The sequence below is a fragment of the Exiguobacterium sp. MH3 genome (genome assembly GCF_000496635.1).
In the GTDB taxonomy this organism is placed as follows: domain Bacteria; phylum Bacillota; class Bacilli; order Exiguobacteriales; family Exiguobacteriaceae; genus Exiguobacterium_A; species Exiguobacterium_A indicum.
Window position 1 is genome coordinate 2,999,559 of sequence record NC_022794.1, and the last position, 57,671, is coordinate 3,057,229.

The following is a 57,671-nucleotide window of genomic DNA, read 5'->3' on the forward strand; positions in this document are numbered from 1 at the left end:
TGACCAGCTTCGATCGGAGCAATGGCACTCCGCTTCAACAAGGGGCGTAAAACCGTCGAAATTTTCGCAGCCGCTTGTTCGCCTAAGCGGAATTCATCTCGATCCCCTAGCAACAATGACGGTCTAAAAATCAATAACGCGTCATATCCGAGTACACGTAATCCGTTTTCCGTGTCCCCTTTTACGCGATTGTAGAAGGTTTTCGCATTCGGATGGGCACCGAGCGCCGAAATCAAGGCAAATCGTGTCGCCCCGAGGTCTAACAATTCACGACCAAGTTCAATCGGATATGTGTAGTCAACCTGACGAAATGCCTCTTGCGATCCTGCTTGTTTGATCGTCGTGCCCAGTGCACAATAGACATGGTCGACGACAGGTAGTTCAATTTCTGTCACACGATCAAAATCAATCACCCATTCTTCCAATTTCGGATGAAAACGGCGCATCGGGCGGCGAACGAGAACATGTACCTCGCTATACGCATCTTCTGCCAACAAACGATCGACGAGTTCTTGTCCGACTAGACCAGATGCTCCTAAAATTGCTGCTCTCATACGTTTCTCCCTCCTTCATGCTGTCGACCAATTGGTACGAAATAGGAACGGTTTCCGGTAATCCGTTCTCCGGCACGTACACCAATCGCACTTGGTCTTCCTCCTAAAATAAAGACACCATACATATACGCGACTTCTCCCTCTTCCTGAAGTGAGTACGTCGGTAATTCTTGATACGCTTGATAAACAGCCGGTTGATCACGAAACGTATGCTGTTCATTCTTTAGCATGATATGTCCTTGTCCATCATGGACCGTCACGGTATCTCCTTCACGCCCGAAGATTGGTTTTTTAACGAATGATCGCTGGCTTGAAATGAATGGATCAGCGGATAAGTACGTCGGTAAAAAGTAACGCGTAATCGTCATATGGTCCGTTTCGCTCAAGTACGGATGATTGGCTTCATGCAACATCCAGATCAATGCAAGAACCGACTTAGCTTGCATTAAAAAGGCAGACGGTGGATTGATGATTTCGAGTCGACCCGTCTCGACGAGTTGCAGGAGTAATTGTCCTAAATTTCTTCCGTCCTCATCCCGGTCAAGTAAGGCCATCTCGATCGGAAAGGTTTGACGATATAAGATATCGATTCTTTTACCAGCCTCATCGTACAGACCTTCTTCCGGACGAATCTCTAATGCATGAAGTGGACAATAGGTCGCATCACTCCAAAACGACTGCAAATACTCAGCTGTCAATCGATCCTCGATGTGGTCACCATGTGAGGTGAAGACGACATGCGGATGCTGTTTCGTCCGATGTATCGCGGCTTCGATCGCACGACGGACAGTTGCCTTCAGCCATTTGTTTTCCCCATCGTTGACCCGTTCAAAACCTTGTTTTTCCGCTACGACATCATTGACTTCAAATACTTCTTTAATGAAAGTCGGCGTATCCGCGTTCCATTCCATGAGTGAGATACGATCTGCCGTCGCAATGAAATCAAAGCGTCCGATGACGGTCAACGGTCGCATCGTCTCGAGTCGTAAAAAAGCGAGACTTTCAACTGGAAAGCCCAGCTCGAGCAGTGCCTCATCATCCATCGATCGAAGAATCGGAAGTACTTTTTCAAATATCTTGTAAACTTCTTGCGCCGCGATATGCAGTTGGTCGATTCGTTCTTCCGAGATGGGCATGATTTCCGTCACAGCGTACGGTTCCCCGTCTAGCACATCCCAAAAACGATCGATGTCTCCGTAAAAGGTTTGTCGTCTATTCATCCGCCGAAAAAGCCGGAAGATGAGCCTGTTCCGAATCCCTTTGTCTTCGTGTTATAACTCTTTACTTCTTTTGATTTCGGCGTATACCCTTTCGTTCGCATCGCACTATGCATCAAGGCACGTGATGCGAAATAACTACCACCCCAGTAATAGTATCCTGAATGGGTTGATGAACTATCATCACAGTACCAAACGCCTTCATCATTATCATACTCATAGTCATCACAATCCGGATCATCTGGTCGTTCCGCTCGTGCATCATCCGATCCACACCCACTCAGTGTCGTTCCGATCAACAGTGTTGCAGCTAGTGTCGCTTGTTTCATCCAATTCACCGTCTCAGTCCCCTTTCCTTTTACTCTCGTTATGGATAGTATACGCTTTTTTGGAGAGAAAAGTTTCTTTGTTCTGTCGGAACTTTTTTTCCTTCAATGTGGTAATAGTATCTATAGAACGAAAAGGAGGATTTACGCATGTCACTTGCCTACTACGTTGAAGAAAATGGTGAATTCCATCCGATCTATCAATATGATCGTTATGCGATTGAACCGGAAGAGATCATCGCCCACCAACTCTGCGAATTTCATATCATCGAAGGACATCAATACGAGCTTCGTTCCAATGAGATGGCAGGTGATTACGATCAATTGATTGTCGATCATATCAAGGCATCACCGCGTGCGACAGAAGAACGCGTTTATCCACCGCATCAAATTCATATCGAGTTCAGAGAGTATTTATCTGACAGCGCGCAACCGCTCTTAAAGACATCAACGGTTCCGAATCACGTCCAAGCGATGCGTTTTTTGATCAAGGACAAAATTGAAGTCGAAGGACACGGTGTGTTTGAGCGTGACAGCTGTGAAATCGATATCGACCGAAATTGTTACGTCGTCTATCTTGCTGATACACTTTGAGATGTAAAATCAGGTCTCTTCATTTCCAAGAGACGTTTTTTTTGGCATACTAGAAAGTAAGAACGAATCAATCGAGGTGAACGAACATGAGTGAACAACCAAAAAAACTATCATTGCAAGAGGCAATGATCGAACGCTTGAAAGCAAAAAAACAAGCGCAAACAAAACGTCCGACTGGCTTACAAGGAACACAAACGAAACAATTGACGAGCCAACAGACGAAAAAAGCAAACAACCAGAAAAAACGGACAGGCGTCTAAGTCACAGGAATTCATGAAATAAGGAGTAATTATGAGTATTTTAACGGTATCTAACTTAAGTCACGGATTCGGTGACCGCGCCATTTTCGAAAATGTCTCCTTCCGCCTGTTAAAAGGCGAGCACATCGGTCTCGTCGGTGCGAACGGTGAAGGAAAATCGACGTTCATGAACATCATTACGTCGCAACTTGAGCCGGATGAAGGAAAAGTCGAATGGGCGAAGCATGTACGCGTTGGTTATTTGGATCAGCACGCTGTCCTTGAAAAAGGATTAACCATCCGCGATGCACTTAAAGGTGCATTCCAGTACATGTTCGACATCGAACAGGAAATCAATGATTTGTACGGTAAAATGGGCGAAGTCGAGCCAGAAGAACTGGAAAAGATGCTCGAAGAAGTCGGCGTCTTGCAGGACATTCTGACGAATAACGACTTCTATACGATCGATGCAAAAGTCGAAGAAATCGCGCGCGGTCTTGGGCTCGATGAGATCGGACTCGACCGGGATGTACAAGAGCTCAGTGGTGGACAGCGGACGAAAATCCTGCTCGCCAAACTCCTTCTTGAAAAACCGGACATTCTCTTACTTGATGAGCCGACCAACTATCTCGATGTCCAGCATATCGAATGGTTGAAACGCTACTTGAATGAATATGAGAATGCGTTCATCTTGATTTCGCACGATATTCCATTCCTCAATAGCGTCATCAACTTGATTTATCATATGGAAAATCAAGAATTGAATCGTTATGTCGGTGATTACGACAACTTCGTCACGATCCATGAAGCGAAGAAAAAGCAACTCGAGTCCGCGTTCAAGCGTCAACAGCAGGAAATCTCTGAGTTGAAGGACTTCGTTGCCCGGAACAAAGCCCGTGTCTCGACACGGAACATGGCGATGTCGCGTCAGAAGAAGCTCGATAAGATGGATGTCATCGAACTTGCGCAAGAGCGTCCAAAACCAGAGTTCCACTTCCTCCAAGCACGGACACCAAGTAAATTGATGTTCGAAGCAAAAGGTCTCGTCATCGGATACGATGAGCCACTTTCGCGCCCTCTTGATCTGACGATCGAACGTGGGCAGAAGATTGCGTTGCACGGTGCGAACGGAATCGGGAAATCGACGTTGCTCAAGAGTTTGCTCGGTGAAATTCCAGCTGTCTCGGGTGTCGTTGAGCGAGGCGAGAACTTGCATATCGGGTACTTCGAACAAGAAGTTAAAGAGAAGAACTCGAATACGTGTATCGAAGAGATTTGGAATACGTTCCCGTCTCTGACACAACAACAAGTCCGTGCTATGCTCGCGAAGTGTGGTTTGATGACGAAACACATCGAATCGAAAATCGAAGTGCTCAGCGGTGGGGAAAAAGCGAAAGTCCGTCTTTGTAAATTGATGAATACGGAATCGAACATCCTCGTACTCGATGAGCCGACGAACCACTTGGACGTCGAAGCCAAAGAAGAATTAAAACGTGCGTTACAAGAGTACAAAGGAACCGTCCTGTTGATCTCACACGAACCAGAATTCTATGAAGCTGTTGCGACAGACTTATGGAACTGTGAATCATGGACGACAAAAGTATTCTAAGCTACACCATACAAAAGATGGGATGCCCAGAAGGGTATCCCATCTTTTTAGTTCATACACTTAATCATTGCATGATCGTGCATCTTCACGCACACTAAGACTTAGAAAATGATTATGAAGGAGCGTGTTTTTTTGGAAACGATCACGAAAAAGGCAACACTATCCTATCTCCATGTTCCAAGCGGTGGTTCAGAACAGTTGATTGCCCGTCTCTATTCACCTGAACATACAGCGAATGCTCCACTGATTGTCCTCTTCCACGGATTTCCCGGGAAACAGTTGAACATGGACTGGGCAGTTCAACTTCAAAGTGCAGGGTACCATGTACTCGTCACGTCGTATCGTGGAACGATCGGGAGCCCTGGAACCTTCCGATTCCAACATGTTTTGGAAGACGCGACCGCGACACTACAGCACGTCTGCTCAGAGTCTTTCACTGCCGAACATGGCATCAAGGCGGATCAGATTACCGTCGTTGGTCATAGCATGGGCGGTTTCGCCGGTCTACATGCTTTTGCTGAGACACCAGAGGCTGCACATTATGTCGGAATCTCTCCGTTTAATTTTGGTCTCGTCGGTCAGCTCGTCCTCGAACATCCGGAATACGAAGCTGCGCTACAAGGTGTACTCGAACGAGGAGCTGGTTTCCTAAATGGTGCCGTTGCTGACGCGTTACTCGATGAGTTGAAGCACCATCATATGACTTGGAATTTACTGACGCTAAAAGAACGTCTAGCCGATCGCTCGATGTTGCTTATGACGTCAGAACGGGACGAAACATCGATCAAAGCACTCCATCATGACTTATTGCTATCCGACAGTCCGTTCGAGGAAGCGATTGTCGATAGTGATCACAACTATATCGAGAATCGGGACGCTGCCTTTAACGAATGGACAGCTTGGCTCGCCCGACAATGAAAAGAGCGCTCAGCGTACGACTGAGCGCTCTTTTGCTGAAGTTCGAGTCCGTTGCACAGGACGGATTCGCATCCGATAAAGGACGAGCGTAAACATCGTCAGTGTTGAGACAGCGTACCAGATCGTCGTGAACAGGGTTCCGGTATCCGTACCGATGAAAAGACCATGTGCCGTCATTAATAGCCAAGCAGGTAAGACCAGCCAGTGTGTCAATTTCCAAAGCGTCTTGCCTAACGTCTCCATTAAGAAATCCGAAGTCACGAGAACGAATCCGAATAAGTAGAGACTGATCGTTCCTAGCGCATTCCAGAGTGGTTCATAAGAAGCTTGGCCCGGAATCAGGACTTCAAAGATCGTCAGTGGTGCGTATGAATCGACGATGATGAGCGTCGCATGAAGGACGATTGCGAGCAAACCTGCCCAGCCACTATATAAGTGCACGTGATGCAGTCGTGCTTTTTGTTTTTTGAGTGCCGGGTAGGAACCGAGCAATCCCGCTAAGACAGAAATCGTCATGAAGAAGTGCCCACTTAATCCACTCAACCGGATCATCGTCCATGTTGAGAACAACCATTTCATCCAGTCCATGTCTCACTCACTCCCTTCTGTTCACTTCGCCATTCCCCAGCAGTATCCAAAATCAATAATCGTCCTTTTGGAAACCAACGAAACAGCTTTTCTTGACGTTCTGTCTCTGTCATCTGAAAAGCAAGCTTCGTCATGACTTCCGCTTCATAGAGTTGTGGCGCAGATGCGGTCACTTGAAGAATCGGACTTTTCGTCGGACGTCCTGTTCGTCCATCCAATAAATGATGATGCGTCTGTCCGTCCGTCTTCCACGATCGATAGACACGGTTCGATGTCGCGACCGCGCCTTGTCGTAATTGCACATCAGCGACGCGTTGTTCGGTCTCGGGATGCGTGATCGTAATATTCCATGGTTCCTCATCGGACCAGACGATGACGTCGCCTCCCGCTTCAATCAATCCACGATTCCAGCTTTTTCGTAGTCGTTGCGCTGCAATCATCGCGGCAGCTCCTTTTCCGATGCCACCTAAGTCGATAAAACCGCCTCCGACTCGAGTCACGTCACATCCTTCAATGATGAATGGAGCGATTTCTGGTGGAGCAACCTCTTCATAAGCGACCGCTTGTGTGAAGGGAAATGATTGGCGATAGCCATTGGCTTGTTGTTGCGCCAGCAGGAATGGGGAAAAATAACGTTCGGTCTGCTCGAAGTATCGCGTGGCGCGGGCCAGTAAGCGGGCTAACGGTAAGGACACAGATAACGTGTCGCCGATCCGTAAGCGATTCAATCGACTGACTTCACTTTGCTTATCAAAGCGTGACCACTGCCGATCCACATAATGAAAGAATCGGACAAGTTCCTCCCATTCTGCTTCATCGATCGGCTGATCCGTCACGAACCGCACCTGATTATGCATCGCATACAATTGTCGCTCCATCTTCCTCCTCCTTACCTCGAATGGCTAGACTGACCGTCACTTGATCCACCGGGTTGACTGAAGCCAGACGATTCATCACCTTGCCATTGATCATCATCGTCATCTTCGTAATATCCATCATCCCCTTCGTATTCGCCTTCATCATCGCTATACTGATTCCCTTGAGATGGTAGCGTCGTATCGTTCGAATACGTATCGCCTGTCGAAACAGGTGTCGTAGAGGAATCGTTCGAGCTAACACTCAACTGACCAATCGCAAGTCCGATGAAGACGGAACTACTAAGCCCGACGAGCCATTTCGCAAATGGTTTTGGTTTCATCTGTTTCCTCTCCCTTCTTGTTACGTTTACTGTATCGAAAAAAACTGACAACTAACTGACGGCAACTATGGGATAATGAGAAAAAAAGAGGAGCGATGTGCATGCGCGTTTTGGTAGCAGAAGATGATCAGCGTCTTGCGAAGATGTTACGCCTCCATTTGGAGCGGGCAGGATATCAGGTAGATGTTGCGCAGGATGGAGTGGAAGCGCTCCTCCAATGTCAGACGTATCGCTATGACTTACTCGTTCTCGATTGGATGATGCCTCGCAAGAGTGGGGTCGAAGTCGCCGCTACCTTACGCCAAGAACAGTTCGAAGGTGGCATCTTGATGCTGACTGCTCGTGATACGGAAATTGATCTCGTTCATGGTCTCGATAGTGGAGCGGATGACTATCTCGTTAAACCGTTTCAATCGAATGAATTACTGGCACGTTTGCGCGCGCTCAGTCGTCGTCAACAAAAGGCATTCGTGTCGACGGTCTCCTTCAACGGACTAGTACTCGATCTATCGTCACAAACAATTTCCTATGAACATCATCCGATTGATTTAACACGACGTGAATTTGAATTCCTTTCCTTACTGTTAAGACGACCTGAACAGGTCATGAGTCGTGAATTAATCATCGAAGTCGTGTGGGGGATCGGTGCGGATATTACCGATAACGCGCTCGATGCGCTCGTCCGACTCGTTCGGAAAAAATTAGATGCGGTCGGTGCTCCTAATTTGATTCGGACAGTTCGCGGGTTCGGTTATCGTTTAGGTGATCCGCATGCTTGAATCGATTCGAAAACGACTGACCTTGTTATTCAGTGGCTCGTTCTTTCTTGTACTAGTCCTCATCCTGATCGGTGTGTATGTCACGAACGCCCAATTGCTGAATCGAATGGAATTGAATCAATTGAAGGGAGTATCTGATCGAGATATCTTCGAACGGATCGAGCACGGGGAAGATCAATTCATCCGAAATCCGATCTATTTCCAGTTACTCGACGGTTCAGGAAATGAACGCTATGCAAGTTTGCCGCCTGGCGTCGAGATGAAAACACTGCGCCGTTTTTTAAGCTCGAATGATACGACGAAACAAGTGGAATGGGATGATCGACACTTCTTACTGTATCAACGAAGTACCGAAGAAGGACGACTACTGCTAATGAAGGACATCTCTCCGACCGAAGATACCTTACAGCGATTGATTGCCGTTCTTGCGGGAATTGCCGTTCTCGCAACGATCGTTCTGACGCTAGTCGGATACATCCTTGCTGGTCGAGCCGTCATTCCGGTGCAACAAGCATTCGATCGCCAACGTCGTTTTACATCCGATGCTTCACATGAACTACGGACACCTCTGACAATCGTCTATAGCGGGATTGAATTGCTAGAAGCGGAATCACTTTCGAATGAAGGACGCACGATTCTAGAGGATATCAAAGCAGAAACGGCAGGGATGCAGTATTTAGTCTCTGATTTACTATTGCTTGCGCGAGAAGGACAACCTTCACCGAAACAAGAAGTTGACCTTAGTTCACTCGTTCAAAAGACCGTCGAACGTTTTCAGCATGCCTACTCGGATCGCGTCATCCACGCCTCGATAATGCCTGACTTACGCATGAAAGGGGATGCCCATCAATTGAACCGCTTATTGACGGTCTTTCTTGAGAATGCTCTTGTCTACAGCGATGACGTCATTGATGTCTCCCTCGAAAAAACTACTACAGAACGCCAGTTGACGATACAGGACCGCGGAATCGGTATCGCTTCCGATCAACAAGCTAAAATATTCGAACGTTTTTACCGGGGTGACCATTCGCGTCACGGAACAGGAACCGGTCTTGGGTTATCAATCGCTCAATCCATTGCAGAGCAACATGGCGGAACGATTTCCATTGATTCCACATTAGGTGAAGGTACACGGTTCATCATTCATTTCCCAACTCTTTAAAACGGTGTCAGTTAACTGTCAGATAAGCAGGGTAAAGTGAAATTATGCTTTACCATACTTATCCAAGGAGGTTTTTGATATGTTGGGGAACGTACCGCTTCATCCACTTCTTGTCCATGCACCGATTGCACTTTTATTATTTGCGACGATCCTATTACTCATCAGTCTGAAGTGGACACAATTCAAACTGTTTGCCCTTTTTACGTTAGTCGTCGGTCTGATTTCCGGAGTCGCTGCCTATTTGTCTGGAGACGGAGCAGAAGAGTATGCGGAAGCGAATTTAAGCAGCGTTACCCATGCTGCCATCGAAAATCATGAGCATTTTGCACTGTTCAGTCTCGTTGCCTTTGGTGTCTCGCTGTTATTTCTTTTGTTAGGTTACCGCTCGAACAAAAAAATGTTTTTATTACTCAGTTTCGTTGTTGCCATCGTCGGTAGCGGACTACTTGCTTATACTGGTCATCTCGGTGGTCAGATGGTCTACGCCAAATAAAACAAGAGCCGGTCTATTTTCTCTTTTGATAAGAGAAGTAGACCGGCTTTTTTATCTTGTTTCTGTTTATTTACGATGTGCACGTCCCGGGCGACGGTTATTCGAACGACGTGTGTTTCCACGTCCTTCTGTCGTCTTCCGTGATCCTTTACTTTGATCGTGCTGTGCGCGAATCGCTTCTTCAGACAATTCGACGACGATCGGCGTGACCGAGATGTTCAATTCCCGTTCCATATCACGGAACGTCCGACCATCTTTTGGTGTTACGATGGAAACGGCAATTCCGTCGTTCCCAGCACGTCCTGTCCGACCAATCCGGTGAACGTAGCTTTCCGCATCATCCGGTAAATCATAGTTAAAGACGTGTGTCACACCTGTCACATCAAGTCCACGCGAAGCGACATCTGTTGCGATCAGGAATTGTGTTTTTCCTTGATAGAACTTCGCCATCGCTTTTTCACGTTTCCCTTGCGTTAGTCCACCGTGCAATTCATCCGTCGGATACCCTTGCATCTGCATTTCTTCGTTCAATTTACTAACGCGACGTTGTGTACGGCAGAAAATAATGGCTGCGTACGGACGCATCTCGTCAAGCATCGTCCGCAGTGTCGCTTGCTTGCGGCGATCCGTTGTTTCGACGACGAACTGTTCGATCGCTTCAACAGTAATGCTTTCCGCCTCCACCTGTACTTCGACTGGATTACGCAAATACGTTTTCGCCAGTTCCTCTACTTTCGGTGGCATCGTTGCAGATAACATGACGAATTGACGATCAACCGGTGCTGCTTCGATGATGTCTTCAATTTCTGGCAAGAAACCGATTTGTAGCATTTGGTCCGCCTCATCCAAGACAAGCGTCCGTAATTCACTTAAATCAAGTGTACCGCGACCGACGTGGTCAAGAATTCGTCCTGGTGTCCCGATGATGATTTGTGGCATCCGACCGAGGCGTTGAATCTGTTTAAAGACGTCTTGTCCACCGTATACAGCAAGCGCACGGTACTGTTCCGTGTTCCGAATCAGTTTATGCGTCTCATCGGCAATTTGACGCGCAAGTTCGCGTGTCGGTGCGACGATCAATGCTTGTACTGTTTGTGATTCGACATCGATTTGCTCAAGGATTGGCAAGAGAAACGCTAATGTCTTCCCTGTTCCCGTTTGCGCTTGACCAATCAAGTCGCGTCCGTCGAGTAATGACGGAATCGCCTGTTCTTGAATCGGTGTTGGTTCCTTGATGCCTTGTTTTTGTAATTTTTTTATCCACAGGTCACTGATGTGTAATGTTTCAAATGTTGACATGATATATCCTCCTAAAAATTATCCACAGAAAAAAGCTGTGGATAACCTGCTTCGCATAGACAAAAACAGTTATCCACAGCCGTGCTCTATTCAGTATACACAATTTACGCGTTTGTTGCTTCCTGTTTTAGCTTCCAGTCGAGCACGAACGTACCAAACGGGATGAATGATGCGATGAACGCAATCCCCGCTTTGACGATCGACCAATCGTATTTGAATTTCACGACCGCGAGCCAGAGTGCATACATGACGAACAAGACACCGTGAAGTGCACCCACGACCGAAACAGCTTGCGGAATATCCGCCATATACTTCAACGGCATCGCAATCAACAGTAAGACTAAAAACGAGATTCCTTCTAGTATCGCAATCATTCGGAATTGCCCAAGCGTAGTTCTTAACATCCCGTCACTCCTTTTTCTTGATTCCTGTTCTTAGTATACGGGATGGACGATCCTTCTGTGACCTGTGTCACAGGATTGTCAGATTTCAAGTGGACGTAACCGCGCTTCGATGGCAGCTCGCTTTGGTTCAAGAAATGGTGGTAACGCAAGCGTCTCCCCTAACGTTTCAACCGACTCATCCGTCGCGAATCCCGGTGTATCTGTCGAGAGTTCGAATAAGATATGGTTCGGTTCCCGGAAGTAAAGAGCTTGGAAATAGTGACGATCGACTTTACCAGAGTTCGGTAAGTGATAGGCATTCAGGCGTTCGACCCACTTTTCATATTCATCACTGTTCGGTACTCGGAACGCGACGTGATGGACGCCACCACGACCAAGACGTTCTCGGTCGAGATCTGGACGTGCCTCGATATGAACCTCTGCTCCGATACCACCTTCTCCCGTTGCATAGACTTCAATCGGTGCAAAGTCACCTGCTAAAGATGGATAAGAACCTACTTTTCGGAATCCCATGACTTCCGTCAGTACACGGATCGTCAACGTCGGATCGTTGACCGTCAATGTGACGGCTCCTAGTCCAACGATTGCATGCTCCGATGGAATTTCTTCTTGCGGCCATGGTACACCACCTGTGACACCTACCTCACCATCTTCTGCGACGAGAATCAAACGTGTTCCTTCCTGATCACGAAAGGCGAGTGTTCGACGCCCTGCTCGCTCGACGATTTCATCGTGATCCACACCTTTCGCTTCAAAACGTTGTTTCCAAAAATGAAGTGCAGCCGTTGTTTTGACACGAAGCGATGTCGAAGAGATACTCGATGCCCCCGGTACGCCCGTTCCAAGATGCGGAATATCAAAAAACGTCAAGTCCGTTCCTGGATTCCCTTCCGCATCTCCATAAAACAAATGATACGATGTCGTGTCATCTTGATTGACAGTCTTTTTGATCAGACGCATGCCAAGTATTTGTGTGTAGAATTGATAATTGCGTTCCGCCATGCCTGTTAAGATCGATACATGATGAATTCCGAGTAATTCCATCTTCCTCACTCCTTGTCAATGATTTGGTAATTGGAGTATATCTCACATTTATCTTGAATTCAAGATATTAGTCTAATAAAAAACCGCCCCTCCGAAAAGGGACGATTGAATAGTTGAAATTAAAGTTTTACGACGTTAGCAGCTTGTGCTCCACGTGCGCCTTCAGTGATTTCGAACTCAACTTCTTGACCTTCGTCAAGAGTTTTGAAGCCTTCACCAGTGATTGCTGAGAAATGTACGAATACGTCTTCTCCGCCTTCAACTTCGATGAAACCGAAACCTTTTTCTGCGTTAAACCATTTTACTTTACCTGTGTTCATGGGAACAACCTCCAAAAATAAATTACTTAATACATATGCTGGGCATATGAAAAGAATTCATTATTGTCCCGAAATACATGGAGCAACGAAAAGATTGTTCGTGACACGATGTGAATCCGTAATGACAATAACAATATTAAGCTAACGTAAGTATAGAATGGATGCGCTTTAAAAGTCAAGTTGTCAGACCAATGTTTTTTCCAATTGATTCCACTTCTTCTACATAACTAAAACAAAAAACAGGTTCAGCCGAAACTGAACCTGTTCTTCTGTTTTAACGGTGGATCCAGACAGCTCCAGCAGAGTTATCTTTTGCTTCACCGATGACTTCAATCTTCAAACCATTGTTCGGGAGTAGTTTCCCTGCATCCGGAATCAACTGGTTGATATACGATTTCGAATCATCGAACTTTGTCACACCTGGGAGACCTTTATAATCGTATGTTCCACGTGATGGCGAATCAATCAACCATGCAGGTGCTTTATCAAAGCTAAACGCAGCATCTGCGATTTGGTAACGTGTGCTTCCTGTCGTGACCGGTTTACCATTGAGTGTTCCGACGATTGCTTCAGGATGTGAGTCAACGACTCCAAGGAATCCTTCACCTGGGTGAACACCTACCCAGTTATCGTCAAAGCTCGAATCACCGTACCAGACGACAAGCCCTGTGTTATACTTCACGCCGCGTGCATGCTCGAGTGCTTTATCCGAGCCTGCATAGTTACGCCATTCGAGGTAGTATGCGTTATCTGCGTAAGAGAAACCGTCTGATGCGACGAAACCGTCAAGCGTGAATTTCGGCGTACCTTCTGCATCATCTTCAAAGACGACTTTACCGTCAACCGTTAGCTTCGCGTTATCAAGTGCGAATCCATCTAGCGCAAGACCAGCGTCTCCGACGTAATCAAATTTCAATGTCACTTTTTTACCCGCGAATTCGCTGAGATCGTACGATTTATCTACCCATGCTCCTTTAGTAGAATCAGCGCGCTGATCTCCATCTGTATCTTCATCACCGATTGTATCGATGACTTTTGATTGTCCATCCGCCGTCGCTGTAACAGTCAAGAAGTCGTAGTTATATTCAATATCATACAATGCTTTGAAGTCGAACTTCGCTTCTTTCGCATTCGTCAAATCAAACTCCGGAGATGTCATGGATGTATGCAAGTCGTTCCCTTTTGTGCTGTAGTAATACTTTTTACCAAATGCCGGTGCGATGCCTTTTACCGGTTTTTTCGGTAAGTTGACTTTGATGATTCCTGGATTTTTCGATTTCGTGACGCTCTGATCGAGGTACGAAGCTGTTCCTAGCTTATCTAAGGAATCAAAATCAACTTGTTGGATATTCGCCCAGTTTCCACCCATCACATTTTGGAAGAACTCTTTGTTTTGTGGTGAGAAACTTGTTGGTTCTGTTCCGGCGATATTTCCGTTCCAGCTACCACCACTCATGATGGACCATGAAGCGACTGGTTCACCTTGACCCGTGTACTTCGTATCGTACTCATCAGGTAATCCAAGATCATGACCAAATTCGTGCGCGAAGACACCAACCGCACCATCTTCAGGCTGCACCGTGTAATCATAAGCAGCCATTTTTCCACCCCAGTAATCAACACTTGCTGTCGTATTTGCTACCGGATGAACACCATCTAACGTCCAGCGGTGTGACCAGATTGCATCGTCACCAAGAGTACCGCCACCTGCTTCTTGTCCCGTACCCGCATGAATGATCATCAAGTGATCGACGAGACCATCTGGTTCGTTCAAGTCACCGTCTCCATCCATATCGTACTGGTCGAACTTATCGTAATCTGCTAAGTTAATGCCGGCTTGGACAGCTGCCGCTAACGAATCCTTGACGAGACCACGTGGTCCTTTTGATCCCGGTAAGTTATCGTTTCCACCAGCAGGATTATCTGAACCGTAATCCTTCGCTGTACCAGGAACCGTCAACCAGTTCGATACCGTACCATCGACTGAATAACTACCACCTGATTGTTCTTCATAGTATTGTTTGAACGTCTTTACTTTGTCACCATTGAAAAGTTCGAATTCTTTATCACCAAACATTAAATCTTGGTAATGTTTTTGATTGAAGTCATCTGAGTACATATATCCAGGTTCTTGAACGACGTTGTTGTGCTTGAAGTCGCTGTACTCGACGAGGAGGACAAGGACTTTATCCGTCCGTGTTGCACCGTTATAGGCTGCCTGTTTCGCTTTATCTACTTTAACGAAGCCGTTTGGGTTGCCTTTTTTGTAGTTTCCGTGTTTTTTCTTCAATTGTTTAGCAAGTTTTTCCTTTTGCTTTGTTAAGAAGTCTTTTGTCTTCTTATCAAATGCTGCTTCTTTACTGGATTCATGATCATGATCGTGATCAGCAGCCGGTTTTCCGTTCGCCTTTTTGTCCAGATACTTTTGAACGGCTTGTTGTTTTGCTTCTGTTGAAGCTGCTTTTGAAATGACCCCACGTTTTTCAAGCACTTTTGCTAATCGATCCTGATCGACCGTGTTTAAATCCATCGGTGCACCAGGTGCTACTTTTTCGGCTGCTTGTACGGACGTTACCTGCCCACCAGGTAACACCGGACCAACAGCAAAAGCAGCTGCCGTAATTCCAGATAGAACGGCTAGGCTAAGCTGTTTCTTTTTCCCCACGTGAATTGACCCCCTATGTAGTAGTGAAAAGCATGTGATTACTATACTTTTCTGAATATTCAAATCATAGGTTATTTTATTTCGTTAATCAATCGCTTTTAAGATAATTAGTTCTTTTCGACCATACCTATTTTTTGGAATTTAAATTAATCAGTTATTTTAAAAATTACTCTCCTTTTTTGTAAAAATGACCGGATTTCTTCTTTTGTTTCACGGTACGCTGAAAACACTCTGATGATTACATAAGGAGGATACAATGAGCGCTATAAAACGTTTTGAACGTCATTTGCTTAGAAACTATTTAATTGGTTCATTTGTCGCTGTGTTCGGCGTCGGATGTCTATTTATTTTTGAGACACTGACTTTTACCGGGACAGAACAACTCATTCTAATTGGTATCATGTTTTTTTCTGTTAGTTTAATGGTTTTATTAGAATATCTCGTCTACTCAAGGCATGTTCGCTCTTTACGATACTTCTTTCAAACTGACTTTCCTTCGCTGTCTTCTTTTCAAAATGCTTATCGGACAGCGCATCGGTTTCCGGTTCTGACAGTTCAGCGAATCATGGGACCACACTTCTTAGGTCTCTCGGTTCCTTCGTCACTTTTAACGGCACTCGCGATCTCTCAAGGATGGTTACGAATGCCGTACTATTTGATCGGTCTCGCCTGTTTTGGTGCTGTCCTCGTCGCAATTCTCCACGCTTTGATCGAGTTTTTTCTGACTTATCGTGTCACGGAGCAGATGCTACTTACTTTAGAGAAACATGCTCTTGATCGCAGATTCGATGTTCCGAAAAAAACGACGGTTGTCACGTTAAGACACAAGATGCTCATCAGCACCTTGATCATCGGCGTTTTTCCGGTCATGCTGTTCGTTCTCGCCTCAGCTGTACAACTAACGGAAAATGAGAGCCTTCGTTCCTACTGGAGTTGGGCGACACTCATCTTAGTCGTCATCTTGTCCGTCGCGACGTTTTGTAGTCTTCTTCTTTATGAAAACATCCGAAAGCCGATTGCGATTCTCCAGCAAGGGATTCAAGATGTCGAAAATAATCGACTCATCTCGTTACCGAATCCCTATTCTGATGAATTTTCTCATCTCGTATCCGGCTTTAACCTGATGATGGAAGGAATCAAAAAACGCGATGAACAAAATGAGCAATTGCTCGATAGTCTGTTTACGTTATTTGCGGCAACACTCGATGCCCGGGATCCTTACACGGCCGGACACTCGCTTCGCGTTGCTGCCTATTCCGTCGAAATCGCTACTGCTGCAAACCTACCTCACGAACAAATCGAGTTGTTACGTAAATCAGCGCTATTACATGATATCGGAAAGATTGGGATTCGAGATGATGTGTTGTTGAAAGAAGGACGCTTGACTGACGAAGAATTTCAGATCATCCAACAACATCCTGTCATCGGTGTGCACATTCTATCGCAAGTTCAGCTCCCAAAGACGTTACAACCGATTCTTCCTGGGGTAAAGTACCATCACGAACGCTACGACGGAAAGGGGTATCCGGAAGGTCTCGTAGGAGAAGACATTCCACTGTTCGGTCGAATCATGGCCATTGCCGATGCCTACGATGCGATGACATCCGATCGTCCCTATCGTAAGGGAATGCCTGTTGAGAAAGCTTTATCTATCTTAGAAGAAGGCATGGGTACACAATGGGATGCTACCTTTACGCGTCTTTTTCTAGACTTGAAACGTTCGCTAATCAAAGACGTGTCATAAATACGGAAAGGAGATTCTCATGCATCCGAAAATCGTGGAACGTCATGAATTTTATTTTGTTGGTCTTGGACTGACTTGCGAAGAAAACGAACTGCATACGTTGATGCCGGAACTCTGGCGTGAATTTTCAAGACGTTCACATGAGATTCCTGCAAAGCCAGATAGCTATCCGCTTGATATCTCACTCGAACGAAATGGAACCAAATACTCCCAATGTGTCGGGTATCCCGTCTCCTCACTCGATGGCATCCCAAAAGGAATGAAAGGTCACCGGATTCCAGCTGCGCGTTATGTCTTCTGGAAGCACGAAGGACCGGATATCGAAATTTGGAAATCATTCGAGAAAATCCAACGCTTTGCTTCAAAGCAAGGAATCGAGCTTGATCCACATGATTTTAAAATTGATGAGACCCGAGATGACGTCCACCATCTCTACCAACGCATTCGCTGAACCATTCTCTTGAATGGTTCTTTTTTCGTCTTGAAATATCTTTTACAGTTAATAATTCAGTCCAGGTACTACGGACTATATTCAGAAAATTCGATTTAATTCGAATGACTTATTCTCGCTTTCTTCATTCTTTGGCATAGTTAGACTCAACCCAAACAAGGAGGCGATTTATTTTGAAAAAGTTTCTCGCTACATCGCTTGTCGCAAGTGTACTTGTTGTTCCTACAGTCGTAGGTGCAGAAGGTCTTCAGTCTGGTAAACTCACGAAAGCTTCGTCAGAACCAGCTGCAACGATCGTTAAAGATTTCGTGAACAAAAAAGGTGACTTTGCTGTTCAGAACGTCGAAAAAGACGGATCTTCACAGATCGTACGTCTCCAACAAGAAGTGGATGGCGTCCCTGTCTTTGGTAGTGTCGTCGTCGGGAACGTCGCGAAAGACGGTACTTTGAAAGCAGTCGTAAACGATGCGATCAACGTTAAAGGAAAACCAGGTCTCGCGAAAAAAGCAACGCTCTCTGAAAAGAAAGCGATCAAGCTTTATCAAAAAGCAATCAAGGCTTCTAAATTCGAAGTCGCTCCAAAAGCAGAACTCGTCATCTATCCAGTAAAAGATGATGCTGTGTATGCATACAAAGTCACATCGACTGTCCTCGCGGGCAAAGAGCCATCACGTTGGACATACTTCATCGATGCGAACTCAGGTAAAGTACTTAACAAGTTTGACCAACTCGCTCACGCAACAGGTACGACAGTACTTGGTACAAGCGCAACATTCAATACGACGTTGAGCGGTTCAACGTACTATCTTCAAGATACGACGCGTGGTAAAGGTGTCTACACATACGACGCGAAAAACCGGACATCACTCCCAGGAACACTCTGGGCAGATGCAGATAACGTCTTTAACGCGACATATGACCGCGCTGCTGTCAGTGCACACGTCAACGCTGCAAAAACATATGATTTCTATAAAAACACATATGGTCGTAACAGTTACGACAACGCTGGTGCACGCTTGAACTCAACAGTTCACTATTCAACGAACTACAACAACGCATTCTGGGATGGCACGAAGATGGTCTATGGTGACGGAGATGGCACGACATTCGTCGCACTCTCGGGCGCACTTGACGTCGTCGCTCACGAATTGACACACGCTGTCACAGAATACACAGCTGGTCTCGTGTACCAAAACGAATCTGGTGCGATCAACGAAGCCGTTTCAGATATCATGGGTACAGTAGCTGAGTATACAGTCGGATCGAACTTCGACTGGCTCGTAGGAGAAGACATCTACACACCTGGAGTTAGCGGTGACGCACTCCGTTCGATGTCGAACCCAGCTGCTTACGGCGATCCTGATCACTACTCAAAACGTTACACAGGTACACAAGATAACGGTGGTGTCCATATCAACTCTGGTATCATCAACAAAGCTGCTTACCTCCTCGGTAACGGTGGAACGTTCTACAACGTATCTGTCACAGGAATCGGTGTACCGAAACTCGGTGCGATCTACTACCGTGCCCTCAACACGTACTTGACTCCGAACTCGAACTTCAGCTCACTCCGTGCAGCAGTCATTCAATCGGCAAAAGACCTTTACGGTTCAACAAGTGCGGAAGCAACAGCTGCAGCGAAATCATTTGATGCAGTAGGCGTCTACTAAGAAAATCTCCTCCCAAAGGATTTTCATATTTCCTCCCGAGTGTCGGACTCGGGAGGTTTTTTGCGCAAAAAAGACGGATTCGCTTGAAGCGAATCCGCCGTTCATTCATTCTTGTCCAGGATCACGCGCAAGACGTAGACGCATCTTGCCGTTGTCCGGGAACACTTTTAGTTGTAAGGATTCTCCCTCGTACCATGTACCATAGCTCGTATCGACGACGGGTTCACCCAGTGTCGATAATCCACCAGTCGACGCATTCGTCCAGTCGATTGCTTCAATGATTCCGTCCGAGACAACGAGCAGATATCCAGCATTCGAGAAGTAGTACGTATTGACGGCATCCTTTTGTGTATTACCGACGGCACCGTACTTCTTTTCGAATTCAGCGATCGGTTTTCCGAGATACTGCTCCGGCTTGTCGATTGGTTGGTTGGCGACTGCTTGTGAGAGCGCCGTAAGAACGGCTTTGTCTGATGTCCCTTTTGGTGCTTCTAAACGAACTTCACTTTCCGGTAAGTACCCTTCGATACTGTCATTGAGTTTGAGATGAACCATGCCGTCCTTCGCATCTAACACCTCATAGACATCACCTAAATCTGCTTTGTAGATGACACTACTACGACTCGCATCGCTATAGACATTCGCGAACGGACGTGTCACCCAAGCCGCTTGCGCATACTCTGCTGCTTTTTTCTTTGATTTTTTCTTTTCTTTTTTCGCTTCTTTTTTATCTTTCGACGCTGCTGTTTCTTTCTTCGACTCATCGTTTTTCGTTGCTTGATCGGTCGTTTTCGGCTTCTCGAGCGTCGATGTTGCTTGAGAGGCGTCGTTGTTCGTCAACATATATAACCAACCACCGACGATGAATACCGTCGCGAGAATACCACCAAAGGCAATCCCTCGACGATTTCGTTTTTGTTTCCGTCTTTCTCGACGCGACTGTCGTTCTTGTTCTTGTTGGTGTTCACTCATGTATGGTTCCTCCTGAAAAAGTCGACACAGTTTTTCCCCACTATACCACCAATGTTTACTCGAAATATTTAAATTTCGATGACAGTTCGACCACGATGACGTGAAGTCAGCAAGGCTTCTGCGACTTCAGGTAAGTCGTTTAGTGTTTTGACGTCGACTTCTGACGCAAGATCGACCTGCCAGTCACTCGCTAAACGTTGCCATAGCTCTTCGCGATAGGTAATTGGTGTTTGCACCGCATCGATTCCGATCAAGCGGACGCCACGTAGGATGAAAGGATAAACTGTCAACGTCATTTCTGCCCCACCGACGTTCCCACACGTCGTGACGACACCACCATATTGTACGAAGCGAATGACGGACGCGAGCAATGGTCCCCCTACCGTATCAATGACACCGGCATAAAGCCCCTTTTTTAGAGGACGATCGGTTTCTTCTAGGAACGTAGCACGATCTAGTACCTCAGCCACTCCCTTTTCAAGCAACCGTTCTTGTTCTACTCGTTTTCCGGTCACGGCATGTACCGTGTACCCTAAGCGAATCAGTAAAGCAATCGCAACCGTACTAACGCCACCCGTCGCTCCCGTCACGAGGATCGGTCCTGCATCCTTCGAGACGATTCGCGACAATTCATCAACCGATTGCGCTGCCGTCAATCCAGCCGTTCCATATTGCATCGCTTCTAATGGATGAATGGATTCTGGAAGTCGCGTCACCCAATCGGCTGGTACACGTATGTATTCTTGAAATCCGCCCGAAGTGTTCATCCCGAAATCAAAGCCATTGACGACGACGGCTTGACCGATGTGAAATCGTTCATCTGTCGTTTGTTCGATGTATCCTGCTGCGTCAACGCCCGGTGTATGCGGATAGGATTTCGTCACCCCACGATTACCCGACATCGATAAAGCATCCTTATAGTTGACGCATGAGTGCGTGACACGAATCAGGACGTCTCCTTCTGGTAAATCATCGACGTTCTTTGTCTCGATGTTCCCCTCATACGATCCGTCGACTTCTCGGACGACGAATGCTGAAAAAGTGTGTTCCATGATCTCTCTCCTTTCGCTTGTGCTTCTCTATACCCTGTTGTTTCCATCGACACACTAAAAATCCCTGCCGTTTTTCAAAGAAGCGACAGGGATTGAGGATCATATACAACAGCAAGTCTCGAGCGTTTTCAATCAAACTGATGCATAAATGCTCCGAATTCTCCCTGAATCGTTTTCTTGTCCATCTCCGATAACGTTGTAGCATTTTCTGTGTACCGTTCTAAGAGATAGGCTTTTATTAAGAGATGGGAAGGTTGAAATCCGATTCGCAGGAACCATTCCTGAAACGTTTCTGTATCATGCCGCTGTAAACGGACTGGGAGGATCCGATTGAACTGGATGAGCTGTTTGCGAATCCAGGAATCTGGTAAATCAATTTGTTTCTCTGTCAAAATAAAGTCATTATGTGGAGGCTGTACTTGGAGATCAGTTTTTATCAGTTCTTCACTGTGCTTCTTGGTCTTTCGACGTTTCCGCCAAACGATATAGCTTATGATGAATAGAGGGAGAACAAGCAGACTCATCAGTAACATCGATGAGGACGATCCTCCTTTTTCATTCGCACCTCTCTTAGCATTTTCAACCCCTACAACGATCACCTTACTCTTTTTCGGTTTAAGATCTTTCTGTTCTTTCGGCTTTTCGTTCGTGTCCCAAACACGCAAATCTTCATCATTTTTCATCTTCTTTTTCGGCAACCACGAAAGAAAAAGAATGTTTAACAATTTTCCATTTTTCTTGCAGTTCGGTTTACATGATCTGTTCATTTCGATTCCAGACGTCTGAACCGCTTTTGGCTTTATTGCTTGAACAGCCGCTTCTGTCAGTGGCTTACCGATTCCTAAGATTAGCAAAATCAGTCCGATACCAATTACGAGTCGTTTTCGAAGTGACATCAGAAAACCCCCTCTTTTAAATACCATTATAATCCATATTAAAAATTTTTGTGTATTTTTATGGATGTCTTGAAACAAGGAATGATTGTGTAAAGAGAGGGGAAAAGGTAGACAGACCTATTCAGAGAGGGGAACCATTTCATGTTAAAACTCGATCACACGCATGATCCGTATCAAAATGCGGCGTTGATTCAGGAATACGTTAAAACGTCAACCAACGAACAAGCAGTTCGACAAGCGGAACAACTGCTACACGATAGTCCATTCGTCGCACCACGACGCAATCCTAACCTCAGTCGAACGCTTCGTTCGATGATCTCGCCATTATTTTTGACGAACCGTGATAAACATATTCTACCGCTGACACCCGCTTTCGTGACACAACGCGATGAGATTCGACCAAGTTGGTTCGGTCGTCTCAATCATGAGTTCGAACGTTTGATCAGCGATGTCGAAACTGTCGATGTTACTGCTTTTGGCGCAGTCGGTGATGGACAGACGGATGATACACAAGCGTTCATCGACGCGCTTGGTGATGGACATCGACAAGTCCATGTCCCGGCCGGTACGTACGTCGTTCGAGGGATTCGTTTGCCTAGTTACACGATCTTAACGGGGGCAGGCAAAGGGAAGACAATCTTAAAGATGCACGATAAGGCACCAAAAGGCCGTCGTCTCGTGACGAATCAAAATTATCTTCTCGGCAATCATCATCTCCTTATCGAGAGAATGACGCTCGATTGGAACATCAAACGCATCGGTGACGCGAAAAAAAGTAGCACATGGGGCAACCACTCCAGTTGTCTCACATACGCGCATGTCACCTATGGCTGGGTCTTTGATGTCGAGGCCGTCAACCCGGGACTTCACTGTTTCGATATTTCGACGCCCTATTACAATTACAACGGGGACGGCGCCCGCGCGAACTTAAGTAGTTCATTCATCTGGTTCGACGGATTGACCGGTTCCGGATTCGGCGATGACGGAATCACGACGCACCATAGTGACCATCTCTTCATCTCGAACTGCTTCATGCATGACCCAAGTGGACGTGCCCATGCAGAAGGCTTCTCCAATTCAAATGGAATCGAGATCGATGATGGATCACGCGACGTCTGGTTGTTCAACAACGCAACAAGTCGGTGTTTCGGTGGACTCGAAATCAAGGCACATGCGACTTCTTCTGCTGCCTCAACCGTCAAAATCGTCGGTCACCTATCGATTGATGATCATCGTGCCTTTAACTTCCGACATATCGGACACCATCAGGCGACTGATCCGACGTCTCAGACGGCTTACAATATCATCGCAACGCGCTTGATCGCTCAAACTCCTCAGTATACGGAGTTATATGCGAACTCAAAACCGCGCGCACTCGTCGTTTCCGCTTACCGTAACGTCGTCATACATGATTTTACGGTGCTCGGTGATCCGTATTATGACTATCAAGAACAACCGATGATCGGAATTCAATATAAGGCACGAAACGTCACGCTCAGTCAGTTGAAGATGAGCGGATTCCGTCAAGCGAAAACGGATATTCAAATCTTTGGTGGAGAAAACGGGGCTGAGGATATACGCCTTCGTGATATTCGGATCGAGGATTCCGCTAAACACGGAATTACGATCGGTCCAGACATCACGCATGTCAAGCTGACGAACGTGGCATTAAAAGGAGACGGAACAGTTGGCTTAAACGCTAAATCGGAACCGGAAATGGAACGATTCATCGCGACCGGATTTAAAGTACCGATTCGCGCCCAGTCGACACAAGTATGAACAAAATGACAGGATGGACCGCGGTCCATCCTGTCATTTTTCATTGGGATCGAATATACGCGAGAACACGTGTATCAATCGCACGATCCGCTTGTTCGCGCATCTCGAAGTTTTCCGTATGCAGATATGTCCGGAACGCGTCTTCGAAATCACCCCGGTAGCCGAGCGCTAATAATTTATCCATCAACTCTGACTCTAAGACATCATCAATCGGCTTGATTTCTTCCGGCTTACTCGGTTGCAGATACAGTGTATGCAGTTGATAGATGCGTTCGAGTTCTTCAATCGGACTCGGATGATCGTCAACGCGTAAATCAATATAGCGGTCGTTGAATCCACCGTATCCGCCACCCTCCTTGACGACGAGCAGTGCCGCTGATTGCATTCCGCGTGAGTCCCCGCCTGCTGCTTGACCAGCTGCTAACGCACGCAACAAACGTTCTGCAAGCGGACCTTGCGTCGATTCAAAGACGCGTGCCATCTCTTTCACCGTATTGCCGTCTACAAGAATATTCCCTTGCGCTGCAAAGTGTTTACCGGCAATACCGCCTGCCCAGTCGTTACATCCCTCACCCGTGAATGTCGCACTCTTGCCATTCGCATCGATAATACCGACCTGGCGATCCGCTCGTCCTTCATCTGCTTCCGTTAATCGACGTATTACTTCGTCCGCTGAAGCGCCTTGTTCGATCATCCGCAATCCTTCAGGACCATACGTCGTGTTTGCAAACGACTGTGTCGCTACCGCACCCACTCCTGCCTTCGCAAACGGAACAGCACTCCCGACCGCTAAAAACTTCGACTGAACGGCAACGCCCCATGCTTGTTCTTTTTCACAATACCCAACGATTGAATATGTCACTTCAGTTCCCCCTTTAGTCATTACCTATTCCGTTCGTGATAACGCTTCCCGATTCCTGCAACTGAAAAACCTTCCGGACACCTGTCCGGAAGGTCGACTTCATTGAATACCAAGTGTCACAGCGAGTAATAAGGCAGCACATGCCAAGGCAATCCAGATCGCGAAGAGTTTCCAGACGAAGCGTAACCATTGCTCATACGGAATGCCTGCAATTGCGAGAAATGCCATCAAATGCGCGCTCGTCGGGAAAATCATGTTCGTCAGTCCATCTCCATATTGGAATGCTAAGACAGCCACCTGACGCTCGATCCCTAATAAATCGGACAATGGTGCCATGATGGGCATCGTCGTTGCCGCTTGTCCACTCCCGGATGGAATGAAGAAATTCGTAATCAATTGCACGGCGTACATCCCGATGACAGCAAAGAACGTCGGTAAATGTCCTACGGCATTCGATAAGCCGTAAATGACCGTATCGATAACACGTCCTTCTTCGAGAATGACGACGATTGCTCGAGCAAACCCAACAATCAAGGCGCCGAACGTCACAGCTTTCGCACCGTCAATCAAACTCTCGAACGTTCCGTTTACACCAAGCGTAACGATTCCCGCAATCATCCCGATGATCAAGAAGGATGCGGTTAATTCCGTCAAATACCATCCCCATTCAAAGATTCCGATCACATTGAGCGTAATTCCACCGATTAAAACCAGTAAGACGAAAGCATGACGTTTCGAAAAGCGTGAAATTGTCGTCGCTGCTTCTTCCGAGCGACGTTGTTCAAGATCATAAACCAGACTGCGCGCCGGATCATGTTTGACTTTCCGTGCGTAGTTCATAACATAAAGAATCGTTACCGCTAAAAATACGATATACACAGCCGTTCGATATACGAGACCACTAAAGAGCGGTACTTCCGCAATTGATTGAGCGACACCTACCGTAAACGGATTCAACATCCCACCGGCAAAACCAACCGCTGCCCCTAGACTGACGATCGCGGCTCCTGTCATCGCATCATATCCAAGGGCACGCGCTAACATGATCCCAATCGGCACGAAGATGATCGTTTCCTCTGCCATCCCGATCGTCGCCCCGGCAATCGAAAAGACGAACATCGTCATCGGAATCATGATGTGCCCTTTTTGACCGAATCGGCGAATCAATTGATTGATTCCTGCTTCAATGGCGCCGGTTTGACGAATGATGCCGAAGACACCACCGACAAGAAAGATATAGAAGATGATCGCAGCACCCGCTTCCATGCCTTTTGGGATTGCTTCAAATAAACCAAAGAGATTGACAGGTGCAGACTCTACCGCGCGATATGTACCGTCGATGACGACAGTCTGTCCGTCTTGCTTTTCACGATCGAATTGTCCTGCTGGAAGTGTGTACGTCAAGATGACTGAGATGACGAGAATCGCCATGATGATGGCATATGTATGAGGCATCTTGAAGAATGATCGCTTCGACTCTGGTGCATTCGTTCGTTCATTCATGATAAAAGCCTCCTTTTTTGTGTCATTATAAGAATAATGCCCTAATCAGGGAAAAACTAACAGTTTCAATGAAATGTCATACGATTGTAAAAGAAAAGTGGAATACTTCTAACTTAAATAGAGGCTTTAATCGATCATATCGCATGAAACAAAAAAGGAAGATATGCTAGGTCACGAACCTAGAATACCTTCCTTATGTGTTACGTCAATCTCTTATGATTATGCTTGGAACGATTGAACGTCTAACGGTTTAGCAAGAGCCGTTTGTGCAAACGCAACGAATTGTCCGAAATGAGCACTCGTGTTGTGTGCTTCGATTGCAGCTTGGTCTTCCCATTTTTCAATCATCATGAAGACATTTTCGTCTTCTGTGCTTTGGAATAAGTCATAGCTGATGTTTCCTGCTTCAGCACGTGATCCTGCAACTAGTGTTTTAGTTGCTGCTAAAAACTCTTCTCGTTTTGCGGGTTGTACTTCTAATTTTGCTTCGATGGCGATCATCGGAAAGCCTCCTTTGTAATTTCGTTAACTTAAGCATCTTAGCACCTCCGAATTCGTTACGCCATAAAGATGCTCGGACGATTGATGATATTTAATTACGGGTAATTACAGATGTAATTATTACTTTGTGCCACACCAGAGAAAGGAGCAACGAAGATGCGCGTTGAGGTATTTTATTTTGAGGATGACGGGCACATTCCGAACAACCCGACATTCCCCGTGTTGATTTATCGGCACGCATTTGCAGAGCCATCACACATCGAACAGACCTTCCATGCACATGACTGGCGTAACAGCTGGGTGGATGGGATTTTTGACTTTCATCATTATCATAGTATCGCTCATGAAGTGATCGGGATTCTTGAAGGGCATGCAACCGTTCAGCTGGGTGGTCCGCTCGGTAAGACCTTCACTTTGACGAGCGGAGATATTCTTTTACTTCCTGCAGGTACGGGACATAAAGCACTTGATACAAGTCGACACTTTCGAGTGATCGGTGCCTATCCGGATGGTCAAGACTACGATACGCTGACAGGTCAAACAAGTGAACGCCCGGAAAATCTTCAACGTATTCGTCAGGTGATGCGCCCAACTCAAGATCCTGTATTCGGTGATCACGGTCCTTTGTTTGAGCATTGGTGACGTCTCCTTCTATTGAAGAAGACGTTTTTGTTCGGAGTTCGCGTGGTAAACCCTACTATTGTCTCTCTACTAAAGGAGGAAGAACGATGAACGCAACAGAAAAGACGTTGATACTTGCTGCATTAAAGCAAAAAACGGTGACGTTTCCCGATCAGACGCATGTTCGGGCACTCGGACAAGGCACATGGCGAATGGGAGAAGAGTCGGAAAAGCACGAAGCAGAAATCGAAGCACTCCGTGTAGGTCTCGATAGTGGAATGGAGCTCATCGATACGGCAGAGATGTACGGGGAAGGTGCTTCTGAAGAATTGATTCGCGACGCGATTGCAGATCGACGAGAGGAAGTCTTTCTCGTCTCGAAAGTGTATCCGCATCATGCTGGCGGAGAAGCATTAAAGCAGGCTTGTTCCAACACACTTGAACGCCTCGGCACCGATTATCTCGATTTGTACCTCCTTCACTGGCGTGGTGATATTCCACTCAAAGAAACGGTCGAAGGGCTGGAAGCTTTAAAACAAGAAGGCAAGATTCGCCGTTGGGGTGTATCGAACTTTGACGTATCAGACATGAAGGAACTGTTAGCACTGCCAGGTGGTGATCAATGCGCTGTCAATCAGGTACTCTATCATCTTGGATCACGCGGAATCGAGTATGAATTATTACCGTTACTACGTGAGCATGGTATTCCAGTGATGGCGTATTGCCCACTAGCAGAAGGTGGTTCATTACGCGATCAACTTCTGAATCATCCGACTGTCGAAGAACTCGCTGAGACACACGGTGTGGATCCGGCACAGATTCTACTTGCATGGGCGATTCGTGAAGGTGATGTCATCGCGATTCCTAAGGCTGGTCAGGCACATCATGTCGAAGCCAATGGTCGCGCTGCGCTTCTGGATTTAACAGAGGAAGAGCTCGCTGCACTTGATCAAGCGTTCCCAGCACCAACAAAAAAAGAACCACTCGATATCGTTTAAGGAGGTCATTTTCATGACAAAACATGTTCAACTTGGTCAATCTAACCTATTCGTTCACCCCATCGGTCTCGGTACAAATGCTGTCGGTGGACACAACTTATATCCGAATCTCGATGAGCAAGCCGGACGCGATCTCGTTCGTGTCGCTTTGAAGCAAGGAATCAATTTTCTCGACACAGCTTTCATCTACGGACCAGAACGTTCGGAGGAACTCGTCGGTGAGGTCTGGAACGACACAGTCGCTCGAGAAGATGTCGTTCTCGCGACGAAAGGTGCGCATCAGTTCGTTGACGGAAACGTCGTCATGAACAATTCACCAGACTTTCTCCGTCAATCGGTCGAAGAGAGTTTAAAACGTCTTCAGACAGACTATATCGATTTGTATTACATTCATTTTCCGGATGAATCAACACCAAAGGATGAAGCCGTCGCTGCACTCGCAGAACTGAAAAAAGAAGGAAAGATTCGCGCAATCGGTGTCTCGAATTTCTCACTCGAACAACTGAAGGAAGCGAACAAAGACGGACATGTCGACGTCTACCAAGGGGAATACAACCTATTCAAACGGGATGCGGAAAAAGAATTACTCCCGTATATCGTTGAGAACGGTATGTCCTTCGTCCCGTACTTCCCACTCGCTGCTGGATTATTGGCAGGGAAATATACAAAAGAGACGACGTTTGATGATTTACGAAAAAACGATCCTTTGTTCCAAAAAGATGTCTTCGAGGAAAACCTCGCAAAAGTCGATCAACTACGTCCGATCGCAGAAGCACATGATGCGGAAGTCGCACACATCGTACTCGCGTGGTATTTGGCACAAGACGGCATCGATGCCATCATCCCTGGTGCGAAACGACCGGATCAGGTGACGGATACGTTGCGTACGTTAGATGTTCAGTTGTCACAAGAGGATATCGAAAAAATCGACCAGATTTTTAGCTGATTGTTCTCTTCGTATGTACATGAGCAGAATAGGCGAAAAATCATGCTGAACTTCGTATGATGGAGGCATGGAGGCGATTGATCATGAAACACCATTTTCATTTAACCGCAGACTGGCCGGGCAATCGCAATGATGTCGGTCAAATCGAGACGGGTGAACTAAAAACAAAAATCTCAATTCCGGACGCCATGGATGGTCCAGGGGTTGGTACGAATCCAGATGAGATGTTACTTGGGGCTGCTGCTACGTGCTATATCATCACGCTTGCCGCGATGCTTGAGCGTAGTCACATTCCAAAAGTCTCGTTAACGATGGAATCTGAAGGCATCGTCGATGTCACGAACGGTGTCTTCACATACGACGCGATCATTCATCGTCCGAAACTCTTATTGCCATCCGATCTGTCGGATCGTGATCTGGAGAAGGCGCAACGTCTTGCTGAAAAAGCGGAAAGTTCGTGTATGATTACGCGGGCACTGGCTGGTAATGTTAAAGTATCGCTTGAGGCTGTTGTGGAGCGAGTCTCAAATTAACAAACTAAAATCATCGTTTAACTTTTTAGTTAAATGATGATTTTTTACTTTATTTAGCTATTTATTGGTATATTATTGATGATTTACTTATTATAAATACCATTTAATATCATTCGGAGGATAACCATGTCTTATTATGAAACACTACGTTCTTCAACTGAAGCTAACTCACAATCCGATACAACAAGTGTCTCTGTACCAGCACATGACTACACAACAGAATTACTTACGCACCTTAATCAAGTACTATATCAATCTTTAGACCATTTACAAAAACAAGATAAACCTGATCAAATGGTTGAAACGGTCAATGAATGGCTCCTGCATTTAAATCAACCTCCGATCGACTCGCCGCTTCATCGTGAACTCACTACTAGCACAACTCATGCTTTACCTACACAATATAAAAATTCTTTGCGTGCTTGGGAACTCATTGCTCCTGGCCAACTTGAACAAGAACAGTTATTGCATCACATCAATCAAGAATTATGGACAGCATCTGCTGCTGATTGGATGGTGAGTTTTACACGACATTCTGGAATTCAGACGCTTGTCCCAGCCTTAAAAGAAGCAGAAGCTCAAAACAAACCAATTCGTATTTTGACTTCATTCTATATGAATATTACAGAAGCGAAGGCTATCCGACAGTTGATGGAATTCAGCAATATCGAAGTAAAAATTTATGAACCGATTAAAAAAAATCATGCGTTTCATCCGAAAGCCTATTTATTTTCTCGTCCTGATCAGTTGGATAGTGCTATTGTTGGATCTTCTAATTTATCAAAATCAGCTTTAACGAACGGCATGGAATGGAATATTCGTATACCTTCTACACCCGTCACAACATTAGTCACTCAAGCAAAAAACTTATTTGAACAGCTTTGGAACAGCCACGAAGCGACTATATGTACAGAAGAATTATTAGTTCAATACGAACAGTACCAACAAGAAACACCACCTATAAGATCATTTTCTATCCGCGATACAGTTGCCGAACCCGCTGTCGATTACACCGTTATTGAACCAAACCTCATGCAGATTCCAGCTTTAGAAGAACTGAATCGTTTGCGCGAGCGAAAAGAAACAAAAGCAATGGTCATTGCGGCAACAGGAACAGGGAAAACGTATTTAGCAGCATTTGATGTCCGTCAAGCTCACGCTAAAAAAGTATTATTTGTTGCACATCGTGGAAAGCTACTATCACAAGCTGAGCATACATTTAGGCAAGTTTTTTCAAATGAAAGTTATACATTTGGTAGATATTCAGGATCACAACAAATTCAAGATGCACAATTTACCTTCGCTACCGTTCAAACACTCTCAAAAGAGGTTCATCTTAATCAATTTTTAAAGGATACGTTTGACTACATCATCATTGATGAATTCCATCATGCTTCATCTGCTTCTTACCAAAACATTCTTAACTATTTTAAGCCCCAATTTTTGCTTGGCGTAACGGCAACACCAGAACGAATGGATGGTCAAAATATCTTTCAGCTTGTTGACTATAATGTTGCTTACGAAGTACGTCTGTATGATGCCTTAGCACAAGATTTACTTTCACCATTCCATTATTTTGGGATTCAAGATGATGAATCGATTGATTATTCTCTTATTCCTCAACAAAACGGATTTTATGTAGAACAAGATCTTGTTGTTGCACTCGAACGATCAACACGAACAGATTATATTGTTGAAATGATTCGTAAATTTGGGTTCAGTGGTAATCAGGCTGTTGGACTAGGATTCTGCGTCAATATTAATCATGCAGAGTTTATGGAGCAGGAATTTAAACGACATCAGATTGAAGCAATGGCTGTTACAAGTAAACAGTCCGAAGATGAACGCGAAGAGGCCATTTGCCGACTAGAGGACGATCAAGATCCACTGCAATATATTTTTACAGTTGACTTGTTTAACGAAGGCGTCGATATTCCAAAAGTCAATCTAATGCTATTTTTACGTCCAACGGAGTCTCCTACAATTTTTATTCAACAATTGGGGAGAGGCTTACGTAAACATAGCTCAAAAGAATTTGTTACGATTTTAGATTTTATCGGAAATAGTCAAAAGGCTTTTGTTGCACCGCTTGTGTTGTCTGGTCAACAATCGTTTCATTCTATTGATCGTTATAAAATTGCTACTGCTGTAAAACAGCATTTTCCGATTTTACCGGAAGGTTCTTTAGCCATTCTAGATTCAATTACAGAAAGATTTATTATTGAACAAATGAAAAAAATAGAGTTTTCAGCTAGCAAAAAGCTCCGTGAAAGTTATCAAAGGCTGACACGCATGATCGGAAATCCTCCGAGTTTAAATGATTTAGTTACACATAAAGAGGCGCCAGCTGTTGAAAGTATTGTTCAGCAATGGAGAAGTACATTACGTCTTAAACAACTTGAAAAACATGCTACCGATGAAGAACTACGTTTATTGCTCGATGACACTACACGCAAAATTGTTGAACAGCTCGAAGGACTATTTCCAATTCGTGAGCCCTTCAGCTTACTAATTTTAAAACATTTACTGCATCACCCCTCTGCTTCAGTACAAGATATTGAACAAGAAGTTTTCAAAGAATTCGCCTTATCACCGAATCACTCTTTTTCAAAGCGACCAATTATTCATCATCTTTTTAAACGCTGGTCTACTGCGTTTAAAAATGATCGTATTCAATTGCTAGATGCTGTATCAGAAGAACGCTATCGCTTTTCAAATACAGTCGTTCAAGCACTTCAACAATTAACTGAATTACGTTCATATATGATGCATTTTATCCAAGCAGGTCTACTTGCATTTCACCAACTACCAGATCGAATTAATTGGTTGATCGAAGATCAGGCGTTTCTATTACATCAAACATACAATCGTTCTGTTATCCAACGTCTCCTATGTTCACCAAGTCAGGAAGGTTCTTGGCGTGAAGGCGTAGCTCAAGCTGGTGACGACTACATTTTATTCGTGAATTTACACAAAGATGAAGCCATTGATGAGCAACTAAAATATAACGATTATTTCTTAGATCAATATCGTTTCCACTGGCAGTCTCAAAGCAATGCAACCGCTACAGGTAAAGCGGGTACTTTATATCAAAACCATGAGAGCGAAGGAATTCGTATTCATTTGTTCATGCGCAAAGCAGATAAAGAACAAGGAAGAGCGCTACCGTTCACATACTTTGGCCAGTTAAAGCATCTTCAAAGTACAGGTTCTAAACCGATTAGTGTGACTTGGTCACTTCATTCTCCACTATCAATTGAACTGTTTAAGGAGTGGCAAACTCTTTCTTAATGTACTCAACTGCAGGAATATCAGCAGGAGCCCATTCAAGCTGATCAAGGTCTGAAACAGATACCCAGCGAAGCTCTGCATGTTCTACGGCAATCGGTTCTCCTGTTACGATTTCAGCTTCAAACGTATGCAGTGTAACAATAATAGCATCGTACTCGTACGTCGTTTTTTCGATTGGTTGTTTGACCTTAATGTTACATTTTAATTCTTCATTGATCTCGCGAACTAAAGACTGTGAAGGCGTTTCATGTAGCTCAATTTTCCCCCCAGGAAACTCCCATAAGTTGGGTAATGACATTTGGCTACTACGAAGTGCACACAATATTTCATTATGATCATTGCGAATGACAGCCCCTACGACTTGAATATGTTTTTTCATTTTTATGTTTCACTCCAAATCACTGTAGATTTTTCAGTTCTTTGCTTATCATAACAAAAACCGTTAGTCCTTTTACTTACATAAGGATTAACGGTTTTATTTATATCAAGTTATCCACATGTGGATAACTCTGTTTATGATATACTAATCACACTTATCCACAAGTAGAAATGAGGAAATTAGATGCCCCGTGAACTCTATCCGATCGTCGTCAAATCCGAATGGATTGAATTGATTCGAAGCGGTTATCCCGCGTTACGTAAAGAAATGTTTGAATCCTTGCAACATATTAAAGAAGCAGGTGGACTGCTTCATCTGATGACAGAACATAAAGAATACCTTGCAACTGGCTATTTTGGCAAGCAAGAAAAGGGTGTCGGTTGGACACTCTCGATGGATGAACAAGACACGATCGATGTTGCTTTCTTCAAACGCCTTTTCGAACAAGCTCTAGACAAAAGAAACGACTTTTTTGAAGAAGAGTCCGAAGCTTTCCGTATTTTTAATGGTGCGGGTGATGGTATTGGTGGACTGACGATTGATTGTTATGACCATCATTACCTCATCCTCTTCGAAAATGAAGGCATCTATACTTTTCGCCCGATGATTCTCGAGGCGCTTGAATCGCTCGTTCACTATAAGAGCATTTATGAAAAACGAGATTTTCTTATCGATCTTCAACCCGTCAAAGGCGACGATTTTTTAATGGGTGAACGCGGTGATTTTCCAGAAATGCTGCAGGAACATGGTGCACGGTATGCATACGACCTTGACGCTGGCATGCGGACTGGCTTCGATATCGCGCAACGCGAACTTCGTAAAGTTCTGATGGATTCAGTTAAAGAAAAGAACGTACTGAATCTCTTTTCTGATACAGGAACTTTGACAGTATCTGCACTTCATGGTCATGCTACTCACACGACGAGCGTTGATTTCTCGACACGTAGTCGAAATAAGACGACAGATAATCTTACGTTGAACCATTTTACTCCTGAAGAACAGATACTTTTGGTTCAAGATGCGTTCGACTATATCGAACAAGCGGATAAGAAGACTCGTTTTGACGTCGTCTTGTTCCATCCGCCGGTACACGTCAATACACGGACGCGTCAGTTTCGAACGGAACAGGATCTTTCTCCTTGGATCCAAAAAGTCATTCATCTGACGAATCGTGGAGGACTCCTTGCGATCACGACAGATAGCCCTGCTCTTGATGCGTTACAATTGAAAAAAGCTGTTGAGCAAGCATTCAACAAGTTGCGTCAAAAATTTGAAGTCGTATGGGAGCAACCGGAGCAGAAAGATTTCCCGACTCCTCCTTCTATGCCGCAACTCGCTCAAAAAAGTATTCTCATTCGTCGCAAATGACGTATTATTTAAAAAATCCGCTACCGAAAATTTCAGTAGCGGATTTTTTATGTTTTTAACAGGAAATGTAAAATAAATGAAGAATCATTTTTTAAGACTTGGACGCACACTCACTTTACCAAAATGTGATGTTTGATCAAATCGTTGGTAGAGATCATTTAACACATCGCGCTCATAAGGAATCTGCTCTTCGATCCGAATCTCGATTGTGCCTTCTTTCACTAAATGAATAAGTTCTGCTAAGTGATGTTGCTGTCGCTTCATCTCATCTACTTTTCCTTTTAGCAAAGGAAGTGCGACGAACACAGCCTCAAGTGATAAGGCTTTACTATGCATCATCGTTAAATCTTGTGTCGTCCGTGTCGCGATCGAAATGATGCGTCCGCGTTCTTTAGCGAGTATGAACGATTCTTGTAAATGATCGCCACCCACCGTATCAATGATGACATCGAATCCGTCAAAATCCAGTCGTTTGAGCAATGCTTCAGCTGATTCTTCCTTATACCGATGAACGCGAATCCCTCTCGCTTCTAACCAAGCTGCCTTCTCGTCCGAAGAGGCGCTCGCTGTGACGTCGCACCCATAATGACGCGCGAGTTGAACAGTCAGGTGTCCCACTCCGCCCGTTCCACCTGCTACATACACACGGATTCCTGGTGTAATTACGATCCGTTCTTTTAAAATCTCCATCGCCGTTAACCCGATCACCGGTAAACAACCAGCAATCTCAGCTGAGACCTCTTTTGGTCGTAAGACTGCCATCTGTTCGGGCACAAGCATTTCCTCCGCTAGCGCACCAGCACGTGTTCCAAGCCCACCGCCGAATGCGACGATGCGATCGCCGATAGAAAAAGACGTCACACCCTCGCCGATTTCAATGACTCTCCCTGTTACATCGCCCTGGAGAATTCCAGTCGTCGATGCTGCTGCCACGTGTCCGAAGAACATCTTCGTATCAAGTGGATTGATACTCGACCCCTCGACTTGAATGCGTAATTCGTACTTCCCCGCTTTTTCAGGTGTGACGTCTTTTTCTATAAGTGATGCGTCTTTTCCGTACTGATCGACTACGAATGCTCTCATGAAGAATTCCCCCTTTTTCATTATTAGTCTATCATGATTCAGAATTCTCTCACATTAGGTCTTCATGCTATGATGAAGGTATCTTATGACGAGAAGGGACGTTTTTGATTTGAAACAAGAATTGATTGATCGTCTAACTACATACGTGAAAATCGATACACAATCGAACTACGAGAGTACGACTGTTCCAACAACTGAAGGACAATGGACACTGGCTCGTTTGCTTGTAGAAGAATTAAATGCAATCGGTATGGAGGAAGTCACAGTCGATGACAATGGGTATGTCATGGCGACGTTACCTGCTAATACAGATGCAGACATTCCGACAATTGGTTTTCTTGCTCACCTGGATACAGCGACTGATTTCACGGGCACGAATGTCCGTCCGCAACTCGTGGAAGCATATGACGGAAATCCGATCACGTTGCGTGAAGCACCGTCTGTCATCCTATCGCCCACTGATTTTCCTGCACTTCACAACTATATCGGTCATACATTGATGACGACAGATGGTGCGACATTACTCGGTGCCGACAATAAAGCCGGAATCGCAGAAATCATGACAGCCATGCACCATTTGATTTCACATCCGGAAATCAAACATGGTCGCATTCGTGTTGCCTTTACGCCAGATGAAGAAATTGGTCGTGGACCACATCATTTCAATGTCGAAGCATTCGATGCAACGTATGCTTATACAGTCGACGGCGGTCCGCTGGGTGAACTCGAATACGAGAGTTTCAATGCAGCGGCTGCTAAAATCGTTTTCCACGGAACGAACGTTCACCCGGGAACAGCAAAAGACAAGATGGTCAATTCGCAGAAACATGCGATGGCATTTCACGATCGTCTTCCTGGAGAAGAGTCTCCTGAATTCACAGATGGTTTTGAAGGATTCTTCCATCTGATTTCGTTTGACGGTTCTGTTGAAAAAACGACGCTCGACTACATCATTCGTGATTTCGATCGTGAAGCATTTGAAGGACGGAAACACTTCTTATCTGCTCTCGTTGAGGAGTGGAACAAAAAGTATGGAGCAGGCAGCGTTGAAATCGACTTGCATGACCAGTACTACAACATGCGTGAAAAAATCGAACCTCACATGCACATCGTTGATATCGCTCATGCCGCGATGGAATCTCTTGATATCCAGCCAATCATTAAGCCGATCCGTGGTGGAACGGATGGATCACAACTTTCGTACATGGGTCTTCCGACACCGAACATCTTTACAGGTGGCGAGAACTATCACGGCAAGTTTGAATTCATCTCCGTTGATAACATGGTAAAAGCGACGCAAGTCATCATCGCTATTGTTCAAGGGTTTGAACAAGCCGCTCGCTAATCAAAAAGCAGATTCTCAGCGCTGAGAATCTGCTTTTTTTATGCTTGGCGTTGCTGTTTTTTCAAACGGTAGATATAACCGATTAATAAAAAGATGATTAAGGTCGATGCCATCATAAGTTCCTTTGACCATTCTCCGACAAAGGAGTTCGAATTTTTTTCGATATCCCGATTGGGTATCTGCTCTTTCATCTGATTCGCTTGACGCTTCGTAATCTTAAAGCTGTCTTTCCACTTCCACGTCTTGCCTTCTCCCTTAACGCGGATCTTAATGTGATACGTGCCGGGTTCTAAGATTCCTGTCGTTTCAATCGGTGTTTTCATATAAATCGATGGTGCGAATCGAACGTCCATTTGTTTTCGAACCACGACTTTTTTTCCTTTCGTGACGATCGCTTCGAATTTCATCGTTTTACTAATGGTCGGTGCTTGATTTGCTAATTTAACGAAAACAGTAGGTCTTGAAAAAGAGGACTTTGCCTGCACCCCCTCATATGTGATGACGGGTGCAGTCTCTTTGATTGAAGAACGAACTTTTAATCCAATGACGTAGGCATGACGATTTTGAATGCCGATGGTATTGTCGTTAGTCGTTTCACCTTCCGGCTTGCTCTCAATCCGAATACCGGCAAGCAATGTCCCATCCAACTCATTTGACACTTCAAGTGGTAAAGAAACGATTTTCGACTCTCCGCCTTTAATGAATGTTGATTGCGTATTCGGTTTAATGAGATCCGTCAACGAAGTCGACGCTAATGGAACGGATTTTTTCTGATCATAGACGATCAAACCGTTATTATTCGTTGTGGCATTTCGGATTGAAGTTAAAAACGTATGATCAGCGGGTCCGTGATTATAGATTCGAACTTGAAGATTCGTCTTTTGTTGCGCTGGCATCCTTAAATCGAAATAGGTTACACCGGAATCGACCTGATACGCATTCGGAACCGCTTCGACCGAAAAATTAACACGATCTTCTGCAAAACTGTCTGAAGGTGTCATCCAGACAAGTAATCCATAAAGCAAAACGATTAGACAACCGACTCCCCATCGTTTCATCTCTCTCCCCCCATTTTCTCATCAATTCACGACGTCAGAGAGCGTCCAATCGAGCGTAGCGGTATGTTTTCCTTCGACTTGAACACCGACAGGAACGTTCAGCGTAATGCGATCGTTATCTGTCCCGTTTCCCTTCCAATAAATTTGCCACGTTGAAAACGTTCCAGCAGCTGATGCTAAAATAACTTTTGCATCTCCCGGATTTCCAGGTGTTAAGGTAACATTTCCTGTCGTAGGTGCTGCATTAATTGGTAATCCAATCAAGGTTTGTACATCACCCGCATCGATCGTCAACGTGGATCCAGCCAAGGAATCTTTCCCACCGCTATCTTTAAAGGTACTGAGTTTTACTTTAACATCCCATTTCGTAGGGAGAATACGTCGATCCGTTACTTGTAAAAAGGGCTTTTGATCTTTTGCTTTGAAGAGTGCTTTATTAACAAGTACTTCGTTCGAGCCAAAATTGAAGTTAGGTGCATAATCGAGTGTGAGTGGTCCTGTGTTTCCGGTTGGCGTATTTCCTCCGTTATCCTGAGGTCTATAGGGAGTATTCGGATTAGGTGAGTCTGGATCGACGATGATCGGTGCTGCATTCGTCGTAAATGTGATTTCAGCCTTGGATGTTCCCGTTGAGGTATTCGCAGCCCACGCAGAGGTCGTTCCTAATATTAAAGCAGTACTTATCAAGATCGTTGAAAAAGCAAAGCGTTTTTTCATCTTTGTTCTCCCCTTTTCACGGTGCATCGACTAAACTCCATTGAATGTCTGCGCTATACGATAAAGGTTTCGGATATTTTCCTGTTAAATCGAGAACGATGCCTTCATTTTCAGCGTACGTCAACGGTGTCTGATTTGAACTCGCCGACATCGTTCCCGTAGCCACTTCAATTGCGGTTGTTTGCAGTAATTGGGTTTTCGAAGCGGTCTTAAAATAAAGAACATCGGTTAAGACATCACCTGTCGTACTCGTCAAAGGGCGACTGAGACTCGCTTGTAACTTCCAGTTATATCCTGTGGCATTTTCGTGAGAAATCGCAATCGTCATTGGGGATACACGAGGAATAATCTTCTCTCGCCCCGTCAACTCATGACTACCAAAATCAAGAGTGGTCGGAGTCGTCAAACGAAGTGTTGAGCCAATCATTAAATCTGCTGATGCTGTACTATTACTTAAAATATTTAAATCAATCGCTTCATCGATGACAGCACTTTTGAAAGTGTATTGATTTGTAGAATTGATAGGTAAATTATTTATTTCGAAAACAAGTTTATATTCGATATTGTTTAATAACCCTAGCAACCCTACTGAAATAATCGAAGACGTATTCCAATAAATCAAATTATTTGTTTTATCAATGGTAACACTTTCCTTTTTAACAATATTTCCCGACTTGGAATATTCTAAATAAACACTCTCTGCTTTAATTTTATCCATGATACTTGGTGGAATGATAAAAACAATATATTGTTTATTAGAAAGCCCCAATCCTAGAAATGCGGAAAATCGATTCGTTAATTCAATCGTTTTTCTAGTACCGTCATTTTCAATTTGAACCTCTTGATAACTTGCACTTAAGCTTGAAGTACCTAATAAGCTTATGGAAAGTAAGTTAGGAACTGCTGTATTTTTTCCTTTGTCTGACTTCGATGTTTCAGAATTAGGTGTACTTTCTTCGTTATCATCTGACTGAGGTTGCTCAATTACTATTGTTTCATCTTCTTCAGTTGACGAAGTCTCAGATGTCGGTGGATCTTCACTCTCAGGTGGGGTTGTCTCGGATGTTGGTGGGTCTTCACTCTCAGGTGTCGATGTCTCCGATGTCGGTTTGTCTTCGCTTTCAGATGGGGTTGTCTCAGATGTCGGTGGTTCTTCGCTCTCAGGTGGGGTTGTCTCAGATGTCGGTGGGTCTTCACTCTCAGGGGGAGTTGTCTCGGATGTTGGTGGGTCTTCACTCTCAGGTGGGGTTGTCTCGGATGTTAGTGGATTTTCGCTCTCAGGTGGGGTTGTCTCGGATGTTAGTGGATTTTCGCTCTCAGGTGAGGATATCTGCTCTAGTTCCAAGAGTTCTTCGCATTGGATCCGTTCTTCTTTTTTTAGCAAGTTCTCTTTCATTGGATCATTCAACGTCTTTTCACAAAACGATGACGTCAAAGGGTCTGGTATTTCTAGCTCGTCGGTCGTCGCATGACTGTGCGGAATCGAAAAACTTGTCGCAAATAGAATCATGAAGATAATAAATGTATTTGGTGATCGATTTTTATACAAAAATTATCCCCCCCTATTTTTTGATACTTATTTTCAATTGAATAATCCTCTTTTACGTTCGTTTCCCTTCTAAATAAGGGAATTAAACCATAAATTTTACATTTAAAAGATATAAAATAAAAGTTTTTTTATCTCTATACTAAAATTAAATAATACATCTATCTTTAATCTACTGATTTATTATTACAGCATAAAAAATAGACCTATAAATTAGGTCTACTTTATTTCTTTTCTTCTGTTGTAGCATCTGGAATCGGTAATTGAACCATACTCCCCGATCCACTGACGAGTGGTGACTTCCCGTCCCACTTCTTGACGGCTTCGTATTGAATCATTTCTTCCGTCAATGTCTTCTGTAGTTCTTTTTGAGCTTTTGCCAACCCTTGAGCTTCGATCAAACGGGCATCAGCTGCTCCTTTTGCTTCTACGCGAAGACGCTCTGCTTCTGCTTTAGCGATTTCAAGATCCGTCTTCTTTTTATCGAGTTCCTGCGACGCTTTGACACGCGCATCGATCGCTTCCTGTGTCTTTTCATCTGGTTTCGGTGCACCGAGTGCGACATCCTCGATGATGAAACCGATGTCCTTGACGTCTTCTGCAAACTGCGTTTGAATGCTCGTTGAGACATTCCCTGATTTTTCACCGAATAGTTCAAGGACGGTGACTTTCGAGATTTGCTCACGCGATGCATCATAGAGACGTTGTTTCAGATATCCTTTTGCGATCTCATCGATTTCAATCGGTCCGAACTTATTGAAGACTTTCGTCACCTTATCCGGCGAGACGGAGAAGCTATATGTAAAGTCGACGACGATGTTCTTTCCGTCCTTGGTCGCAAGTGTCATGTTCTCAAGCGACTTCGTCTGTGTCCGGATCGGATACTCCGTCACCCGTGTGATCGGTGAAACGACATGCCAGCCTTGCGATAACGTCTCATCTTTGACACCGCTTGACGGTGTATAGACGACCCCAACTTGTCCAGGTTCGATTTGTTCAACGATGAACGGTGTTGTTGCAAGCAACGCTAGTACGAGCACACCTGCGATGATCATCGATGGGCGAATTTTTTTCTTCGGTTTGATTTCTCTCATTCTGAATCTCCTTTATCGATCTTTTCTTGGATATAGCGGTAGAGTTCCATGCCAAGCAAAACGATGAGGGCGAAAAACAATAATGTGAAAAAGATGGCCATCTAACCCCTCCTCTAACGAATTCCTTACTTTGTTCTACGTATCCATCTGGAAAATGTTTCATTTTTTTAAATGTCCGGTTGCTTATTTTTAATTTCTGTCCTAATATGGAGGGAACTTTGCCTGCTCTACGACAGATCACGATTTGTGGTACACTCGAATGAGCACATCACTTACTAGAAACGAGGGTTCATCTCTATATGATTACAGTACAAAACGTCGGTCTTCGCTTTGCAGATCGAAAATTATTCGAAGACGTCAACATTAAGTTCACACCAGGTAACTGTTACGGTCTGATCGGTGCAAATGGCGCTGGTAAATCGACATTCTTGAAAATTCTCGCTGGTGACATCGAAGCACAACAAGGCGATGTCATCATCACACCAGGCGAACGTTTAGGCGTTCTCCGTCAGAACCATTACGAATACGAAGAATTCCAAGTCATCGAAACGGTCATGATGGGACACAAACGTCTCTATGAAGTCATGAAAGAAAAAGATGCCATCTATATGAAAGAAGATTTCTCGGACGAAGACGGCATGCGTGCTGCTGAACTCGAAGGTGAATTCGCTGAGATGAATGGTTGGGAAGCGGAGTCGGAAGCCGCAATGCTTCTTCAAGGACTCGGCATCAAGGAAGACCTTCACTCGAAGACGATGGCTGAGCTGACAGGATCGGAAAAGGTCAAAGTTTTGCTTGCGCAAGCGTTGTTCGGTAAACCAGACATTCTCTTACTCGATGAGCCGACGAACGGACTTGATTTGAAAGCCGTCAAATGGCTCGAAGAATTCTTGATCGGATTCGAGAACACGGTCATTGTCATTTCCCACGACCGTCACTTCTTGAACAACGTCTGTACGCACATGGCGGATCTCGATTACGGTAAGATTCAACTGTATATCGGAAACTACGATTTCTGGTACGAGTCAAGTCAGCTTGCTTCGCGTATGGCAAGTGACCAAAACAAGAAAAAAGAAGAGAAAATCAAAGAACTTCAAGCCTTCATCGCGCGTTTCAGCTCAAACGCTTCAAAAGCGAAACAAGCGACGTCGCGGAAGAAATTGCTTGATAAAATCACACTCGACGACATTCGTCCATCGTCACGCCGTTATCCGTTCGTTGGTTTCACACCGGAACGTGAAATCGGAAATGACCTCTTGATGGTCGACGGCATCTCGAAGACGATCGATGGTGTCAAAGTCCTTGATAACGTCCGCTTCTCGTTGAACAAGACGGATAAGGTCGCGTTCATCAGTCAGAGCGATATCGCAATCACGACTCTCTTCAAGATCCTTATGGGTGAGATGGAACCGGATAGCGGTACGTTCAAATGGGGCGTCACGACTTCGCAGTCGTACTTGCCAAAAGATAACTCGGAATTCTTCGAAGGCTCGGACAAGACGATCCTCGATTGGCTCCGTCAGTACTCACCGGCAGATGAGAGCGATACGTTCCTCCGTGGATTCCTCGGTCGGATGCTCTTCTCAGGAGAAGAAGTCATGAAAAAAGCTTCTGTCTTATCTGGGGGCGAAAAAGTCCGTTGTATGCTTTCAAAAGCAATGCTCAGCGGTGCTAACGTCCTCGTCCTCGACGATCCAACGAACCACTTGGATCTCGAATCGATCACAGCACTCAACGATGGCTTGATTGCTTACAAAGGCGCGATGCTCTTCAGCTCGCATGACCATCAGTTCGTCGAAACAATCGCGAACCGGATCATCGAGTTGACGCCGAACGGTATCGTCGATAAAGAAACGACATACGATGAGTACTTGAACAATGATACGATCCAACAGCAACTAACAGCGTTATACGCGCAATGATTTTGAGGAGACCGGAACTGTCGTTTCGGTCTCTTTTTTGAACACGTTGAAGGAGGAATGCGACATGAGGCACCGCGTATGCGCTGCGTTGATCGAAGAACAACAGATTCTAATGGTCGAATTACACACGCCTTCCCGGACATTTTGGACGTTACCGGGCGGAGGTGTCGAGAGTGGCGAAACAAAAGAACAAGCCGTCGTGCGCGAAGTGTTAGAAGAGACGCATCTTCACGTCACGATTGAACGGCAACTCTACGAGATTTCAATTGATCAAGGAACAGAGACATGCTTTCTCGTCCGACGTGCCTTAGGCAGTTCTGCACCTCAACTCGGGATTGATCCCGAACTCCCATTTGACCAACAAGAATTACGAACCGTCCGTTTCCGACCATTAAAGGAACTTCACGATGATCCACAGATTGCTCGTTTGCTGACCTTACTGTAAAGAAAACATTAACTAAGTGAGATAAAACTGACCAAGTTTCTTTACACCCCCTACATAATCGACTGATTAAATGGAAATGTAGCAACAACACAAACTCATTTGGGGGAAACGAAAATGAAACGAACACTCATGGTTGGTCTATCAGCAGCGGTCTTGTCATCAAGTATGGTCCCGATGTTCGCGGATGCCCATAGCTCTTCTCATAGTACACGCAACATCAAGAAGGTCGAATTCTTGTCGATGGATGCACCGACGAAAATCGATCAGATGGTAAAAACCTATACAGAAGCAAAAGTTAAAGTCACCTATACGAACGGTAAAACAGAAGTGAAACCGTTGAACTATAATCAACTGTTCCTGTCGCAAGATAAAATCGTCGAAAACAAAGGAGAGATGATTGCAGCAGGGACACCAATCGATGCTAAAGGTAATCCGATCATCGACCGCAGTGTACCGGACAAACCGGAAGCCTTCGTCTCAGATGCACCAGACTCGAATAGTTTGCTTGAAGTGCACGGAAAAAAATACATGGTCTCTCACTTCGAGTATGACTCGATCGATAACGCTGGTAATGAAGTCAAGGGACTTCCAGCATCGATGACATTAACGGAAGTCGTACAAGATAAAAAGACAGGGAAACTTGCTGTCAAAAAAGCCAGCAAGATTGATTTTGAAAACGTCAATGGACTCTGGACACCATGTAACGGTTCGACGACGCCATGGGGAACGCACCTTGGGTCAGAGGAATATGAACCAGATGCCCGTGCGTTTGAGTCAGACAAAACGTCAACTGCTTATAAAGAAGTAAATGCCTTCGCTGAGCGTTATTTCGGAACGACCGAAAAAGCGAATCCTTACTTCTACGGCTTCACACCGGAAATCTCGGTCGACCGAAAAGGGAAAGCGACAGCAGTCAAACACTACAGTACAGGTCGTTTCTCGCACGAGATGATGCAGATTCTGCCGGATCAAAAGACAGCGATCTTCGGTGACGACGGAAACAATACGATGATGTTCATGTACGTCGCGGACAAAAAACGTGATTTCTCAAAAGGAACACTTTACGCGGCGAAGTTCAAACAAACACGCGCAACAGAAGGCGGAGCGGGTGATCTCGAATGGATCAAGCTTGGTCATGCTTCCGATAAAGAAGTCAAACGCTTGATTGATAAAGGGACGAAGTTCAGCGACATCTTTGAGACAGCCGATGCGCCAACTCCGGGCTTTAAAGCGGTCAAAACAGCTGCTAGCAAAAAAGTCGAATACTTGAAGCTCAAGCCTGGTAAGGAAAAAGAAGCTGCCTTCCTTGAATCACGCCGTTATGGTGCGTTGCTTGGCGCAACATCAGAATTCAACAAGATGGAAGGCATCACGGTCAACGAGCAAGACAAAAAAGCCTACATCGCCTTGTCTTATGTGTCAGGCAGTACCGAAAAACAAGAAGGTGCTGTCCAAGACGACATCCAGCTTGAAAAACGCGAATCGGGTGCAACATTCGAAATCGATCTTGGCCGTGCAACAGGCATCGACAGCCGTTACGTACCAACGAATATGCAGGCACTCGTCATTGGTGAAGATTTGAAGAAGCCGGATGCTTACGGCAACACAGCGAATCCGGATCTCGTCGCGAATCCAGATAACCTCGCTTATTCCGCGACATCTAATACGCTCTTTATCGGTGAAGATAGCTCCTTGCATACGAATAACTTCGTTTGGGCCTATAATCTGAAGACGAAGAAGCTTTCACGGATTCTGTCCGTTCCAGTCGGAGCGGAAGCAACTGGTCTCCGTTCACTCGATCATGTTGGTGGGTATAGCTATCTCTTGAGCAACTACCAGCACCCAGGTGAAGCATTGACAGGGAAACAAATCACGGCCGTCGATCCAAAAGCGCTCGAACAAGCGATGAAAGACGGCATCGGGATTCAAAAAACAGGTGGTGTCGGTTACCTCTCTGGTTTACCGAGCGGTCATAAATCGTATACGCATCGATAAGATACTAAAAACGGATTCCCAAGCGCGGGAATCCGTTTTTTTATGCGTTGTTCTTCTTTTGTTTTGCTGCCTCTTCTTCCACACGTTGCAGCAGTCCATGAACGATTTTCTCGTTCTCCCGCTCGCCACCGAGTGACAAGAGACTTTTTCCAACAAAGTTCGCCCCCTCATTTTTTCCCGTATAGATCAACAGACAGCGATCATGGTCGATCGGTTTGAGCGTAAAGGTCATCTCGATCTTGAATATTTTAGCCAATGTGAATCCAATCGTATTTTGCTTGAAGTCCGGCTCGTTCGTATAGGCTAAATCGGTCACGATATAGGTTTCGAGTCGATTGCCCTGCATATACGTTTGGCGATAGGTCGAACCGACGACACCCGGTTTTCGTTCAATCACCTCGTGCTGGACGACATTTGGAATCAAACGCTGCAGTCGCGTGTGATCAAACAAGTGCCATGCTTCTTCAATCGGAATATCGAGCTGTCGTTCTTCTCTCCACGTAATCATACACCTGCCCCCTTTTTCTATAGAAATACCCTGTCATCCGGTCTTGTAACGTCCGGCGACAGGGCGAGAGCAGATTCTTATTTTACTGTGCTTGTTTCAAGGGCTGCACCGAGGAACTTCGCTAGTTCGAGCATACCGTAGCGTCCTGCAGCTGCCTCAGCATCCGAATTATAGTTCGTATTCGTATTGACGTCATACGTATAGATCGTACCTGACGTATCCTTAATGAACTCGATACCGGCGACCGCGATTTGGTTCGCTTGGAGGAATGCTTCATATTTTTCAATGATTGGGTCATCGAAGCCTTCAACGATTTGGAACTTCATCGGTGTTTGCGGTGCTTCTTCACCAACTGGGCAGAACAAGTCGTCGATTACACATGCATCCGCTGGGCAAAGCTCAAAACCTTCTGATGTATCGACTCGAACCGCGTAGACGAACTTTCCACCTACGAACTCACAACGTGTGATGTACGGTTCTGGTGCTTGAATATACTCTTGAATCAACGTGATGCCATCGACTGGTTCGTCGAATGTCGGACCGTCGAGATAAGCTTCAAGTGCTTCAATCGAGTGGAACAGCTGGACGCCGAGACCTTTCCCAGCCCGGTTATGTTTCGTGATGAATGACGAAACGCCAATTTCTTTTGCTGCTTGTACGATTTGATCGCGTCCGACGGCAGCCGTCGTCTTCGGTACACGAATCCCAGCCTTACGCAACGCCGTGTATTGATTGACTTTGCTGACTTCTAAACGAAGCGCACGCGTTCCATTAAAGACAGTCCGGTCATGCTCTTCTAACCAAGCGAGGACCCCTTCCGTCAACTCCGGCGCGTAACGATGCCCCCGCGTATGCGAAGAGGCACTCATGCGGCTGTAAAAGACGCCTTCTGGCGGCAGTTCGTCCAGCGGAACGATCCCTTCATTCAAGTGCCACTCTTCATACGGTAACTCGAGTTCTTCGAGACGTTTGATGAGATGGTCCGTCCATTCTTGATTTTCGTGGAGAATATGAATTTTTGTCATGATTGTTGACCTACCTTTCGTTTCGCTTCGACCAGTGGCATTACGTCACGAGCAAAGCGTTCCATTTCTTCGAGTTGTGGTGAGAATTGTAATAAGAGTAACGTGACACCAACAGCTTCGAATGCTAGAATCCGTTCAGCGATTTGTTCTGGTGTTCCGATTAAATTCGGACGTAGACCACGGTTCGAGACGGAATAATCGTTTCGTTCGACCTGTTGCTCCAGTTGCGATTTACTGATGAAATCCTGATAACCGGCATAACCAGCGCTGTCTTCCTTAACGTCCGTGATGCGTTGCCATTCAAGAAGTGCTTCTTCTTCCGTATCCCGACAAATGATGTAGGCAGCAAGACCGAAGCTCTCAAGCGGCGTTTGTCCCGTCGTTTCCCGGCGTACTTTCATGTCATTGATTTTATGGGCTACTTCTTCAACAGTACCCCCATGCATGACATAAGCGTCACAGTGTTCGACGATCGTCCGTTTTCCAGCTTCACTCTCTCCACCGGCGTAGAGCTTGATCCCTGGACGCTGGACTGGCTTCGGATGGAGTTCTGCTTGCTCGATCGTGTAGTGATGACCGGAGAAGCTATACGGTGACGCATCTGCCCATAGTCCCTTCATGACCGTGACGAACTCTTCCGTCCGAGCATAGCGTTCATCGTGTGCTGTGAAGATACCATTGTATTGTTTCGCTTCCTCTGCCCACCACGCTGAAACGACGTTGAGCGTAAAGCGTCCACCACTCAACTGATCGATGTTTGCCGCCATCTTCGCTGTCGTCGCTGGATTATGGAACCCGGGACGAACCGCTGTCATGATCTCAAGGCGTTCCGTCGTTGCAGCAATCGCTGCTGCCGTCGTCCATGCCTCAAGACTCGGTTCCTTGATACCTTTAATATCGTTCAAGTTCAGTTCCGCGATCAACGTCGTCGAGAAGCCGATCCGTTCTGCTGTTTGTGCGACTTGTTTCGCATAATCGAAGGTCGGTGGCATCTGTTCATCCTCGACATTACGTAACCATCCCCCAAAAATCGGTAACCAAAAACCATACTCCACTCCATCGTCCCCCTTATCATAAAAAAACGCTCTTTTCGAAGTTCGAAAAGAGCGACGGTATCTTGTCCTGTCCGCTCTTATCTTCGGAAGGTATCCCTTCCTGGAAGTAGCACCTTCCGCCACGGCGGGGTTGCTGAAGTGTCTTCGGGCCAGTCCCTCGACTTCTCTAGATAAGATGTGTTGCATTCATCGTACAAAATTCACTGAACTAAAGCAACTATTAAACCGTCTTTTCCAATCGGAATTATTTCGAGCATAAAAAATCCCGACATCGTGTCGGGATCCGGTATTAATATGGTGCGACGAAATCTGATGTTGGCTCTGGCGTTTGTTCACCACGAACACGATCATAAAATTTTGCAAAGGTAACACTGAAATATGGTGTAATCCACAAGAATGCTAGGCCGAGGGTAACGATTCCTAAAAGAGCCCAACCAATAAACGACAGTAGAAGAAGGAATGCTTCCATTTTATGCCCGTCCATCATTTTTCGGGAGCGTGTAATGGCCTCTAAGATACCAATCGATGGTTCATCTCGCAAAATATAGAACGTTAGCATGTAAGAAAATGATTTAATGATTCCCGGTACGACTAATAGCAGTAACCATAAGAAGATAAAAAAGAGTTGTACGATGGCTAGACCAATCACTTTGAAAAACATACCATATGGTTCAAATAAATCCGTCACTTTCGTTTCTTCTCCGCGAGCAATCGACATCGCAATCCAAGTCCAACCGACTCCGACCGGGATCAATAAAATCGATACCAACGATACGACGAGATCCATCGTATTAGCTGGTTCATCTATATCTGATCCAAATAATCCAGGCACACCTTGAATGATACTAAACAGAATAACTGTTAGGACTGCGAATCCCCAACGACCGCTGAGCGACTCCTTCGCTGCTTTTTTTAATTGAGATGACATGAGTAAGGTCCTCCTTGAAAAATAAGTTCTCACCTTACTCTACGGCTAATAACTTCTAATGTTTCACTGATTTTTCAATAATTTCCCCTCTTGTTTCTGTTTCAACCAAGCGCGCTCAAGTTGCCGCTCACACGCTGTATATAATGAACGTCGACCGTCGAGGCGTTCCATCGCGAATGGAATACCATGCTTTTTCGCCTGAGCGATGACATGTGCACTCGCTGCATGAGAGACACGGCTCGTCACGACGACGATCGCGTCCGTCTTTTTGGCGAGACAAGCAATCTTTTTCGCGGACTGTGCGTCCCCTGCTAGATGAATTAATTCGATCCCCGTCGGCGCAAAGAACTCACGATAGACAGCGGTCTGTTGTTCGTTTCCAACGATAACAAGACGCATGCCTGTGAAGCGCGTGAAATCTAACGGTGTCTTATCAACGAAATCCATCAATTGTCCCGGTACGGCTGTTGTTACGATCGGTTCAATCGTTTGCTCTTTTGGCATACGGACGCGACGCTGCGCTTTTTTAGCTTTCGGCACCGGTTGCCGTTTCATTTTTCGTGCATACCGATTTGACTTTTTTGTTGTCACAGGCGTCTTCACTACCTGTTGTTCTATCGCTGACGGACGGTTGGATGATGCGTTGACGATCGGCTCTTCATACGTGAACGGATGCTTCCAAGCAATCGTTAATGTATCCTTCCGTCCCCGCCACATGACGAGATCGACAAGTTGCCCTGCTTCTAGTCGGAAATAGCGCATGTCTTCTACCGGTACAACATAATAGAACGATCTGCCCGACTCATCTTGCAGTGGACCATTCACCGTTTCCTCAATGATTCCATGTGCTTTGACGATTGCTTGTTCAAACACGACACGTTCCGGATTCTCTCTCATTCGCTCCGTCGAGACGACGGCTTCAACACGACATATCGTTTTTTGATCATCCTGACGATCGACACGGACCCGGACTTCCATGCCGTGCTCGAGATTCCAATCGCGGACGTCTCGTTCAGAAATATGACTGCCCGACCATTCTAGTAAAGTACCGCCTTTTAACCCCCGCTGAAACGTATAGGCATAACGTTGCTTGCGTACTGGCTCGACCGGTACTTGCGGTGGCATGACGATGGTCTGCTCTAGCTCTATTGCTTCATCGATGACCAATGTTTCTTGAACGTCGCGCGGTGCATAATACGCTGACATCTTGACCCATTCATCGATTCCGTTTACTTCGTCGAGCCAGAGTTGCCAATCTTCATACCGCTCCACGGCCGCTAATTTCATCTGTACCAATTCAGTTGCTCGTTCCATCACCTGTTGCATCATCCATGACCACTTCCTTTGCGTTTTTTTCACTATAGCAACGAAAAAACGCGGAAGTAGTTCAAAAAAACAGCCTGGTTATTTTTTTGCTTAGGTACGTTGTTGAATTTCCACAGCCGGATCCTGACGCTTGTATTTTGCGACGATGACGATCAAAACCGTGATGATCACAAGCAGGAACCAAGAAGACAATTTTCCAAGATCAACGACTGCCCATCCGCCTTCTTGATGCGGATAGACCCAGCCTTTAAAGAACGTTACGATGTTCTCCGCGATCCAAATGAAAAAGGCGATCAATAAAAAGGACAGGACGAGCGGCATCCGGTAGATCGTTTGCTCGATCGTAAAATGAACCCATGACTTATAGAAGACGAGAACGACGAGGACCATCAATAGCCAGCGTGCATCGAAGATCCAGTGGTGGGTGAAGAAGTTGAGATAGACGAGACTCCCGACGCTGATCGCAAGCCAAGGTGGTGGAAATGCTATAAATCGTAAATGAAATCGCCGAAACGCCTGGCAGACATAACTCGCAACGCTTGCGTACATGAATCCTGCATACAATGGAACACCAGCCACTTTCGTCAAAGCGTCTTCCGGATAACTCCAAGATCCGACGTTCACTTTAAACAGTTCAAGGGCTAGACCAATGACGTGAAACAATAAGATCAGTTTGAATTCTTCCATCGTTTCATAACGAGTGACGAGTAAGACGATTTGGACGAGAATACACCAAAGCAACAAAAGATCATATCGAGCAACCGGTTCAGTAGGAAGATAACGTGAAAGAGCAAGCGCTGCGAAAATCATCACGGGAAAGACGCAACAGATGGCTTCTATATATGTAAAACGAATCAGGTGCCGGATCGCTTTCATTCGGTCATCTCCTTTTTTCTTCAGTATACGGGTCTCAATCCTCCTTCCCCTCCTTCTTAAGATGGAAAAAACGGAAAATTTCGTCTTTCTTCTTCCACTTTCCTCATGATACAGTTAACGAATCAATTATTTTAAGAAATGAGGTGCCAGACATGACGCGTCATCGCGCTTCCTGGTTGTTACGCGCTACGTTAAAGTGGGGACTCTTCCTGCTTGGTTTATTTTTACTCGCTCTTGGCTCATCGATGATGATCACGGCTGAACTCGGTGTCTCGACGTGGGATGTATTGCATCTTGGTCTCCAAAAGAAGACGCCACTATCCGTCGGAACGATCATCTTACTTGTTGGTCTATTACTCGTTTTCGTTAAGTACGCATTAGACCGCGTCACACCGCAAATCGGAACGCTCGTCAACGCGATTTTCGTTGGTGTCTTCATGAATCTTGTGCTTGGTTCTCATCTCTTACCCTCTTTTGAATCGATCTGGTTGAATACGCTCTGGCTGATTTTCGGTATCTTCATCATTGGGATGGGCGCTGGTCTGTATGTCGCTGTCGGATACGGGGCTGGTCCACGTGATGGGTTAACGCTGACACTTGCAGAGCGCTTCGGAACGTCGATTCGTCTGATGCGGACGATCATGGAAGTCACGGCATGCGGCATCGGTTGGTTGCTTGGGGGACCTGTTTTCTTCGGTACGATCCTCTCGATTTTCCTGATTGGACCGTTTCTGCAATTTTGGTTGTTTTATTTCCGCCGGATCATTGCAGCGATTGATGCAAAAGGAATTCCAGCGTCTGAACGCCAAATTAGCTAAGTCGCCTGACTCGATATCATTCTGCGTGAATGATATCTTTTTTTATGTCAGAAGCAGATAAGTTGCGCCATCAAAATAAACACGTTATATTCGTTTACATATCAATCTTTGATACGTCAAAGGTTTCTTCGAACGAAGGGAAGGATGTGATGGATTGAGTATTTCCTGCACCGAAAAAGGACGTTTGATCTATGCACTCGTCTCCGTCAATAAGACGATTGCTCAAAAATTCGATCTCTGTACGGATGGTTTCAGTCAGACTCGAATGGACCTACTTGCTCAACTACAAGTCGATCAAACGATCAGTCAAAAAGAATTGCAAAAACGCGTCAATGTCGATCACGCGGCGGTGACCCGTCACCTCAAACATCTGGAATCGACAGGGATGATTGCTCGCGAGCGTTCAGCCGCTGACAATCGGGTGATTCTTGTTTCCTTAACGGAACAAGGGGCGACGCGCATTGCACGATTACGCGAACAAAAAGATGAGTTCCTCGAGAACCTACTCGAAGGATTCTCTGCTGAAGAACAACGGACGTTAGCTGAGATGATTCAACGCATCGAAGCGAACGCCGACACATTACCTAAATTAAAAGAGGAGTCGATTTAATATGGCAACGCAAACTCAAACAGACTTCATGGAAATCGTCAAAGGACGCCGTTCGATCCGTAACTACGATACAGACGTGAAGATCTCAAAAGAAGAAATGACACAAATTCTTGAAGAAGCAACACTCGCACCTTCTTCTGTCAACATGCAACCATGGCGTTTCCTCGTCATCGATAGCGAAGAAGGCAAAGCAACGCTTGCACCACTCGCGAAATTCAACCAAGTCCAAGTCGAGACATCTTCTGCTGTCATCGCCGTCTTCGGTGACATGAACGCTGTTGATCAACTCGAGAACATCTACGATACAGCTGTCGCAAAAGGGCTCATGCCACAAGAAGTACGCGATCGCCAAGTACCAGCGATCCAAGGGATGTACAGCAGCGTATCAGCAAACGACTTGAAAGACAGCATCTTGATTGACTCGGGTCTCGTCTCGATGCAATTGATGCTCGTCGCTCGTGCACACGGTTATGATACAAACCCAATCGGTGGTTACGAGAAAGATCAAATCGCGGAAGCATTCGGTCTTGAAAAAGATCGTTATGTACCGGTCATGTTGCTATCGATCGGTAAAGCGGTGGACGCTGGATATCCATCAGTTCGCCTACCAATCAACGACATCGCAGACTGGAAATAAGTTTTTTTACACTATAAAAAAAGAAAACACACACAAGGGAGATTGAATAATTATGACTACTCAAACAACAACGGACTTCATGGAAATCGTCAAAGGACGCCGCTCGATTCGTAACTACGACACAAACGTAAAAATTTCAAAAGAAGAAATGACACAAATCCTTGAAGAAGCAACACTTGCACCATCTTCAGTTAACATGCAACCATGGCGTTTCCTCGTCATCGATAGCGAAGAAGGTAAAGCGACACTCGCACCACTCGCAAAATTCAACCAAGTTCAAGTCGAGACATCTTCTGCTGTCATCGCCGTCTTCGGTGACATGAACGCAGTCGATAGCATCGAGACAATCTATGATATGGCTGTGGAAAAAGGTCTTATGCCGCAAGAAGTACGTGATCGCCAAGTACCAGCTATCAAAGGGTTCTACCGTCCAGAAGACGTTGAAACATTACGTGATAGCATCTTGATCGACTCAGGTCTCGTTTCGATGCAATTGATGCTCGTTGCTCGTGCACACGGTTACGATACAAACCCAATCGGTGGTTACGAAAAAGACCAAATCGCAGAAGCATTCGGTCTTGAAAAAGAACGTTACCTCCCAGTCATGTTGCTTTCAATCGGTAAAGCAGTGGACGCAGGATACCCATCGGTTCGTCTACCAATCGCTGACATCGCAGAGTGGAAATAAGCGATTTCACCTAGTCCGGATTCCTTTCATAGGAATCCGGCTTTTTTGTATACTCAAAGAAAAGGAGATGTCAGCGATGTATGATGTGACGATTATCGGAGCTGGTGTAGCAGGAATTTTCCTCGCCCATCAGCTCGTTGAAGACGGACAACGCGTCCTACTGCTCGATGCCGGAAAACCGATTCGCGAACGAACAGCAGAAGATGCGTATCTTGGATTCGCAGGGCTTGGCAAATCAGAAGGAAAGTTTAATTATGCGACGGGATTCGGTGGAGAACTCGTCTCAAAAATCGGTGAAGAGACGACTCGACGACTGTTCCAAGAAGTCGATGATCTTTTATGTACATATGGTGGAGGTACAGTTGAGACCTATTCGACGCATTCCCCTATTGTAGCGTCTCGCGCCCGCCGCGCCGGTCTACATTCGGTCGAGACGACCGTCCGTCATTTAGGCACAGTACGGACAGCTGCTGTCTTCACGGCGTTTGAGGACGCCTTATTACCGCGTCTCGATGCCCGATTCGAAACGACAATCGAGCAGATCACGAAGTCGAAGTCGTTTACGATCAAAACAGCGGACGAGACCTTCGTCAGTCAACGGATCGTGTTCGCGACAGGTCGTTCAGGTGCAGACTTTACGTTGCACCAGTTAGCGACGCTTGGTGTCACCCCACAGCGAACTCGACTCGATCTCGGGGTGCGAATTGAGACGGATGAGGGACTATTTCGGACATTGTTACAAGAGACGTTCGAGACGAAGCTCGGTTACGACTCGCCTTACGGTCAAGCCGTCACCTATTGCATGAATCCGCGCGGACGGATCATCCGCAAATATCAAGAAGGACTCGTCATGCCGGACGGTCAAAACGTCCACGAGACGGCAGACGGCTCGACAAATCTGAACTTTACACTATTTCTCCCGCGGTATTTTTCGACACTAGCGAAAGCGAATGCGTATGCCGCGCGCATCATTGGCGGAATCAACCAAGGTGGTGATCGCATTCTCATTCAGCGACTCAGTGATTTCCGAACATCGCGAGCGACGGCACACGATCAATTGAGTCGTAACACGGTCATCCCTTCCCTAACCGCGTCTCCCGGTAATTTGCATGCAGAAGTACCTGCAGAAGACCTGCTTGTCTTAGAAGCGTTTTTAGAGCGCCTTGAGCAACTCCTTGAAGTGGAACTTCCAGGAGATACGTTGCTTTACGGATTAGATGGCAAGTTTTACGCACCGATGCTTGAGACGTCAGAGACGTTTGAGACGACATGTCCCGGTGTCTATGCGATTGGTGATTGTTCCGGTGCGACACACTCGCTTGCCCAAGCAGCTGCTAGCGGACTCCATCTTGGCCATGCCTTGACGCAAAACAGCCGGTCCCTCTTCGCTTAAGCGGAGAATGACCGGCTTGTCTTATTTCTTGAATGCTTCGTACACTTTCAATTGTTTCCCTTTAACCTTCGTCGTCTTCATCGCCCGGAGGACAAGCGGACCTTTCCCGTTGAGGATATCGACATACGTCAACGTATCCTGAATCGAGATGATCCCGATATCGTCTGCCGTGACGCCTTCAATCTTAGCAATCGTTCCAACAAAGTCGACGGCACGGAGTTTTTTCTTTTTCCCGCCGTTAAAGAACAACTTCATGATGTCCGCATCAAGCTGTTCCGTTTTCGAAGAACGCGTATCTTCCGTCGCCATCTTCTCCTCGAATGCATCCGCTGTCCGCATCAAGTCCTTTTCTGTCGGTGCTTGGCGACGTGTCAGCTTCCCGTGATACTGCTCGATTTCCTTTAGGCGACGTTCGTCTGCCGGCGTGACGAGACTGATTGCTTGTCCTGCTGCTCCTGCACGCCCCGTCCGACCGGTCCGGTGAACGTAGCTTTCTCGTTCGACAGGGAGATCATACTGGATGACGTGCGTGATGTTCTCGATATCGATCCCACGTGCCGCGACATCTGTTGCGACAAGAATTCGGAACTTCCCGGCACGGAAGGCTTTCATCGCATCGAGTCGATCGTCTTGTTCCATTCCACCGTGAATTGCTTCAACCGGATAGTCATGTGCGTGGAGACCATTCGCGACGAAATCGACGTGTTCTTTCGTCCGACAAAAGATCATGCAGCGATCCGGATTTTCAGCGACGAGGACATCTTTCAAAATCGCAAATTTTGTCTTATCCGTTACCGAAATATAACTATGCGTGATTGTCGAGACGACGGTCTCACCCGCTTCGATTCGTTTTGGTGCGTCCATGTAGCGATTGCTCAACTGTTCGATATCATCAGGGAAGGTCGCAGAGAACAACAGTGTCATCCGCTCTTTTGGTAACTCGGACAGGATGGCATCGACTTGATCGAGGAAGCCCATATTCAGCATTTCATCCGCTTCATCCAAGACGACATAACGGACTTTCTCAAGCGATAACGTGCCTCGCTCAATATGATCGCGTACACGTCCCGGTGTGCCGACGACGACGTGTGTCTTTTGTTTGAGCTCCGTGACTTGTCCGCGGAACGGTTGCTTGCCGAAGACAGCTGTCGCTTTAATGCGCTTATAACGTCCGATATTCATAATATCTTCTTTGACCTGTAAGGCAAGCTCACGTGTTGGCGTCAAGACTAAGACTTGTGGTTTGTTTTCTTCCCACTCGACGAGTTCACACAGTGGAATCGCAAACGATGCCGTCTTTCCGCTCCCTGTCCGTGATTTGACGATGACGTCTTTTCCAGATAGTACGACCGGAATGACGGATTGCTGGACTTCGGTTGGTGTCGTGTAGCCGAGTTGCTCGATTGAATCGAGAATTGGTGTACTTAAGTTAAAATCATTGAATCGTGTACGTGTCATAGAATGTCCTCATTTCTTATCGTAAAAAAAGCTTCCCACCGAAACGATGAGAAGCCCAACGAATTATTTGGATGCTACTTTATCTTTTTTGATTTGCTTACTACGTAATTGACCACACGCCGCATCGATGTCTGTTCCGTGCTCAAGACGAACACCACAGTTCAAGCCG

Annotated in this window: 57 protein-coding genes and 1 riboswitch (2 of these 58 cut by a window edge); of the genes, 26 read left to right on the plus strand and 31 right to left on the minus strand. The window is 45.7% G+C overall.

From position 1 onward, the window contains the following. The 3 genes in view from U719_RS15565 to U719_RS15575 are tightly spaced (each overlapping or abutting the next) and all read right to left on the minus strand, a layout consistent with a single transcriptional unit that may run on beyond the window. A protein-coding gene (locus U719_RS15565; RefSeq protein WP_023469736.1) for an NAD(P)H-binding protein crosses the window boundary here: on the minus strand, nt 1–554 show its 5' portion. Its footprint begins 82 nt before the window's first position; only the first 554 of its 636 coding nucleotides appear in the window; its start codon is at nt 552–554; its stop codon lies beyond the left edge, outside the window. Continuing rightward, nucleotides 551–1,774 (minus strand): glutathionylspermidine synthase family protein, encoded by a 1,224-nt coding sequence (locus tag U719_RS15570; protein WP_023469737.1) that lies wholly within the window; start codon nt 1,772–1,774, stop codon nt 551–553. The genes U719_RS15565 and U719_RS15570 overlap by 4 nt, the downstream gene beginning before the upstream one ends. Beyond that, nucleotides 1,771–2,100, minus strand: coding sequence for a hypothetical protein (locus tag U719_RS15575; protein WP_035395686.1), 330 nt, complete (start codon nt 2,098–2,100; stop codon nt 1,771–1,773). The genes U719_RS15570 and U719_RS15575 overlap by 4 nt, the downstream gene beginning before the upstream one ends. A 147-nt stretch (nt 2,101–2,247) precedes the next feature. Here U719_RS15575 and U719_RS15580 point away from each other — a divergent pair, with 147 nt between their 5' ends. From U719_RS15580 to U719_RS15590, 4 genes are all read left to right on the plus strand, one after another. Then, complete coding sequence (locus U719_RS15580) at nt 2,248–2,691, plus strand: hypothetical protein (protein WP_023469739.1); 444 nt, start codon at nt 2,248–2,250, stop codon at nt 2,689–2,691. 86 nt (nt 2,692–2,777) lie between these two features. After that, nucleotides 2,778–2,951, plus strand: a complete 174-nt coding sequence (locus U719_RS16975; protein WP_023469740.1) for a hypothetical protein — start codon at nt 2,778–2,780, stop codon at nt 2,949–2,951. 31 nt (nt 2,952–2,982) lie between these two features. Next, complete coding sequence (locus U719_RS15585) at nt 2,983–4,539, plus strand: ABC-F family ATP-binding cassette domain-containing protein (RefSeq protein WP_023469741.1); 1,557 nt, start codon at nt 2,983–2,985, stop codon at nt 4,537–4,539. A 132-nt stretch (nt 4,540–4,671) separates the two neighbouring features. Beyond that, entirely contained in the window at nt 4,672–5,457 is a 786-nt protein-coding gene (locus U719_RS15590; protein WP_023469742.1) for a S9 family peptidase, read from the plus strand. Between the two features lie 9 nt (nt 5,458–5,466). On the opposite strand, the gene U719_RS15595 is transcribed toward U719_RS15590, so the two are convergent. From U719_RS15595 to U719_RS15605, 3 genes are read right to left on the minus strand one after another with little or no spacing between them, the layout of a single operon-like run. After that, entirely contained in the window at nt 5,467–6,045 is a 579-nt protein-coding gene (locus tag U719_RS15595) for a hypothetical protein (protein ID WP_023469743.1), read from the minus strand. Continuing rightward, nucleotides 6,033–6,923 carry an FAD:protein FMN transferase gene (locus U719_RS15600; protein ID WP_023469744.1) on the minus strand — a complete coding sequence of 297 codons (891 nt, stop codon included), beginning with the start codon at nt 6,921–6,923 and terminating at the stop codon, nt 6,033–6,035. Before U719_RS15600 ends, U719_RS15595 begins: the two co-directional genes overlap by 13 nt. Nucleotides 6,924–6,934: 11 nt before the next feature. Continuing rightward, the gene (locus tag U719_RS15605; protein WP_023469745.1) at nt 6,935–7,243 is read right to left on the minus strand and encodes a hypothetical protein; all 309 of its coding nucleotides are present in this window, start codon (nt 7,241–7,243) and stop codon (nt 6,935–6,937) included. A 101-nt stretch (nt 7,244–7,344) separates the two neighbouring features. On the opposite strand from U719_RS15605, the gene U719_RS15610 reads away from it, so the two are divergent. The 3 genes from U719_RS15610 to U719_RS15620 all read left to right on the plus strand — a co-directional run bounded on the left by U719_RS15610 (nt 7,345) and on the right by U719_RS15620 (nt 9,677). Then, on the plus strand, nt 7,345–8,022 hold the full coding sequence (locus U719_RS15610; protein ID WP_023469746.1) for a response regulator transcription factor: 678 nt from the start codon (nt 7,345–7,347) through the stop codon (nt 8,020–8,022). After that, nucleotides 8,015–9,184, plus strand: a complete 1,170-nt coding sequence (locus U719_RS15615) for a cell wall metabolism sensor histidine kinase WalK (RefSeq protein ID WP_023469747.1) — start codon at nt 8,015–8,017, stop codon at nt 9,182–9,184. Before U719_RS15610 ends, U719_RS15615 begins: the two co-directional genes overlap by 8 nt. A 79-nt stretch (nt 9,185–9,263) precedes the next feature. Next, nucleotides 9,264–9,677 (plus strand): DUF2231 domain-containing protein, encoded by a 414-nt coding sequence (locus U719_RS15620; RefSeq protein ID WP_023469748.1) that lies wholly within the window; start codon nt 9,264–9,266, stop codon nt 9,675–9,677. Nucleotides 9,678–9,743: 66 nt separating this feature from the next. Here the strand turns inward: U719_RS15620 and U719_RS15625 are convergent, their stop codons facing one another. The 5 genes from U719_RS15625 to U719_RS15645 form a co-directional block, all read right to left on the minus strand. After that, nucleotides 9,744–10,976, minus strand: a complete 1,233-nt coding sequence (locus tag U719_RS15625) for a DEAD/DEAH box helicase (RefSeq protein ID WP_023469749.1) — start codon at nt 10,974–10,976, stop codon at nt 9,744–9,746. Nucleotides 10,977–11,080: 104 nt separating this feature from the next. Beyond that, nucleotides 11,081–11,380 carry a DUF3817 domain-containing protein gene (locus tag U719_RS15630; RefSeq protein WP_023469750.1) on the minus strand — a complete coding sequence of 100 codons (300 nt, stop codon included), beginning with the start codon at nt 11,378–11,380 and terminating at the stop codon, nt 11,081–11,083. Between the two features lie 78 nt (nt 11,381–11,458). Further along, nucleotides 11,459–12,424 carry a ring-cleaving dioxygenase gene (locus U719_RS15635; protein WP_023469751.1) on the minus strand — a complete coding sequence of 322 codons (966 nt, stop codon included), beginning with the start codon at nt 12,422–12,424 and terminating at the stop codon, nt 11,459–11,461. Between the two features lie 119 nt (nt 12,425–12,543). Further along, a complete protein-coding gene (locus U719_RS15640; protein WP_023469752.1) occupies nt 12,544–12,744 on the minus strand; it encodes a cold-shock protein in 201 nt (66 codons plus the stop codon). Between the two features lie 274 nt (nt 12,745–13,018). After that, on the minus strand, nt 13,019–15,409 hold the full coding sequence (locus U719_RS15645) for an immune inhibitor A domain-containing protein (RefSeq protein WP_023469753.1): 2,391 nt from the start codon (nt 15,407–15,409) through the stop codon (nt 13,019–13,021). A 565-nt stretch (nt 15,410–15,974) separates the two neighbouring features. Here U719_RS15645 and U719_RS15650 point away from each other — a divergent pair. From U719_RS15650 to U719_RS15660, 3 genes are all read left to right on the plus strand, one after another. Then, nucleotides 15,975–17,153, plus strand: a complete 1,179-nt coding sequence (locus tag U719_RS15650; protein ID WP_369792080.1) for an HD-GYP domain-containing protein — start codon at nt 15,975–15,977, stop codon at nt 17,151–17,153. A 19-nt stretch (nt 17,154–17,172) separates the two neighbouring features. Further along, complete coding sequence (locus U719_RS15655) at nt 17,173–17,604, plus strand: GyrI-like domain-containing protein (RefSeq protein WP_023469755.1); 432 nt, start codon at nt 17,173–17,175, stop codon at nt 17,602–17,604. A 173-nt stretch (nt 17,605–17,777) separates the two neighbouring features. Then, nucleotides 17,778–19,274 (plus strand): M4 family metallopeptidase, encoded by a 1,497-nt coding sequence (locus U719_RS15660; RefSeq protein ID WP_023469756.1) that lies wholly within the window; start codon nt 17,778–17,780, stop codon nt 19,272–19,274. 105 nt (nt 19,275–19,379) lie between these two features. On the opposite strand, the gene U719_RS15665 is transcribed toward U719_RS15660, so the two are convergent. The 3 genes from U719_RS15665 to U719_RS15675 form a co-directional block, all read right to left on the minus strand. Then, on the minus strand, nt 19,380–20,246 hold the full coding sequence (locus U719_RS15665) for a hypothetical protein (RefSeq protein ID WP_023469757.1): 867 nt from the start codon (nt 20,244–20,246) through the stop codon (nt 19,380–19,382). A gap of 68 nt (nt 20,247–20,314) precedes the next feature. Beyond that, nucleotides 20,315–21,298, minus strand: coding sequence for a YhdH/YhfP family quinone oxidoreductase (locus tag U719_RS15670; protein WP_023469758.1), 984 nt, complete (start codon nt 21,296–21,298; stop codon nt 20,315–20,317). Nucleotides 21,299–21,426: 128 nt separating this feature from the next. Continuing rightward, nucleotides 21,427–22,194 carry a hypothetical protein gene (locus U719_RS15675; protein WP_023469759.1) on the minus strand — a complete coding sequence of 256 codons (768 nt, stop codon included), beginning with the start codon at nt 22,192–22,194 and terminating at the stop codon, nt 21,427–21,429. A 141-nt stretch (nt 22,195–22,335) separates the two neighbouring features. Here U719_RS15675 and U719_RS15680 point away from each other — a divergent pair, with 141 nt between their 5' ends. Then, nucleotides 22,336–23,973: a glycosyl hydrolase family 28-related protein gene (locus tag U719_RS15680; RefSeq protein ID WP_023469760.1), complete on the plus strand. Its 1,638-nt coding sequence runs from the start codon at nt 22,336–22,338 to the stop codon at nt 23,971–23,973. A gap of 40 nt (nt 23,974–24,013) precedes the next feature. On the opposite strand, the gene U719_RS15685 is transcribed toward U719_RS15680, so the two are convergent. The 3 genes from U719_RS15685 to U719_RS15695 all read right to left on the minus strand — a co-directional run bounded on the left by U719_RS15685 (nt 24,014) and on the right by U719_RS15695 (nt 26,839). Further along, the gene (locus U719_RS15685; protein ID WP_023469761.1) at nt 24,014–24,835 is read right to left on the minus strand and encodes a DUF1028 domain-containing protein; all 822 of its coding nucleotides are present in this window, start codon (nt 24,833–24,835) and stop codon (nt 24,014–24,016) included. A 99-nt stretch (nt 24,836–24,934) separates the two neighbouring features. Further along, the gene (locus tag U719_RS15690; protein ID WP_023469762.1) at nt 24,935–26,338 is read right to left on the minus strand and encodes a YfcC family protein; all 1,404 of its coding nucleotides are present in this window, start codon (nt 26,336–26,338) and stop codon (nt 24,935–24,937) included. 219 nt (nt 26,339–26,557) lie between these two features. After that, nucleotides 26,558–26,839: a putative quinol monooxygenase gene (locus U719_RS15695; protein WP_023469763.1), complete on the minus strand. Its 282-nt coding sequence runs from the start codon at nt 26,837–26,839 to the stop codon at nt 26,558–26,560. A gap of 156 nt (nt 26,840–26,995) precedes the next feature. Between U719_RS15695 and U719_RS15700 the strand changes: the two genes are divergently transcribed. From U719_RS15700 to U719_RS15720, 5 genes are all read left to right on the plus strand, one after another. After that, the gene (locus U719_RS15700; RefSeq protein ID WP_023469764.1) at nt 26,996–27,481 is read left to right on the plus strand and encodes a cupin domain-containing protein; all 486 of its coding nucleotides are present in this window, start codon (nt 26,996–26,998) and stop codon (nt 27,479–27,481) included. Nucleotides 27,482–27,567: 86 nt separating this feature from the next. Beyond that, a complete protein-coding gene (locus U719_RS15705; protein WP_023469765.1) occupies nt 27,568–28,458 on the plus strand; it encodes an aldo/keto reductase in 891 nt (296 codons plus the stop codon). A gap of 13 nt (nt 28,459–28,471) precedes the next feature. Beyond that, nucleotides 28,472–29,404 carry an aldo/keto reductase gene (locus tag U719_RS15710; RefSeq protein WP_023469766.1) on the plus strand — a complete coding sequence of 311 codons (933 nt, stop codon included), beginning with the start codon at nt 28,472–28,474 and terminating at the stop codon, nt 29,402–29,404. 83 nt (nt 29,405–29,487) lie between these two features. Further along, on the plus strand, nt 29,488–29,937 hold the full coding sequence (locus U719_RS15715) for an OsmC family protein (RefSeq protein ID WP_023469767.1): 450 nt from the start codon (nt 29,488–29,490) through the stop codon (nt 29,935–29,937). 126 nt (nt 29,938–30,063) lie between these two features. Continuing rightward, on the plus strand, nt 30,064–33,228 hold the full coding sequence (locus U719_RS15720) for a DUF3427 domain-containing protein (protein ID WP_023469768.1): 3,165 nt from the start codon (nt 30,064–30,066) through the stop codon (nt 33,226–33,228). Here the strand turns inward: U719_RS15720 and mutT are convergent. Then, the gene (mutT, locus tag U719_RS15725) at nt 33,203–33,607 is read right to left on the minus strand and encodes an 8-oxo-dGTP diphosphatase MutT (protein ID WP_023469769.1); all 405 of its coding nucleotides are present in this window, start codon (nt 33,605–33,607) and stop codon (nt 33,203–33,205) included. The two genes, U719_RS15720 and mutT, sit on opposite strands and share 26 nt — an antisense overlap. A 183-nt stretch (nt 33,608–33,790) precedes the next feature. Between mutT and U719_RS15730 the strand changes: the two genes are divergently transcribed. After that, nucleotides 33,791–34,975: a class I SAM-dependent rRNA methyltransferase gene (locus tag U719_RS15730; RefSeq protein ID WP_023469770.1), complete on the plus strand. Its 1,185-nt coding sequence runs from the start codon at nt 33,791–33,793 to the stop codon at nt 34,973–34,975. Nucleotides 34,976–35,059: 84 nt separating this feature from the next. Here the strand turns inward: U719_RS15730 and U719_RS15735 are convergent, their stop codons facing one another. Further along, nucleotides 35,060–36,058, minus strand: coding sequence for a zinc-binding dehydrogenase (locus U719_RS15735; protein ID WP_023469771.1), 999 nt, complete (start codon nt 36,056–36,058; stop codon nt 35,060–35,062). A gap of 109 nt (nt 36,059–36,167) precedes the next feature. Between U719_RS15735 and pepT the strand changes: the two genes are divergently transcribed. Further along, the gene (gene pepT / locus U719_RS15740; RefSeq protein WP_023469772.1) at nt 36,168–37,403 is read left to right on the plus strand and encodes a peptidase T; all 1,236 of its coding nucleotides are present in this window, start codon (nt 36,168–36,170) and stop codon (nt 37,401–37,403) included. A 38-nt stretch (nt 37,404–37,441) separates the two neighbouring features. Here pepT and U719_RS15745 read toward each other — a convergent pair whose 3' ends face one another. From U719_RS15745 to U719_RS15760, 4 genes are all read right to left on the minus strand, one after another. After that, the gene (locus U719_RS15745; protein WP_023469773.1) at nt 37,442–38,461 is read right to left on the minus strand and encodes a DUF916 and DUF3324 domain-containing protein; all 1,020 of its coding nucleotides are present in this window, start codon (nt 38,459–38,461) and stop codon (nt 37,442–37,444) included. A gap of 21 nt (nt 38,462–38,482) precedes the next feature. Then, nucleotides 38,483–39,178, minus strand: a complete 696-nt coding sequence (locus tag U719_RS15750; protein WP_023469774.1) for a WxL domain-containing protein — start codon at nt 39,176–39,178, stop codon at nt 38,483–38,485. A 16-nt stretch (nt 39,179–39,194) separates the two neighbouring features. Further along, nucleotides 39,195–40,688, minus strand: a complete 1,494-nt coding sequence (locus tag U719_RS16980) for a hypothetical protein (RefSeq protein ID WP_200864051.1) — start codon at nt 40,686–40,688, stop codon at nt 39,195–39,197. Between the two features lie 260 nt (nt 40,689–40,948). Then, on the minus strand, nt 40,949–41,818 hold the full coding sequence (locus U719_RS15760) for a prohibitin family protein (protein ID WP_023469776.1): 870 nt from the start codon (nt 41,816–41,818) through the stop codon (nt 40,949–40,951). Nucleotides 41,819–42,117: 299 nt separating this feature from the next. On the opposite strand from U719_RS15760, the gene U719_RS15765 reads away from it, so the two are divergent. From U719_RS15765 to U719_RS15775, 3 genes are all read left to right on the plus strand, one after another. Further along, nucleotides 42,118–43,740, plus strand: a complete 1,623-nt coding sequence (locus U719_RS15765) for an ABC-F family ATP-binding cassette domain-containing protein (protein ID WP_023469778.1) — start codon at nt 42,118–42,120, stop codon at nt 43,738–43,740. 64 nt (nt 43,741–43,804) lie between these two features. Then, nucleotides 43,805–44,185, plus strand: coding sequence for an NUDIX domain-containing protein (locus tag U719_RS15770; protein WP_023469779.1), 381 nt, complete (start codon nt 43,805–43,807; stop codon nt 44,183–44,185). A 114-nt stretch (nt 44,186–44,299) separates the two neighbouring features. Further along, nucleotides 44,300–46,180 (plus strand): PhoX family phosphatase, encoded by a 1,881-nt coding sequence (locus U719_RS15775; RefSeq protein WP_023469780.1) that lies wholly within the window; start codon nt 44,300–44,302, stop codon nt 46,178–46,180. Between the two features lie 40 nt (nt 46,181–46,220). Here the strand turns inward: U719_RS15775 and U719_RS15780 are convergent, their stop codons facing one another. The 6 genes from U719_RS15780 to U719_RS15805 form a co-directional block, all read right to left on the minus strand. Continuing rightward, complete coding sequence (locus tag U719_RS15780; protein ID WP_023469781.1) at nt 46,221–46,688, minus strand: hypothetical protein; 468 nt, start codon at nt 46,686–46,688, stop codon at nt 46,221–46,223. 77 nt (nt 46,689–46,765) lie between these two features. Further along, a complete protein-coding gene (locus U719_RS15785) occupies nt 46,766–47,713 on the minus strand; it encodes a RimK family alpha-L-glutamate ligase (RefSeq protein WP_023469782.1) in 948 nt (315 codons plus the stop codon). After that, nucleotides 47,710–48,768 carry an LLM class flavin-dependent oxidoreductase gene (locus U719_RS15790; RefSeq protein WP_023469783.1) on the minus strand — a complete coding sequence of 353 codons (1,059 nt, stop codon included), beginning with the start codon at nt 48,766–48,768 and terminating at the stop codon, nt 47,710–47,712. Before U719_RS15790 ends, U719_RS15785 begins: the two co-directional genes overlap by 4 nt. 74 nt (nt 48,769–48,842) lie before the next feature. Next, nucleotides 48,843–48,945, minus strand: a riboswitch (SAM riboswitch). A 112-nt stretch (nt 48,946–49,057) separates the two neighbouring features. Next, entirely contained in the window at nt 49,058–49,696 is a 639-nt protein-coding gene (locus U719_RS15795; RefSeq protein WP_023469784.1) for a DUF975 family protein, read from the minus strand. A 63-nt stretch (nt 49,697–49,759) separates the two neighbouring features. Continuing rightward, the gene (locus U719_RS15800; protein ID WP_023469785.1) at nt 49,760–51,025 is read right to left on the minus strand and encodes a DUF2325 domain-containing protein; all 1,266 of its coding nucleotides are present in this window, start codon (nt 51,023–51,025) and stop codon (nt 49,760–49,762) included. A gap of 87 nt (nt 51,026–51,112) precedes the next feature. Beyond that, the gene (locus U719_RS15805) at nt 51,113–51,898 is read right to left on the minus strand and encodes a DUF817 domain-containing protein (RefSeq protein ID WP_023469786.1); all 786 of its coding nucleotides are present in this window, start codon (nt 51,896–51,898) and stop codon (nt 51,113–51,115) included. 152 nt (nt 51,899–52,050) lie between these two features. On the opposite strand from U719_RS15805, the gene U719_RS15810 reads away from it, so the two are divergent. The 5 genes from U719_RS15810 (at nt 52,051) to U719_RS15830 (ending at nt 56,044) form a co-directional block, all read left to right on the plus strand. Continuing rightward, nucleotides 52,051–52,716 (plus strand): YitT family protein, encoded by a 666-nt coding sequence (locus U719_RS15810; RefSeq protein WP_023469787.1) that lies wholly within the window; start codon nt 52,051–52,053, stop codon nt 52,714–52,716. Nucleotides 52,717–52,870: 154 nt separating this feature from the next. Further along, nucleotides 52,871–53,326 carry a MarR family winged helix-turn-helix transcriptional regulator gene (locus U719_RS15815; RefSeq protein WP_023469788.1) on the plus strand — a complete coding sequence of 152 codons (456 nt, stop codon included), beginning with the start codon at nt 52,871–52,873 and terminating at the stop codon, nt 53,324–53,326. Nucleotide 53,327: 1 nt separating this feature from the next. Next, the gene (locus tag U719_RS15820; RefSeq protein WP_023469789.1) at nt 53,328–53,963 is read left to right on the plus strand and encodes a nitroreductase family protein; all 636 of its coding nucleotides are present in this window, start codon (nt 53,328–53,330) and stop codon (nt 53,961–53,963) included. A gap of 52 nt (nt 53,964–54,015) precedes the next feature. Further along, nucleotides 54,016–54,651 (plus strand): nitroreductase family protein, encoded by a 636-nt coding sequence (locus U719_RS15825; protein ID WP_023469790.1) that lies wholly within the window; start codon nt 54,016–54,018, stop codon nt 54,649–54,651. A gap of 76 nt (nt 54,652–54,727) precedes the next feature. Continuing rightward, complete coding sequence (locus U719_RS15830; protein WP_023469791.1) at nt 54,728–56,044, plus strand: NAD(P)/FAD-dependent oxidoreductase; 1,317 nt, start codon at nt 54,728–54,730, stop codon at nt 56,042–56,044. Nucleotides 56,045–56,065: 21 nt separating this feature from the next. On the opposite strand, the gene U719_RS15835 is transcribed toward U719_RS15830, so the two are convergent. Then, on the minus strand, nt 56,066–57,502 hold the full coding sequence (locus tag U719_RS15835) for a DEAD/DEAH box helicase (RefSeq protein WP_023469792.1): 1,437 nt from the start codon (nt 57,500–57,502) through the stop codon (nt 56,066–56,068). Nucleotides 57,503–57,565: 63 nt separating this feature from the next. Then, nucleotides 57,566–57,671, minus strand: partial view of a 23S rRNA (adenine(2503)-C(2))-methyltransferase RlmN gene (gene rlmN / locus U719_RS15840; RefSeq protein ID WP_023469793.1) — the end only. Its footprint extends 968 nt past the window's final position; only the last 106 of its 1,074 coding nucleotides appear in the window; its start codon lies off the right edge, out of view; it ends in the stop codon at nt 57,566–57,568.

What these genes read in the sequence shown, in the direction of transcription:
- U719_RS15570 (WP_023469737.1), bottom strand. Translation starts at nt 1,774, where the DNA reads ATGAATAGACGACAAACCTTTTACGGAGACATCGATCGTTTTTGGGAT.
- U719_RS15575 (WP_035395686.1), bottom strand. Translation starts at nt 2,100, where the DNA reads ATGAAACAAGCGACACTAGCTGCAACACTGTTGATCGGAACGACACTG.
- U719_RS15580 (WP_023469739.1), top strand. Translation starts at nt 2,248, where the DNA reads ATGTCACTTGCCTACTACGTTGAAGAAAATGGTGAATTCCATCCGATC.
- U719_RS16975 (WP_023469740.1), top strand. Translation starts at nt 2,778, where the DNA reads ATGAGTGAACAACCAAAAAAACTATCATTGCAAGAGGCAATGATCGAA.
- U719_RS15585 (WP_023469741.1), top strand. Translation starts at nt 2,983, where the DNA reads ATGAGTATTTTAACGGTATCTAACTTAAGTCACGGATTCGGTGACCGC.
- U719_RS15595 (WP_023469743.1), bottom strand. Translation starts at nt 6,045, where the DNA reads ATGGACTGGATGAAATGGTTGTTCTCAACATGGACGATGATCCGGTTG.
- U719_RS15600 (WP_023469744.1), bottom strand. Translation starts at nt 6,923, where the DNA reads ATGGAGCGACAATTGTATGCGATGCATAATCAGGTGCGGTTCGTGACG.
- U719_RS15605 (WP_023469745.1), bottom strand. Translation starts at nt 7,243, where the DNA reads ATGAAACCAAAACCATTTGCGAAATGGCTCGTCGGGCTTAGTAGTTCC.
- U719_RS15610 (WP_023469746.1), top strand. Translation starts at nt 7,345, where the DNA reads ATGCGCGTTTTGGTAGCAGAAGATGATCAGCGTCTTGCGAAGATGTTA.
- U719_RS15615 (WP_023469747.1), top strand. Translation starts at nt 8,015, where the DNA reads ATGCTTGAATCGATTCGAAAACGACTGACCTTGTTATTCAGTGGCTCG.
- U719_RS15620 (WP_023469748.1), top strand. Translation starts at nt 9,264, where the DNA reads ATGTTGGGGAACGTACCGCTTCATCCACTTCTTGTCCATGCACCGATT.
- U719_RS15625 (WP_023469749.1), bottom strand. Translation starts at nt 10,976, where the DNA reads ATGTCAACATTTGAAACATTACACATCAGTGACCTGTGGATAAAAAAA.
- U719_RS15630 (WP_023469750.1), bottom strand. Translation starts at nt 11,380, where the DNA reads ATGTTAAGAACTACGCTTGGGCAATTCCGAATGATTGCGATACTAGAA.
- U719_RS15635 (WP_023469751.1), bottom strand. Translation starts at nt 12,424, where the DNA reads ATGGAATTACTCGGAATTCATCATGTATCGATCTTAACAGGCATGGCG.
- U719_RS15640 (WP_023469752.1), bottom strand. Translation starts at nt 12,744, where the DNA reads ATGAACACAGGTAAAGTAAAATGGTTTAACGCAGAAAAAGGTTTCGGT.
- U719_RS15650 (WP_369792080.1), top strand. Translation starts at nt 15,975, where the DNA reads ATGGGACCACACTTCTTAGGTCTCTCGGTTCCTTCGTCACTTTTAACG.
- U719_RS15655 (WP_023469755.1), top strand. Translation starts at nt 17,173, where the DNA reads ATGCATCCGAAAATCGTGGAACGTCATGAATTTTATTTTGTTGGTCTT.
- U719_RS15665 (WP_023469757.1), bottom strand. Translation starts at nt 20,246, where the DNA reads ATGAGTGAACACCAACAAGAACAAGAACGACAGTCGCGTCGAGAAAGA.
- U719_RS15670 (WP_023469758.1), bottom strand. Translation starts at nt 21,298, where the DNA reads ATGGAACACACTTTTTCAGCATTCGTCGTCCGAGAAGTCGACGGATCG.
- U719_RS15675 (WP_023469759.1), bottom strand. Translation starts at nt 22,194, where the DNA reads ATGTCACTTCGAAAACGACTCGTAATTGGTATCGGACTGATTTTGCTA.
- U719_RS15680 (WP_023469760.1), top strand. Translation starts at nt 22,336, where the DNA reads ATGTTAAAACTCGATCACACGCATGATCCGTATCAAAATGCGGCGTTG.
- U719_RS15690 (WP_023469762.1), bottom strand. Translation starts at nt 26,338, where the DNA reads ATGAATGAACGAACGAATGCACCAGAGTCGAAGCGATCATTCTTCAAG.
- U719_RS15695 (WP_023469763.1), bottom strand. Translation starts at nt 26,839, where the DNA reads ATGATCGCCATCGAAGCAAAATTAGAAGTACAACCCGCAAAACGAGAA.
- U719_RS15700 (WP_023469764.1), top strand. Translation starts at nt 26,996, where the DNA reads ATGCGCGTTGAGGTATTTTATTTTGAGGATGACGGGCACATTCCGAAC.
- U719_RS15705 (WP_023469765.1), top strand. Translation starts at nt 27,568, where the DNA reads ATGAACGCAACAGAAAAGACGTTGATACTTGCTGCATTAAAGCAAAAA.
- U719_RS15710 (WP_023469766.1), top strand. Translation starts at nt 28,472, where the DNA reads ATGACAAAACATGTTCAACTTGGTCAATCTAACCTATTCGTTCACCCC.
- U719_RS15715 (WP_023469767.1), top strand. Translation starts at nt 29,488, where the DNA reads ATGAAACACCATTTTCATTTAACCGCAGACTGGCCGGGCAATCGCAAT.
- U719_RS15720 (WP_023469768.1), top strand. Translation starts at nt 30,064, where the DNA reads ATGTCTTATTATGAAACACTACGTTCTTCAACTGAAGCTAACTCACAA.
- mutT (WP_023469769.1), bottom strand. Translation starts at nt 33,607, where the DNA reads ATGAAAAAACATATTCAAGTCGTAGGGGCTGTCATTCGCAATGATCAT.
- U719_RS15730 (WP_023469770.1), top strand. Translation starts at nt 33,791, where the DNA reads ATGCCCCGTGAACTCTATCCGATCGTCGTCAAATCCGAATGGATTGAA.
- U719_RS15735 (WP_023469771.1), bottom strand. Translation starts at nt 36,058, where the DNA reads ATGAGAGCATTCGTAGTCGATCAGTACGGAAAAGACGCATCACTTATA.
- U719_RS15745 (WP_023469773.1), bottom strand. Translation starts at nt 38,461, where the DNA reads ATGAAACGATGGGGAGTCGGTTGTCTAATCGTTTTGCTTTATGGATTA.
- U719_RS15750 (WP_023469774.1), bottom strand. Translation starts at nt 39,178, where the DNA reads ATGAAAAAACGCTTTGCTTTTTCAACGATCTTGATAAGTACTGCTTTA.
- U719_RS16980 (WP_200864051.1), bottom strand. Translation starts at nt 40,688, where the DNA reads ATGATTCTATTTGCGACAAGTTTTTCGATTCCGCACAGTCATGCGACG.
- U719_RS15760 (WP_023469776.1), bottom strand. Translation starts at nt 41,818, where the DNA reads ATGAGAGAAATCAAACCGAAGAAAAAAATTCGCCCATCGATGATCATC.
- U719_RS15765 (WP_023469778.1), top strand. Translation starts at nt 42,118, where the DNA reads ATGATTACAGTACAAAACGTCGGTCTTCGCTTTGCAGATCGAAAATTA.
- U719_RS15770 (WP_023469779.1), top strand. Translation starts at nt 43,805, where the DNA reads ATGAGGCACCGCGTATGCGCTGCGTTGATCGAAGAACAACAGATTCTA.
- U719_RS15775 (WP_023469780.1), top strand. Translation starts at nt 44,300, where the DNA reads ATGAAACGAACACTCATGGTTGGTCTATCAGCAGCGGTCTTGTCATCA.
- U719_RS15780 (WP_023469781.1), bottom strand. Translation starts at nt 46,688, where the DNA reads ATGATTACGTGGAGAGAAGAACGACAGCTCGATATTCCGATTGAAGAA.
- U719_RS15785 (WP_023469782.1), bottom strand. Translation starts at nt 47,713, where the DNA reads ATGACAAAAATTCATATTCTCCACGAAAATCAAGAATGGACGGACCAT.
- U719_RS15795 (WP_023469784.1), bottom strand. Translation starts at nt 49,696, where the DNA reads ATGTCATCTCAATTAAAAAAAGCAGCGAAGGAGTCGCTCAGCGGTCGT.
- U719_RS15800 (WP_023469785.1), bottom strand. Translation starts at nt 51,025, where the DNA reads ATGATGCAACAGGTGATGGAACGAGCAACTGAATTGGTACAGATGAAA.
- U719_RS15805 (WP_023469786.1), bottom strand. Translation starts at nt 51,898, where the DNA reads ATGAAAGCGATCCGGCACCTGATTCGTTTTACATATATAGAAGCCATC.
- U719_RS15810 (WP_023469787.1), top strand. Translation starts at nt 52,051, where the DNA reads ATGACGCGTCATCGCGCTTCCTGGTTGTTACGCGCTACGTTAAAGTGG.
- U719_RS15820 (WP_023469789.1), top strand. Translation starts at nt 53,328, where the DNA reads ATGGCAACGCAAACTCAAACAGACTTCATGGAAATCGTCAAAGGACGC.
- U719_RS15825 (WP_023469790.1), top strand. Translation starts at nt 54,016, where the DNA reads ATGACTACTCAAACAACAACGGACTTCATGGAAATCGTCAAAGGACGC.
- U719_RS15830 (WP_023469791.1), top strand. Translation starts at nt 54,728, where the DNA reads ATGTATGATGTGACGATTATCGGAGCTGGTGTAGCAGGAATTTTCCTC.
- U719_RS15835 (WP_023469792.1), bottom strand. Translation starts at nt 57,502, where the DNA reads ATGACACGTACACGATTCAATGATTTTAACTTAAGTACACCAATTCTC.